We start from the raw sequence: 57671 nt of genomic DNA, 5'->3' as shown, positions 1-57671 counted from the left end.
CAACGGTGATAACGGAACAATCTCAATCGACAAAGAAGTGGTTTACCAATTGGGTGACACACTTGAAATCGTATTGACTGAAGTGAACCAAGAAAACCGCAGTATTGTTGCAAAACCAACTCAAGTGTTTGCTGATGCGCCTAAAGCTGAAGTTGCACCTGAGGCAACACTAGCAGCAGCGGAAGAAAACACTCCAGAAGTGAAAGACGCGTAATCCGATTTCATTTCGCTAGAAATACAAAAGGCATTCTTCGGAATGCCTTTTTCATCTTTATTTCATTTGCTTCACGCTAATGATGAAATCAAATGACACTGGTTAGATCCAGAACATCGATTTCGGATCTTTTTCCACTTCTCGAATCAACGCCGTCAAATCAGAACTTTTCGACAAGTAAGGATAAGGCAACCAACTCACCTCTCCTTCTTGGTCTTCGGGTACGTACAATGCCCACTGGCTAATATCCTCTTCCCATACCAATTTGGCCACAGGGCTAATGTACTCACAGCGAGAAGAATCCAACTTACAATGGTGCTGCAGGAAATGAACTCCTTGCTCAACTGACTCAAAACTTGACTTACCCATGTCGACAGGCAAGTTCTGATTACGACTTTGACAAATCAGCTCCGCTCGTCTTTCAATCTGACGTTGCAACATGTTTACGACCGTCATGATGAAACCTCATATGCACTCATTAACTTAAGGGGCAGTATCGTCGGATTAGATGTGATAATCAACGACCTCTGTTGCAAATGAGTATAAACGATCCGCGCAAAAGCCACCTAATTTCACAACTATGCGACATACTGATCTATTGAGGTATTCACATTTGTGTCATTTTAACGAAATATACTGTTGACTCTTTATTAATCCCATTTTGGAGTATTTTATGTTGCGAGTGATTTTTGCTGCACTTATCTCTTGTTCCACTCTCGCATTCTCTGTGCACGCAGACGAGATCAACATTTCTGGATCAACCTCAGTCGCACGTGTGATGGATGTGCTTGCTGAGCATTATAACAATCAGCAAAAGCAAAGCTTTATCGCCGTTCACGGTACTGACTCCACCTCTGGCATCATGTTGCTTAAAAAAGGGATATCCAATATAGCGATGAGCTCGCGCTACTTAACTGAAGGGGAAAAAGACGAAGATTTGAAAATTGACGTGTTAGCCCTCGATGGATTAGCCGTAGTAGTGAATATCAATAACCCGGTAAAATCACTGACTCGTAAACAACTATTTGATATTTATAGCGGTACGCTAACAAATTGGAAAGAACTTGGCGGACAAGACAAACGCATCGCCGTTGTGACTCGTGAAGCCTCTTCTGGCACTCGTTACAGTTTCGAAACTTTGCTTGGCTTGACCAAAGTGATTAAAGACCAACTCGTTTCCACGATTTCACCCAACGCCTTAGTCGCCAACAGTAATGGTATGGTGAAAACGTTAGTCAATCACAATCCACAAGCGGTCGGTTTTATTTCCTACGGTTCGGTGGATATGTCCGTTCATTCGTTATTGATTGATGATGTGGATGGTAACGCAGAAACCATCGCTGATAGGCAATACCCTCTAACGCGACCTTTCTTAATTTTGCATTATCCAGAGAAAGATACGGCGAACGTAAAGTCATTTCTGACCTACTTGAAATCGTACGAAGCACAGAAAATCATTCAAGATTATGGCTATGTACCCATGATTCAGAAATGATCGTCAACACTAAAATCTAGAGAAAAAAATCGGAGAGCCTTAGCTCTCCGATATTGTTTAATGCTTTCGCATTCAAATTTAAAAGTGAAGCTGAATCACCGACACTACCACACAACCGGGACGTCGAACGCCTTCAATTTCTACTTTAATTTCGCGCTCAATCTCCAAACCTTTCTTAATCGGTGTCACTTTAGAGAGCGTACTCACCGCTCTCACACGACTACCTGACTTGATAGGGTATGGGAATCGCACTGAATTCAATCCAATATTCACTACCATCTTGGCGGTAGGGAATAAGGAATTATCAGGGTCAACACTATCCGTTAATTTTGGCAATAGGGCCAAAGTTAAAAAACCATGTGCAATGGTCGTTTTAAAAGGAGACTGCTCTGCTGCCTTTTCTGGATTAGTGTGGATCCACTGCATATCTTCCGTGACTTTGCCGAACTGATTGATACGTTCCTGATCAACCATCATCCAATCGCCAGTATGAATTACCTCACCAATCTTAGGCAGTAATTCATCATAAACTGCCTGAGCAGCCGGCGCTAAAACGATCGGCTCTGGTGCGGCCACTTCTTCATTCGCAGGTTGACTAAATTCTTTCATCCACGCAAATAGCTGACGATTATTGGCTTTGTTCAAGAACTCCCCCCAGTACTCACGTACTGTAGGAGACATCCATTGCTTGAATTCAGTGTGCTTCACTAGATTTTCAGCACGATGCTTCAAAAGATCCGCGACTTTCATCAAAACCTCATTCTCTACTAAGAAGAAATGCTAACACGTTAATTTTGAAGTACTTCACGCTACTACGCAAACACTTTCGGGCGTACAAGCGTATTCTGAACAGTGTTTTTATTCATGTATTCATACACTTAACAATAAAACATTATTTTATTAGGGTTTTACTATCTAGAGCAAATACACAGCTATTTTGTCTTTATATTAGCTTTTCATAAAGTTTTGGTGAGCGTTTTGTCAAAAAACACTTTGGTCACAATAGCAGCAAACGATTCAATCCCCTCAAATTTATGCTTTACAACCAGAGTGAGAGCCCCTAATATGTGCGCCACACGGAGAGATGGCTGAGTGGTTGAAAGCACCGGTCTTGAAAACCGGCATACGTTAATAGCGTATCTAGGGTTCAAATCCCTATCTCTCCGCCACATTCAAAAAGCCCGCTGAGAAATCAGCGGGCTTTTTACGTTTTTGAAAGAATCACAAGCCATTTAACTCAAAGCTTGATTCGGCTACGTTCCTTTCTCTCTCTTCTTGCCCTGCTGCGTGTAATCCAACGCTGCGATTTTATTCCCTCGCCCTCTTCCATTTCTGCACTGTAACAACAGGTTTTATTGCGACCGTGATTTTTCGCATAATAAAGCGCTTTATCAGCACGAGAAATCAAAGCGATTGCTTTGTTATCATCAATCTTCACTTCCGCCATACCGATGCTGATCGTCATTGTCACGTCGTAATCCACCATTGGACAAGGATTCTCTTCAATACGCCGACGCAATTTTTCGCTTACAGCCATAGCATTTACGATATCGGTATCGCGCAGCAGCACTAAAAACTCATCACCGCCGAGTCGGCCAATACAGTCTCTCGCTCTCAATTCATTTCGGGCAACATTCGCAACGTACCGAATCACTCTATCACCCATTGGATGCCCAAGAGTGTCGTTAATGCGTTTGAACTTGTCGATATCAAACATCAAAAGCGTAAATGTACGACCAAACTCCTTAAACTCCTTTATGGCTGAAGTGACCCACTCTACAATGGTTCTGCGATTTGCGATATGAGTCAGCTCATCAATCTCTGATAGCGTTTTTAATCGCTGTTCCAGATTGCGCTGTTCCGTAATATTTTTAGCGGTCCAAAGTACCGTACGCTCATTATTTGCAGTGAGAGGAAGAGGTTTGATGATTCCTTCAAACCAAGTTTCTTTTGTGCCTGGTGGGCCAGGATAACGATCCCCTAACTCCTCTTTGGTAAAAACGTATATGACTTTCTGGATCTGTTGCGCTTTAAGCGTTTGCGTGATGTAAGAGAGAAATAGGCTCGCCATCTTTTCCGGAAAAACGTCATCTAACATCTTACCAATATGTGCTTTACTGTCTTCAATTCTGCCGTTTTCACTGCCACCAAACACATTAATGTATTGACCAGATTCAGATAAAACAAAGACATGCTCTGAAAGTGCATCTAGCAAAATGTCTAGCTGATTAATATCTTTCATATGAGTGCCCTATTTGTTTCCTTTGTTCTGCCTAGCAACGAGCATTAAGCGATCAATGATGCTACTTAACAATCTTTATTAATATACCTAGAATTGGGGATAGCCATTCTTAGAAAAGTAAATTTTCCTTCATTATGGTATTCACTTCCTTACTCAAGAAATCGTACAACATTGGCTGTTTGGTTTTTCATTGAATCATTAATAATTAATCGAATTGGGAATAGAAACATTTCAACTCTGACTTTTACAAATACATTATTCAATATATTACACTTGCCATCTATAAATGTTGTGATTTGGAATCAATATTTCAAAATTCTATTTTTAGGTACCAATATTATTCGGTGATAATAAACACCCTATCTCATGATAGATTTACAGTTATAAATCAATACTATCTCATTAATTGTCAGTTTATTTTACACCAATGGTATTGAAGTTATTTTTCAAAGCCATGAGGTATAACAATATGAAATATATGACAATATATGTTATTCATTCAATTTTTATATAAAATATCTTCAAATGATAGGTTTATTATTAAATAATATTTCTTCCATTTTTTTGATATAGATGTCTAGTATTTTACGCAAAAATGATACTCAACTGTTTTAATGGTAATGATGACTTACGAAAAACCTCAGAAGAATAGGCATCCTAACTCACTAATAAATAATAATTTAAAATCCAATCAAACATAACTAGCGGTCAAGAAATGGGAATAGCTATTGTCATGAAAATTTACACCATGAAATAACAAAAGCACAAAATAAAATATAACAACATGATAATCATAAGGTTTTTACTTTGGCATAATTACTGCTATTCCAATCGTCAACAATTAATGACATGGAGTCGATAATAATGCAGATGCAAAAAATAACCACACTACTCTCTTTAATTGCCATGATGACAGCAAGCTCAATCGCGCATGCTGCTTATATCACTATGGAGGGGGATTATGTACTCACTGCTGTCAGTGACAATGGTACTCTAGGAGCAGGAGGAAGTACATCTCCAGGGATAATTCACGATGTAACAGGAACATCTGCTTGGTCGATAAATGACTATTTAACTCCAGGCACGCCTTTTGAAGGTTTTTATATCAGCTCATCACAAACAGGAAATGTCGGCAATAATAATGACGGTTCAAATAGTATTTCTGGTGGCACGCTAACAGATATATCGAGTTCCAGCTCCTACGATCACGCCATCTCTTGGAGTGCTGTCTACGGCGATTACTTTGCGATTAATATCGAGACCTTTTTTAATGATGGTGATGAAAGAATTGGTTTTACAACCATGATTACCGCTTTACAAGATTTAACCGACCTTACCTTCTTACGCGTGCTCGATCCCGATCCAGATATGGCTACCTATGGTTCCTACACAACCGTCAATGGACGTGGCAGCGCCTCACTTGATCCAAATGATTGGGTTTATGCCGAAGGATCGAGCACAGGCTTAACCATTGGGTACTATTCTGATTCCGACGTCAGTCACAATACCGGTGTTTCCTCGAGTTGGTCTACCTCTGCGAGTACCTATCTCAGCGGTACAAATGACGGTAATGGCGACTATACAATTGGTATCGCTTTTGACATCGGCACTCTACTCGCCAATAGCTCAGTATCTTTGAGCTATTATGCCGTGATGGGCGCTTCGTTAGACACCGTCGATATTCCAGATAACGATGTACCGGAGCCAGCGACCTTGGGACTATTTGGTCTCGGATTATGCTTATTAGGTGTTAAACGCGCTAGAAAATCTCACGCATAAGCCAAACCATCTCGCTCATTGAATGCATTGGCACCATGTGACCACAGGTGCCAATGCTAACCTATTTGTGCACTTAGCCCCATTAGCTCACATTATTTATAACTCAGATCGGCTGCTTTACCTTTGAAAATTCGATACACCACAAAGGTGTACATCAAGATCATCGGCATCACAATCACTACGCCAATCCCAGTAATTAGCAATGTTTCTGGCGCACTGGCTGCCTGCTGAGCCGTCAATTGTCCCGGCACGACTTCAGGGAAAAAACTGTAGGCTAAGCCAAAAAAGCTCAATGCAAACAGTGCAATCACTCCTGAAAACGGTAAATGCACCCCGAAATCATCCCGTGTCGGGACTCGCACAAGATAGCGATCGATGGCAAAAACCAACCCAAATACCAAAATGGGCACTGGTGCTAACATCAAGACAGCTGGAAACTGAAACCAACGCTCGGCCACATGTGGACTCACTAACGGATTGGCAATGCTGACTGCCACAATGCCAAGTAAGGCAATGACGCCTGCTTTACGCGCCCATAGCGCAGCTTGCTTTTGGAGTTGTCCATCGGTTTTTAATACTAGCCATGTTCCACCAATATAAATATAAGCGGCGGTAACACAAAGCGCGCTTAATACTGCGAACGCATACGAGGCTATTGTGTCGGAGAATCCCAGCACGTAACGCCCCACCATATACCCTTGTGTGCTAGCGGCAACAAAGGAACCCAATTTGAAGCACTTATCCCAGCGGTCTTTGTGGTCTGCTCTGGCTTTAGCTCGAAAATCAAACGAAACACCACGCATGATTAATCCAATCAGCATCAAGGTCGTTGGAAGGTATAGCTCGGTCAAAATCTGGCTGTGCGCCGTTGGAAAGGCGATCAATAAAATCCCAACCGCCAACACCAGCCATGTTTCGTTCGCGTCCCAAAATGGTCCTATCGACGCAATCATTTTGTCACGCTGAGGTTCATTATGCAGCGGCAATAACATGCCAATTCCAAGATCGTAGCCATCGAGTACCGCATACATGAACACCGCAAAGCCAAGTAATAACAGATAAATTTCCGGTAGATACTGCATCATGCTTTCGCCTCCTCTGCTACAACTAAATGGGATGGTTGTTCTGTTAACCCTTTACGCGCGAGATAGAAAATCGTGTGTAGATAAGCATAAAGCAACACGGCATAAGTGATGAGATACAGCGTTAATGATAAGGCCACCGACGTTCCTGCTACAGGGGTAACGGCATCGGCAGTTCGCAACACTCCTGTCACTAGCCACGGCTGGCGACCTACCTCAGTGACATACCATCCAGCTAAAGTGGCAATCCACCCAGAGAAAGTCATCACTACAAAGAGAGTCAGCATCTTAGGTGTGAGTATTTGGGCTCGATGTACTTTCCATGCGCCAATCCAACTGACGATAAGCATTAGCACGCCAACGCCGACCATGATACGAAAACCAAAAAAAAGCGGTTTCACTGGTGGGTGATCCGGTGCAAACTCATTGAGCCCTTGCAATTCTCCATCGATATCATGAGTGAGGATCAAACTGGCCAAATTGGGTATTTCGATCGCCCAATCATTAGTGCGCGTCTCTTCATTAGGTACAGCAAATAGCACGAGTGGCGCCCCTTGCTTCGTCTCCCATACCCCTTCCATCGCAGCTATTTTTGCCGGCTGATGTTCAAGAGTGTTTAATCCGTGTAAATCACCCACAAACATTTGTAGTGGGGCAAGCACGGCAGCAACCGTTACAGCAACCTTAAATGCACGTTGTGCTGGCTGAAACTGTTTACGTTTAATGAGCTGATAAGCCGATACCCCAGCCGTCACAAAGCACGCGGTTAATCCCGAGGCAAGTAACATATGAGCTAATCGATAAGGCAATGATGGATTAAAGATGACCTCATACCAACTCACGACATGCACCACACCATCAATTAATTCATGGCCTTGAGGGGTATGCATCCAACTATTGAGCACTAAGATCCAAAACGCTGAAATCGTCGTTCCCACCGCCACCAGCACTGTGGCTAGGTTATGCAGCCACTCAGGCACTCGCCCTCGACCAAACAGCATCACGCCCAAAAAGGTCGCTTCCATAAAAAAGGCTGTCATCACCTCATAGCCTAAAAGTGGTCCTGCAACGTTACCCACTTTTTCCATAAACCCGGGCCAGTTGGTACCAAACTGAAAGCTCATCGTGATCCCAGAGACCACGCCCAACGCAAATGTTAGCGCAAAGATCTTGACCCAAAAGTAATACACACTAAGCCATAGGTCATCACCAGTGCGATGAAAGCGCCATTTGTAAAAAACCAGCAGCCAACCAAGGGCGATGGTCAAGGTAGGAAATAAAATATGAAAACTGATGTTGGCGGCAAATTGAATGCGCGACAGCATAAGAGTTTCTAACATGAGGTGGTCCTCGTTTCATTCACTCGGGCTTGTGACAACGTTTTATTGGTGAACGCCAAAAGCGCTCATGCATCAATAAATCCATCACCAAAATGCATTAATGCAACGTTAAAGGCCGTCAGTGTAACGAGGGTAAATATGTATTTCTTACGCAAAATGTGAGCACATATTGCCAACTATGACATTAGAAATAACACATATTTCATAGGGTTAAATAAAGAAGAATAACAAATAGATTTATAGAGGGCGTAGGATGAGCCTATAGCTCACCCTACTCATTTGCTTCGCTACTATCAGCAAAGCGGCGTGTTTATCGATGACAACAAGCCACTAGTCACTTTCTTGCGCCAACCACTGTGCAACTTGTTTTGTATAGTAACTGACGATGATCTGCGCACCAGCACGTTTAAAACCAGTCAAGGTTTCAAAGACCGCTCTTTTTTCATCAAGCGCGCCCGCCAATGCTGCAAATTTTATCGCTGCGTATTCTCCACCGACTTGATAAACCGCAAGGGGTAAATGTGTTTCACGGCGCAGGTTGGCTACCACATCAAGATAAGGTGTTCCCGGTTTCACCATCAAGATGTCTGCCCCTTCTTCTTCATCCAATAGCGCTTCTTGCATCGCTTGATGGCTGTTAGCAAAATCCAATTGGTAGGCTTTACGGTCACCTTTGAGTTCACTGTCTACCGCAACGCGAAATGGACCATAGAATGAAGAGGCAAATTTCACAGCGTGCGCCAAAATCGACACATGCTTATAGCCCGCCGCATCCAAGCCATCACGAATCGCGCGAACTTGTCCGTCCATCATTGATGACGGAGCCAGCATATCCGCGCCCGCTTGCGCAGCGACAACACACTGTTTCACCAAAATGTCCAACGTGGCGTCATTATCGACGTGTTCACCATCAAATATGCCGCAGTGACCATGGGTAGTGTATTCACAAAAACAGATATCCGGCACCACCAGCATCTCTGGACACGCCTGTTTAATAGTGCGAATCATCCGCGCCAACAAACCATCTGGGTTAAACGTATCGCTGCCACAATCATCTTTATGATGTGAAATACCGAACGGCATGACCGCACGACCCCTAGTTGATACAGCGCTTCTACCTCATCTGCCAACTGGCTTTCTGGCAATCGTTCAATACCGGGTAACGTGCTGATGGCATGCGGCTCAGTGATCCCTTCTTCAATAAATAAGGGATGAATTAAATCCGTCAATTTGAAGTCGTGTTCTTGCAGCATAGTGCGAATAACGGGAGTTCTGCGTAAACGACGCAGACGTTTAAGTGGTGTGACAGAGCTCATTTGACTTTACGTTCCATTATTTTAATAAAGTCTAATATTATGCGCTCATCACCATAAAGATCCAGTTCGTTGTTTTAATGAGGTTTTTTCGCGTAAAATCAAAAAATATCCTCCGGCATAGCCGGAGGTTTTTCATATGCGCCTATAAGGCTCTCCTACCAGCAGCGCCCTAGCAGGCGCATCGTGATCTGACATTTGCATATGACTATTTCTTGCGACCCGTAAACGGGTTACCTGAATATGGGATCGACAGTTGCTCTCCCATTTTATCTTGATCTAATTGATGCTTGATGTAACTTTGGATCTGGCTTGTATTTTTGCCGACTGTATCAACGTAATAACCCCGGCACCAAAATTCTCGATTTCGGTATTTGAACTTCAAATCCCCAAATCGCTCATAGAGCATCAAACTACTTTTACCTTTTAAATATCCCATAAAACCTGAAACACTCAACTTCGGTGGGATTTCTAAAAGCATATGAACATGATCTTTACAGCATTCAGCCTCGAGTATATTCACGTCTTTCCATTCACATAGCTTTCGCAAGATTTCTCCAACTGCTCGACGTTTTTCACCGTAGAACACCTGCCTTCTATATTTGGGTGCGAATACTATATGATATTTACAGTTCCATCTTGTGTGAGCTAAGCTCTTCTCGTCCCCCATATTGGGACCCCCTTTCAATTTCTGATTAACTCTTGTAGTTGCCAGACCACAAGGTATTTCTAACAAATTGAAAGGGGTTTTATAACTGACTTATAGCTATAAGCTCAACGGAACCCCCCAGCCAAGCTGGGGGTTTTCTCTGTACAAAATAAACAGCCCGCATCATGCGGGCTCAATTTAATTCACACAGTTATGCAATCGGTTTTATTTTACGCTGCCAAGATTCGCCATTAAGTACGCGATAAGCACCGTGCCAATAGTGCTTGAGCGCGATGGCAAACGCAGTCGCAACGACAAACGTCGTCAATGCCACCGCAGTGTCTGTTTGCCACGCTTGGGGCAAAACCCACTCTTGTAATATCCACATCCAGATGGGATGGCTGGTGTAGATCAGCAGCGAATAATCGCGACCAATGTCAGCGACCCTATTATTGTCCATTTGCGATTTCACTCCGATGAGCAGCAATGCGATACAAAATGGAATCACAAAGATAGGAAATTGGCGCAAGATGATCGAACGAGTATCGTCGCCTTGCAATAGATACGGTAAACCATAAATACCAATGAGACTGACAGCCAACACCGTATAAACCACGGGCATCTGAATTTTGTTTCGATCCATACCACTTACAACATAGCCAATGAACAGGCATGGCACTGAAATAAAATGGCGGAACCAGTTTTCGTTGTGCGTCAGATCAGGAAACAGATCCACCGCAAAATAGGCACACACAATCGCAGCAGAGACGGCCCACATGGTGCCCATCGAAACCCGCTGAATCAATAACTTAAACGTGACTAAACCAAACATCAGCGACGAAAGATACCAAAGATGAAATGACATACCGGAGATAATCACGGTATCAGACATCACCCGCTCGCCAATTTTATCCGCACTGAAATCATGTTTGATGTAGATGTATGGCAAATACATCAGTGACGAAATCAGAAATATTTTACCGATTTTCAACGCTTGTCCACCGAGGCGGTCTTCTAGCCCTTTTGAACCGATAAAGAAGCCTGTCACCATAAAGAAAAATGGCACTGCCCAGCGTCCAGACAATCGGATGATCTCGCCATAGACATGGTTAAATTCTTTAAATAGCCCCACATGCAATGTAATTACAAAAAAGGCGGCTATCGCTTTCATAACGTCGAGTGTGTAAAGCCGCATACGTCACCGGTTTGATTGAAATCTATTGGGATAAAAGTGCCTTGCACTTTTCGCTTAGGCCCAGTTTATCCAATCACAGATTCCACCTCTACTCGTCACAACATTGCGCCATTAGGACACATTACTTTCGGTAAAAAGCTTAACCTTTCCCCTACGCTCTCTTGACGCCATTTTTGCCCTCATGCCTCACTTAAGAACAAATCCTGCACACCGTTGACTTAGCTTACACAAAGCTGACTTAAATTGGGGTTGGCAAGATTTGGGTTAAATTTGCCGATGACTAGCATGGTCAATCACAACGTAAAAAATAAGGGCAGTCCATCGTCATAATGGTCTGCCCTATTGTTATGGAGATTGGAAGGAAATCTTGTCTAAGATTAGCCAAAGGTCAGAGGGTCAGGTCCCATCCTACGCCCTTGGTCCAACTGTGCGATTTGCGCCATTTCTTGATCATTGAGCTCAAAGTCAAAGACCTGAAAGTTACTCTCAATACGCGATGGCGTTACTGACTTTGGAATCGCCACATTACCCAACTGCATATGCCAGCGGATAATAATTTGTGCTGGAGTTTTACCATGCTCTTTGGCGATCGTACCAATGACAGGATCACTAAGCACTTCGCCTTGTCCCAATGGACTCCACGCTTGAGTAACAATATGGTGCTCTTGATGAAAAGCACGTAACTCCACTTGCTGCAGATAAGGGTGCAATTCAATTTGGTTGATCACTGGGGCAACTTTGGTCTCCTCAATCAGGCGCTGCAGATGATTCGCGTTGAAATTGGAAACCCCAATAGAGCGTACTTTGCCCGCTTTTTGTGCGTCAATGAAAGCACGCCAAGTATCAACAAAACGATCCTGCTTTGGCGTCGGCCAGTGAATCAGTAGCAGGTCGACATAGTCTAACTGCAAACGATCCAAACTTGCGTGCAACGCTTGTGTCGCCTCTTGATAGCCTTGCGCGTCATTCCATACCTTAGTGGTGACAAAAATTTCATCACGCGGCACACCCGACTGCTGAATCCCTTGCCCAACCCCCTCTTCGTTTTGGTAAATCGCAGCAGTATCAATATGGCGATAACCGGATTTCAAAGCATGAGAGACCGAGGCCGCGGCTTGTTGCTGCGTTGCTTGCCAAACGCCTAGGCCAATTTGCGGAATCGACTTACCGTCAGAAAATGTAATCAGTGTCTGTGTATGGTTCATAACATCGTTTCCTTTGTCGTTAGATTGAAATAGTGATTTGATTCTGGTTTGTCTGTGTGACAAGACAAGTTTACTGTTTGAGTTATGGTTCAATGTTCCCAACGCTTGGCTAAATGAGCCGTCTCATTACTTGCCGACGCTCGTTGATACCCAATCGACAACACCATCAATACAATCCCAAACAGGGCAAGAGCGCAGCCAACCCAGCCCGTCGATGTCCATCCCCAGCCAAGCGCGATAGACCACCCACCAAGACTCGCGCCAATCGCATTGGAAAGATTAAAGGCACTGTGGTTAAGAGCTGCCGCTAAAGTCTGAGCTTGCCCCGCTACTTCCATCAACCTTACCTGAAGTGCTGGGACTAATGCAAAACCACAACCAATCATAAACAGCGCAATCAACACGACCAGTTTGTGTGATGCACCACAAGCAAACAGCGCTAAACTCAGCACATTCCACACCATGATTGTAAAAATCGCTCGAATGAGATTACGATCGGCCAAGCGCCCACCCACCAAGTTGCCAAACACCATCCCAAGCCCCCAAAAGGCTAGGACCAGAGGAACGTCGCTCAGTTCGAATCCTGATACTTGGGTTAAGGTTGGGGTGATGTAACTGTACACAGAGAACATACCGCCAAAACCAATCGCTGCGGTCGCCAACGTGATCCATAATAGCGGACGTTTGATGGCTCTCGATCAACAAAAACACATCTTAGTTAAAAAACGACACTTATAAGGGCCGATACGGCACCATCGCGTCCCATATCGAAACACCGAGATTGAGACAGCAAATAGGCTCTATTTAGACAATGCTGTCTCACCATCACAAGTGACTGCCAGTGCTAAAGCAAATTTAAGCCAAACACATCGCGCACATCATGCAAGACTTCTTGCGTACGCTCGCGAGCGGCAGCACTGCCTTTACGCAAGACCTCTATAAGTTGGCCTTTATCTGCAAGAAACTCCGTGCGACGGGCGCGAATGGGCGCCAGCATTTCCAATAAGCACTCCTCTAGCACTTTTTTAGTTTGGCCATCGCCCAAACCGCCAGCCTGATAATGCTCTTTTAGTCCCGCGACTAAGGCTTTGTCTGGATGAAACGCATCAAGGTAAGTAAAGACAATATTGCCTTCAATCTGACCTGGGTCTTCGATACGAAGATGGGTAGGATCGGTATACATGGATTTGACCGCGGCTTTGATCTCTTTCTCGGTCGCTCCCAAGTTAATCGCGTTACCCAATGACTTCGACATCTTGTTTTTGCCATCGGTACTTGGTAAACGGGAGGCATTACTTAACATGGCTTGGCATTCAACCAGAATCTCTTTACCTGCCAAGCTGTTCATTTTACGCACAATCTCATTGGTTTGTTCCAACATCGGCAGTTGGTCATCCCCTACTGGAATTAAGGTTGCACGAAACGCCGTAATGTCCGCAGCCTGTGAGATAGGATAGGTAAAAAATCCTGTCGGAATAGAACGACCAAAACCTTTGCTCTGGATTTCGCTTTTCACTGTTGGGTTTCTTTCCAAACGTGACACAGTCACAACATTGCTGTAATACATGGTCAGTTCGGCCAAAGCGGGCAATTGTGATTGCAAACAGATAGTGGTGTAGTTTGGGTCAATACCGACTGCGAGATAATCGGCGACCACATTTAAGATATTGGAAGAGACTTTTTTAGGATCGTTCGCGTTATCCGTTAGCCCCTGCATATCGGCAACGAGTACGGTTTGATCGTGAGTATATTGCAGCGCGACACGCTGTTGCAGCGATCCAACATAATGTCCAAGATGCAAAGGACCTGTGGCTCTATCGCCAGTAAGAATTCGAGTAAGAGGTTGTTTCGCTTCGGTGTTTTGCATGGTTAATCTCCAAAAATGCAAGCCACCGGGAGATATTGAGGATAAATGCTCTTAGCTACCTTCCGGCGGCGTAAGAACGAGTTTCATCTGCGCCGCTCAGTTTAAGAGCGCCACCAGAAAAATTGGGGTTGGGTGTTACTAGTCGTCGTTTTCATACAAATTAAGCTAACAAATAAGCTATTGTTGTACAACGACAAATTGACTAGACATTTATTCTAATTTGTTACTAAAAAGCAACTTTAATAATACCTAGTCATTAGCCAATATATTAAGCAACGGGAAAAGACTACCTTGTCTGCTTGTGGTATGAAAATGCGTGTTCGGCACGTTCTTCACTGCGCTTTAGTATCTCACGCTGTTCAGCAACCGACGCCTCATGCCAATGCAGTATCTCATCAAAAGTTCGATGACATCCAAGGCAGACATCTTGCTCGTCTAAACAACAATTATGAACGCATGGGTTTGGTAAACTTTCCCGCACGGGTTTCGTTTTGGTAAACATACTCAGCTCCTGCACAATCCATCGTGACGAAAAAAGTATGGTACTCATAATTAGGTATTTCAACCGTGAATGGATAAAAATATCAACTAAATTTCATAGGTCAAAAATAGCCTCTTATCAAAAATAAGAAACTGTTACATCACCTTGATTTTCAATATAAACATTCGCAATTAATCAATAAATTAAGTAAAGCCACTCTCGCCTTGTTACAAACAAGCGCCGCTAAACACAGTATGAAATCGGTAGTGGAAGAGAAGACAAAAGAAAGAGCACCTTGTTACTCATTGACTAAGAAAATGACCGCTTTCGATTTTGCTTACGGTGTTCACATTCCTGCAAAATAGCGAGGCGTTTTACATCATCGGCTTGGTTCCAAGCTAGAATTTCTTGATGAGTCCGAAAACAACCGACACAGACATCCTTTTCATCGAGACAGCAGCGTCGACGACATGGACTAGGAATCGAGGTTTGAAGTGGTTGTTCAGACATAATGCAGTTCCAAAAGAGAAACAAAAGACAGTCTCAGTTTACCTCATTTTTAAGTTCAGAGGCGAACACCAGATAAAACTCATCTTGAAGTATGCGTTTATCAAAAGGATTTTAACAGGACACACACCTTAAACCCTCCATGCCGGTTAATGGTGTGTGTCCTTTTTCATTCTCTCTTTTTCATTGTGATTTTTAGTCAGAAAACCAGCGAGCTATGCTCTCGGGTAGGTTTTGTGGCATACTGCCCGGCCTTATCAATTACTGAGAATGACTATGACACTGTACCCAGCGAATGACTATTCGCACTATCATGCCCATATCTACTTTGATGCCGCGACGTTAACTCAGGCGACAGCTTTAGTTGAACAAGCTGGCGAGAGCTTTCCTGTTAAGGTTGGTCGAATTCATCAAAAACTGGTTGGTCCTCATCCCCATTGGAGCTGTCAGCTCGCCTTTAACCGCACCATTTATGACACGCTCATTCCTTGGCTTGAAGCGCACCGCAATGGCCTTACCGTGCTGGTGCATGGTCTCACCGACAACGCATATAAAGATCACACGGAACATCTATTTTGGCTCGGTGAGAGCCAACAGCTCGATTTGTCCGCCTTTCATCGTCACGATTCATAACCTTATAAATAGTGACTGATAAATACTGACACAACGCAGCACTATCGGTACCCCCTAACCTTTTCATTCTGCCTATTACAGGCAATACTTTTGCGTAAAGCCTATTCAAAAGGAATGACGGTGAAACGGAACGGGGTCTACTGGTTTACCCATGACCTACGGGTAAATGACAACCAATTGCTGCACAAAGCCGCGCAAGAGCTTGATGAGCTGATTTGCCTCTATTGCGTTCCTAAAATCACCTCATTTTTGCAGCGTTTTGCTCAGCAACACCAATTAGGCAAAGCGCGACAACAGTTTATCCATCAATCCGTTCATGAGCTTTCTCAGAGTTTGCGCCGCTATGATCAAACACTACTGATCATGGATCGAACGCCAGTGACCGTATTGCGCCACCTCATTGAAAACTATCACGTGACGCATCTGTATTGCGATCAATTTGCCGGAAGTGATGAACAGCAAGTTTGTACTCAGATTCAACAAGAATTTCCTTATTTGCTGGTATCGCAACTGGCCAACAATACCCTGTTTGACCAAGGACAACTCCCTTTTCCCCTCAGTGAGTTACCGAGCACTTTTACCCAGTTTCGTAAACTTGTTGAGCCTCTTGCCATCATGCTGCCTTGCTCTCGTCCATCTTCGTTACCACCTGCAATCAATGTGCAGTTAGCCTCACTGCATTTACCATTAGCGGCACCGGAACAGACGTTATATCCCGGAGGCGAAGCTGCAGCGATTGTGCATTGTCAGCACTATTTTGCCACCCCATCAGCTTCTCACTATAAAAAGACGAGGAATGCGTTAGACGATGAACTATCTTCAACTAAGTTTTCTCCTTGGCTAGCGCTTGGTTGTGTCTCACCGAAAACCATTGTTGCGATGCTGCATCATTACGAGGCTCAACAGGGGCAAAATGAATCCACCTACTGGATTGTCTTTGAGCTTCTGTGGCGTGAATACTTTTATTGGTATGCAAGACGTTATCAAAGCACGCTCTTTCAATTTGCTGGGATCGCCAACAAACGACCACTGACCAGCTTTTACGCCTCACGCTATTTGCAGTGGGTCAAAGGACACACACCTTATCCTATCGTGAACGCTTGCATGAAACAGCTCAATGAAACTGGCTACCTCTCTAATCGGGGTCGACAGTTAGTCGCCAGCTGTTTGATTCACGAACTGGGGCTAGATTGGCGCTACGGCGCTGCCTATTTTGAAACACAATTGCTCGACTACGATGTCGCGTCAAATTGGGGCAATTGGCAGTATTTGGCTGGCGTCGGAGCTGATCCTCGCGGTTCTCGCCAATTTAATTTGGACAAACAAACTGAACTCTACGACCCAGAACAGCACTTCATCAAACGTTGGCATGGCGAAGATAACGTTACGGATATTTACGCTGTAGACATGGCCGATTGGCCAATCATGCCTGAGGATAAAGAGTGATGACTAAACCAAACCATATCGTTGTGATTGGCGGTAGCGGCGGAATTGGCCACGCCTTTGTCCAAGAGTTGCTTGCCCGTTTTCCCGATGCCACGCTGCATGCCACTTATCATCACACTGTGCCCACCTTTCATGCACCTAATCTCAAGTGGGTTTCGCTGGATGTGACAAGCGCGGCAGATATCACCCAATTTGGCAACCAGTTTACCCAAGTCGACTGGCTGATCAATTGTGTCGGACTACTGTATACTCCAGAACATGGACCTGAAAAGAATATCGAATCGGTCGATGCTCAATTTTTTATGCGCAGTATAGAAATCAACACGCTACCGACCCTACTTTTAGCGCAAGCTTTCTTTCCGGCATTCAAAAACTCACCATCGGTCAAATTTGCCGTGCTTTCTGCCCGAGTGGGGAGCATTGAAGATAATGGCTTAGGCGGATGGTATAGCTATCGCGCTTCAAAAGCGGCGTTAAATATGGTGGTGAAAAACCTCTCTATTGAATGGCGGCGCCGTTTAAAACAGGCCACTGTTTTGGCACTTCATCCCGGAACCACGGACACCGCTTTATCCAAACCATTTCAAACTAATGTTCCACAAGGGAAACTGTTTAGCGCAGACAATGTCGCCAAAGATCTACTCGATTTAATGGCAGGCAGCACACCAAGTGATTCTGGTCAGTTTTGGGATTACGTTGGCAGAGAAATTCCTTGGTAAGGCATGCTTAAAGTGATTGTGCCTAAACAGACATGCTTAAACGGGACACACACCTTAAATTGACTCATCTTCTATTTCACCTGAGGTGAAATGCGCGGTCACTAAATTCGTTTCCGATGACCCGTGCTCACCACATCCCGATTAAAATCACAAATTCAAACCATTGTTTCATTTTTACAAAAGTAACTTACAGAACTGTGAAATACCTTAAATGTTCTCGATGAGTTTCGTTATAAAACAGAGGTCAACGTTCCATAACCAATCATGAACCACACTTATCCCATCAATAGATAGTGTATTTCATAAGGTTCACTTAGCAAACAACCCCCTCGACCAACAAGGTGTAATAATGGATAGAAAACATTCGTTATTCAGTGCTCTCTCGGCCCTACTTTTTATATGTGCGGCGTTTTTCGCCCACGCCGAAAATTATCCCTATCGCAGCGACTATTTATGGGTAACCACACCCAATCACGATAATTGGCTATATCAGCTTAATGAAAAAGCATTGGTGAATATTTCGCTGTATCACTATGGCATGCTATTGGAAAATGGCACGATCCATTACTCGATCGGCCCCGATATGCTCGATGCGGATACTCAAGGAGACATAACGCTCAATCACGGTTTAGCCACCATTGATGTTGGGACGATGAATAAACCCGGCTTTCGTGATTTACGTTTGGAATATAGATCGGGCAATCAAGTCGTTCAACACCATATTAAACTGGGCTTTGAGCCAGAAAAACTGACTCCCTATACAACACAACCAACCGACTTCCTTAATTATTGGCAACAAGCAATTGACGAGTCGAAAGCCATTCCTTTGAATGTGGAAAAAACATGGGTTGCACAATTTTCCAATAACACCATCGATTGCTATTTGGTGAAAATACAGGTCTATAAAACCGGCCAATATGTTTATGGTTATTTAACTGTGCCGAAAAAAGCCGGTAAATATCCATTAGTATTCTCTCCTCCAGGCGCTGGAATTAAACCTATGACGCCAGAGAAACATCTTTTCTATGCAGAAAATGGCATGATTCGTTTTGATATGGAAATCCACGGCATTCGCCCCGACCTAGATCCAGCGACCTATAAAGAGGTAAGCAAAGCCTTTGGTGAAGGGAACAATAGCTACTTAGTCAATGGGTTAGATGACAAAGACAGCTACTACATGAAAAAAGTGTACGTTGCCCTGTTTCGTGTCCTCGACTATCTCACCACTGAGCCCAAATGGGATGGCAAAAATCTCATTGTGCAAGGAGCAAGCCAAGGTGGCGGTCTAGCTCTGGTGACAGCGGGATTAGATAAACGCGTCACCGCCGTGGCAGTTAATCACCCAGCATTGGCAGATATGGCGGGTTATAAAGCCGGACGAGCTGGCGGGTATCCTCATCTTTTCACTCGCTTTACCGATATGGATACCCCAGAGAAACTGGCGACTCTGCCCTATTACGATGCGGTGAACTTTGCTCGTCAGATTACCGTTCCGGTATTTATGACATGGGGTTACAACGATAATACTTGCCCACCCACCACCAGCTATATAGTGTACAACACCCTTACCAGCGCCAAAGAAGCGTTAATTACTCCGGTTACTGAACATTGGGTCTCAACAGACACAAGGTGGAAGATATTCCATTGGATTGAAAAACAGTTGCACTAACAATCTGCACACTCAGTGACACACCCAAGGGAAGCCAATGCTTCCCTTACTTTTTCTGACAAATTGCACTGTCTACCGTGATATTGCGCGCTACATGACACACGCTTTGGCGGTTTTAGCTTGCTCTACACCTTGGTCGATGATGGCCAATAGTTGGTCATCTTTAATAGAAGAAACCACTTGGTTCAACACTGTTTTTGCGGTTGTTTCAGAGGAACTCTCAATTAGACACTGATAGGAATTGGATATTTTATCCGTAGCGGCTGCAATCGCTTCTTGGCTATTTAAATCGGTATTGATGACTGATTCAATCGATTGAGCAAACTCTTTGGCCTTTTGCGTCGCAGAACCAAACATCGCTAAATCCAGATTTTCAACGCTAAACGCATCCGCTTTTTGCTGCAAGGTATCCACGGCTTTATTGGCTGCGCTCTGGGCTTGATCAATCGCTTTACTGGCATCATCACAACCAACTAAAGCAACCATTAGGGTTAGGGTGATTAACGATTTTTTCATTTCTTGGTTCTCTGGTAAAAGTGAAGTTTGATACTAAACCAAGGTGACCCACCATTTAACTCAAATACCGTAACAAATTATGAGCTTAAATTATCAGCCTCATTCACCCTCTTCTGTCGTCGTCTTAGTTTTGCATCTTTAGTCCAACTTCTCGCTAGATGGTCATATTTGTCATGATTTTTTATTGACTCAATGATATATAACATGTTGCTTTATATACAAATATTAGTAAAAGCTACTGTTAATCAAAAGGATGATGAATTCATGAATAAATTGCTTTTAGCCGCCTTGCTCGCACTTCCAACCACGGCTTTAGCCGCACCTTCAGAAACAGCCGTATTCAAATTGATCAATGATCGCATGAGCTACATGCCCGACGTAGCGCTGTATAAAGCGAATAACCATTTGGCAATTGAAGATCTTAAACGTGAAGAGGTGGTCTTAGAAAAATCCAAAGCCGCCAGTGCGCACTATTCACTCGATAGCGACAGCACCGAAGATTTTACCGTTTCCTTAATGGCGGCAGCAAAAGCCATCCAATACCGTTACCGTGCCGATCTGTTATCAGCTACAAGTGATGACAAAACTGCGCCGCGCGATTTAAACACCGTTGTCCGTCCTGCGCTTATCAAATTGGGTAGTGAATTAAATGAGTCCATTGCCGAGTACTTAAAATCGGGACATCAATTTACCGCCAATCAATACCCTGAATTTCAATCGTCTATCACTGCGCCTTATCTACACAATAGCGATAAAAAAATGATCTTTACTGCCTTACAGAAAATCAAACTCAGTGCAGCAACGCACTAATCGTGCCTGATGGTGACCATCGGAGCTTGTCGGCATCATGCCTACAAGCTTCATTCTCGATGATGCGATGCAAAAATAACGGTGTGTGTCCGGCTAAGACTTGTGGTCTTACAAAGCCGTTAATGGCACCGCCCCCAACTTTTGGGGATGGTACGACCCTACTTATTGGCCGTCACGCCCTGATCTGACCAATGACACCGCAGCAGAAATTAAAACCAAATGGAAAAATTGGGCAACGTCCGATACCTTTGAGCTCAATAGCGCGTTAGGTATTGAGCCGTAACAAGTGACATTGCCAAGGAGAAAAACAGCCCCTTAACCATAGGGGTTGGCTAAGAGGCGGAGCATTACTCTTCTGGTAAGCGTGAAAATGCGGCAGCTTGTTGAAACAGTTCACTGTCTGGTCGAACTCCCGTGTAGAGCTCAAATTGCGCGAGCGCTTGCAGAGCAAAAACACTTGCGCCAGTGATAACCGATTTGCCCAGTGCTTTTGCCTGAGTGATGAGAGGAGTAAGTTCAGGCATGGCCACCACATCAAAGATCACCTGAGCGTCAGCAATGGTTGCAGTGGGGAAGGCACACTGTTGCTCAGTATCACTACCTTGCATTCCTAACGGTGTCGCGTTAATCAACAGTTGTGCACCCTCAACTGGCGTTTGCGCAGCCCAAGCAAAACCGTATTGCTCTGCGAGTGCTCGTCCTTTTTGCTCATTACGCGCCACTATGGTTCCTTGGGTAAATCCCGCATCTCGTAACGCACTGGCAACCGCTTTTGCCATGCCTCCCGCACCTTGCAGATAAAAGGTGAAATGGGGATCGACATGATGCTCTTTTAGCAATGTCGCAATCGCCAAATAATCGGTGTTATATGCTTTCAAATACCCATCGGTATTGACAATCGTGTTCACCGATTGAATCCCTTGTACAGAAGAATCTAGCTCATCCACCAAAGGGATGACCGCTTCTTTGTATGGCATAGAAACACCACAACCTCGAATACCCAAGGAACGTATCCCCCCAATAGTGCTGTTGATATCACTGGTTTTAAACGCTTTATACAAAAAGTTGAGTTTCAGTTCGCGATACAAATAGTTATGAAAGCGTGTACCAAAGTTACTCGGTTTAGCAGCCAAAGAAATACATAAAGTGGTCTCTTTATTCACATTCACCTGCATGATGATCCCCTTTAAAGATTGAGACTTGCGACGTAAAGCTCGGTTAGAGAGGTTCGTCGCATCGTTGTTCTTGAGAGTGACTTCAGCTTGCCGTAAATTAGTGAAGTAAAAAATTGCTGACTTGAAGAAAAAAGAGTTCATCTTTTATGTCGACCACGCCAACACCACCGAAGAGCTCTGCGCGTTTAGAGCAACAATATCGTCGTTTACTAGAACAATTCGGTTTTACCGCCGTTGATACCACATTGCAGCAACTTGCTGATTTTTTGTGTTGTTCTAAAAGACACATGCGCACATTACTGCTCAATATGGAGCAGCAACAATGGATTCGTTGGCAATCCCAGCCGGGGCGTGGTCATCACTCCACCCTCACCTTACTAAAAGATGAACAGCACCTTATCATCGAAAAAGCAGGAGAATTACTAGAGAGTGGCAACCTAAACGGTGCACTGCATTTGCTCCAAGAACAGCCGCATCTGCTGCTGCCTATGCTGCAATCCAAACTTGGGGTCAGCACCAATGATGAACGCCAAACACTGCGAGTGCCCTACTATCGAGCAATGTTAAATTTGAATCCGACGATGGAACTGCGCCGTTCTGAGCGCCATTTGGTAAGGCAAATTTTCAATGGATTAACTCGCATTGATGAAAAGGCAGGTACGGTGGAACCTGACTTAGCACACCATTGGCAACAAATTGATCCGTTGACTTGGCAGTTTTTTCTGCGCCGAGGGATATTGTTTCATGATGGGGCTTTACTGCAAATAAGCGATGTCATCGCCAGCTTAGTAAGCCTCAAGACGCATCCGCTGTTTAAGCATATTGATGCTATAAAACCTGGCCCAGCACACAGCGTGGTGATTCACCTTAGTCAAGCGGATGCGAGGTTGCCACTGCTGCTTGCCCACACTAAGGCACTGATTGTGCCAAGCCAACACCGTGATAGCCCACCGTTTAATGCATTGCCTATTGGTACTGGGCCTTATCGCGTCTCATACAATGATGAGCTGAGATTATCTTTAACCGCTTTCGATCACTACTTTGGCCTACGCGGATTATTGGATGAGATAGAACTGCTGGTATGGCCCAATCTATTAAGTCATGGCTTACAACATGAGTCTACTAACGCCACACTGCTCAGTTCCAGTACCAGCGATCAAGATTTTCTTGCGCTTAAACCCAGCGCCCCCTTGGCCAGTGAAGAACGATTTGTGGAAAAAGGCGGCTACTTTTTACTGTGGGACCGCGAAAGTCCATGGGCAAGTAGCCTAACAAGGCGTGATTGGCTGCGTGAGCAGCTCAACCCTTTTCAGCTTGGAGCGCAACTGGATGCCACAGTGCGCCATTTATGGGTGCCCGCCTCTAGTCTGTTACCCGAATGGCATCATGCCATCACACATACTGCAAAAGGTGTAAAAGCGTCGCCAATAAGATTACCGAAAGCGCGTACACTGACCATCGCGTATCATACTGAACATCCAGAATTTGCGAACTTGCAGCCCCTGATTAAAACCGCTTTAGCGCGCCATCAAATTGAGCTGCAAACACTCGAACTGAGTTATCAAGACTGGGTTACGGGCAATGCCCAAGCTGACGTATGGCTGGGTACCGTGAATTTCCCCGTACCGGAGCCTTGGCATGTTGGCGCTTGGTTATTGGAAACGCCACTGCTTCGCCGCTCAATCAGCGGCGGCGATGAGGGTCAGCTTGAAACCTGGCTCACCAAATGGCGAGAAGGTGCTCTCTCTGCGCAAACCTTATTAGAACAAGTGCTTGAACAAGGTTATTTACAACCGCTCTTTCATCATTGGATGAGCCTTAGCACGCCAGCCCAAATTCAAGATGTGCACCTCAATAACCTTGGCTGGTTTGATTTGGCAAAGGCTTGGTATTTGCCAAACGCTACACCAGATAATGCCGATCAGCTGCGCATTAATGAATGAAAGTTGCCGTAGCAATATCGATACACACCATCTGCAGCCATACTCTAAGAACTCAGTACGGGAAATCGCAAGATGGGTCAACCTCGCTGACCAAGCGAGAAGGTCCGAAGGTGGAATGCTAGGTAACATCGAGCTTACAAGGCGATATTGCCTAAGTTTTCACGGGCAATGGTAAGGGAATCCGTCATTGATTATCTCAGTGCAATTAACGATAATACCCGCTGTCGATAATAGAAATATGTGTAATTGAGGTGTCTTAAATGTCTTCTAAATTGACCCACTTAGTATGGAATTATCGAACAGATAAAGTCGAAGATAAGCTGCTGCTACTGGCTTTAGCTGAATTGGCGGACAGAAAAGGAAATTTCGAAACGTCTGTCGCGGAGCTAGCAGAGCTTACATCAATGAACGCAGGGATGGTCAAAACCGTTCTTAGCCATTTCGCTAACTCTTGGGTGAAGTTGGTCAAACTGCCACCGCGGGAGCCACAGCGTGATACCGAAATGTTCTCCGGTGCACTCACCATCGATGGGCCACAAACCCGCACCCTGCCAGTGATGGAAATGGATTTGATGGAAAAAGCGCGCGAGCAAAACGAGCGCCTAAATCAAAACAAAAAAACCAATCACGGCAAACTCAATCGCAGCCAACGTTCGCAGATCACTCCGCTTAACCGCAGCCGAGAAGAGAAGCAATACAATGTTCTTGAGATCTACATGGAAAAAATTCCCGATTGGGCTGAAGGCTTGATGTTTAAAAAAGGGGTGCATGGTCGCCAAGATATCTGGGATGCGTTTGTCGTAGATGTGCACGGCACCGGGGAAAAAATCTTTTCTCAAACTCAACTGATCAATCGACTGCATCAGAAGATCGATTACTTTAAAGGCCAGTCCTTTTCCAATTTGGAACAGAACGCGCCATTTCGCCCAGCCAAACAATCCGCTCTCAGTGCTTTTGAACAAAAGTACCAAGATTATTTATATGATGAGCACGACGACTAGTTTGTCTACTTCGGCCCACTTAACACCATAATGATAAAGGATTGATTGTATGTCAGATAACTTCAACAAGCCGAAAGATATTGCCAGTCTTGGGGTTTCCTTTGAAGAACGTCTTGCGCAGTTGGGTAAACTTTCTAAACAAAATCGTGGTTCGAATGCGGGCGTAAACACGCCAGCAACCAACCACGGGCAAACGCCTGCAGGCTACCCTGCGCAGCGCCAAACTAGCGAAATCGATAGTTCACGTACTATCAACCAGAATTCGAAACAAGCGCTGGATGCTTATAAAGAAAAAGGCAAAAGCAAACAGATTCTTAAAGTTTGGTTTATGCTGATGCAAGCCTTTGATTCAAAGATGAAAGTCTTCTTTGGCGATGAGCCAGACGTGCATTTTATGAAGTTTGCTGCCAGCTTAACGCCTGAATCCTACAAACGCTTAGAAGCCAACCTGCTTGAACGCCTTGATGAAGACCGTGAATGGCCACCATCCTTGATTCGCCTGCGCCAGTTGGCTAACTCGCCAACCAAAGAGATGATGTACAAAGCGCGTCAGCATCTGTTTCATCACCCCGTGCCGATTGATGAATTGGATCGCGTCGAGCTATTTATCAAACGCTACAAAATGCGCGAAGTCCGCAGTTTCTCTGAACGTAACTTTGAAGCGGAATTTAACCGAAAATACACGCAGTGGTTTCGTGAAGTGATTCTTGAAGACATGGATAAAAAACTGGAAGAAGAACGTGCGCGTATCAGTGCGTTTATTGATGTTGAAAGCACCAATGAACACGATAAAGAGATTGACCAAATGATTGCGCAGGGCAAAGCGTTTCAAAACCCACTAGGGGAACGTATTGTGCAGATGCTGCGTGAGAAAAAATCCCAAACACCAGAGATAAGTGATGTGACAGCGGAAGAGATAGCTCAAGAGCGTGGTCATAACACAAGCTCGGCTGGTGAGGTTTAATGCGCGATTTTAATGTCTTAGAGCGACAAGAACACTATTTTCGCTGCAGTGTCGATAACATTGCCTCGCGCTATTGTCGCATCGTGATTGATGAAAACAGCCGTGACTTGCCCCTTGGCAAAAGCACTCTGCATGTTGAAGAGGTCACCGACCGATACGAACATCGCGGTAAAGATTGCGTATTTCGTTTAACCCTCCCCGTTGCCGAACAGCATTCGATCGAGATTTGCACGCTGAACGCAGGGCCGAAAAACCGCTTCACTTATAAGGAGTGTTTGCGCTTAGGAGGCAAATGGGAACCGGTGATCAATGAATGGGTGTTTTCGGGTTCGGTTAAAGATCAGGTATCTCACTTAGAGACCATTGTGCACTCTAAACCAGTGACCGTAGAAGTGCTGTTTAAAGAGACCATCACCGCGCCGCAAAAAGAGCTGACCCTGTTTGGTGTTGAGCTGGTAAAAGGGTTGAACATCAATTTTACCCCTATCATGCACAAAGGCATCACGGTCAAAAAAGGCGATATCTCGTATGTCGCTGGCCCAAATGCCAAAACCATTGCTCGCGCAGGAACGTTAGTCCGTCTAAGTGTGCCGCAGCAGATGGTGGAATCGACGCTCTATCGTGAAGAGTATTTCGCAGCGCTCGATTATCGGGTGATAAAAACTCGTGCCAAACGCAGCTCAAAATAGTGTTTAGCGCTAATGGAAAGCGGGTTGCCAATACCATAAAAACCGAGGCTCAAGCCTCGGTTTTTTATTTTCGAACCTTTTTACCCGTCGACACCTATTGAATTCCCGGTGCTTCAACATAGAACTGTTTACCGCAGTTGCCAGCAAAGGAGTCCACCGTTTTCGCTCCCGAGACTAACTGCGGAATCTCTGCATCCATATTGAGTGATTTAGGCAATTGAACGCGGATTTCACTTAGGTATTTCTTCACCCTGCCAGAACAAGAGAGTTGGATTTTATCTACGACCTCTTTTCCCATCACTTTCGCCAGATCGCTTTTCATCGTTGCGGTTTTGACTTCTTGCGCCAAATGATGACGGATGAAATTGCCTAGCTCCGACTGGTCAAACTTTTCCACTAACTGTTTCATCTGCATAAAATAGCTGTCGTCATCCAATGCTTGGCAAGTGCCATGTTTAAGCCACTCATGCGAACCAAAATCGGTCGAATAATAAAAGTTGGGCATCCAAGGAGAAATGGCTTTCACTGTCTCATCACGCAAATTGAGTGGGGTTGTCGCGCAGCTGTCGTAATGAATTCCACATTCGGATTTGTTAGGCCATAAACCGTGAATGGTCAGGTTCGAAACACTCAATGTGCCACTATTCAGATGGTCGCACTCGGCTTTGGTACCACGATAGTTGACGTGTTCACAAAAGCCTGCTTGCCAACTCATGGAGAGAACATAAGAATCGTAGGTATTGGCGACATGGCACTCTTCACTCATGCCCAGGCTCTCTTTATCTGCGGCATGGGTATTAATCGAAACAATCCCACAGGAACGGCTGACCCAACGCTGCTTAGGATCTTGATTGGGAAATTCCAAAAGCAGCCAATTGCCACCGGGTTTATTTTCAGCCACCACAGGGTAAATCGCGGCGACTTCAGTCATCACATTCTCTGGATTATCCTGCTTTTTGATGCTTTTGTAGGCAGGACAGATTAACGATGCAGAAAAGGTCCCTTTGATGGGTTCCGCCCATCCATAAGATGAACAAACCAACAAACCCAAACCGATGATAAAACCTTGCTTCATGACCCTTCCTTTTTCTCGCACACTCAGGCTCCGCCCTCAGTGTGTTGTTCCTTTATATCGAAAACAGTCACAGTTACTTAACCGATTGCCATAACATAAGTGACTGTTTTTACTAGTGACACTATTGTAACGAGTTTTGCCCAGTTGGAGATGCGAGCCACGTAACAACTTCTCACAATGAATACAAACTCAGTTTCTTATGCAAAATAGCAATCTTAGAAGTGACAAGATCACAAATTCGACCTAACATTCTAATATAACAGAACTATTTTTAATCAATCTGGCGGATTCACACAGAAATATTGTGAGCACCCTTGAGGAAACACCGTGAGACCTGAGGTCACTCTTAAAACCGATTATGAAATGCGGTTAATGCGCGAAAGCGGCGCTCTGTTGGCCGAGGTGTTTGCCATGCTCGATGAGAAGGTCAAACCCGGTATCACCACCCTAGAACTCGATAGCCTCACCGAGCAGTTTATTCGTCATGAACTCAAAGCCACCCCTGCCAGTATCGGCGCTTATGGCTACCCATTTTGCACCAACGCCTCACCTAACCATGTGGCGTGTCATGGCATGCCCAGTGCCGAGATGGTGATTGCCTCAACCGATATCCTTAATATCGACATTACGTTAGAGAAAAATGGCTTTATCGTCGATTCCAATAAAACCTATGTGATGCCTGAAGCCAGCAGCGAAGCACAGCGCCTCGTCACTGTGGCCAATCAGGCGATGTGGAAAGGCATAGAGCAAGTATTCCCCGGAGCTCATTCTGGTGATATCGGTTATGCGATTAGCCAGTTTGTTGAAAGCCAAGGTTACAGTGTGGTGCGGGAATTCTGCGGTCATGGTATTGGTCGGATGATGCATGAAGCGCCGCAAATCCTGCACTTTGGTCTACCTAAAACTGGCTTTATTATCGAGCCAGGCATGACTTTTACCGTTGAACCTGTGGTCAATCAAGGCAGTAACCGGGTTATTACCTTAAAAGATGGTTGGACGGTGGTCACCTGTGATAACCAGCTTTCAGCCCAGTTTGAGCACACCCTCGCAGTGACCAAAGAGGGGGTAGAAATTCTTACCTTACGTCACGATGAGACACCGTTTCCTTGGCGCAAATAGCAAGAGTCGTTAGTTGCGCATCGCAGCATCGCTATTCATTTTGACGATTTAACTTTGCCGGCGATAGCGGCTTGGACTGACGCCAAACCAACGGCGAAATGCTCTTGAAAAAGCACTGGTTTCTGAATACCCCAACATCATCCCCAGATCGGTGATTGCCAGTTGATCTTGCTGCAGATATTGCTTGGCCATCGCGCAGCGCACTTGCTCCACCAGTTGTCGAAAAGATTGTTGCTCTTGACGTAATTGCCGCTGCAGAGACATCCGGGTAATCCCCATTTGCAGTGCAATCGCCTCCAATTGGGGCTCACCTTGCGCTAGCTGATGTTGTATATGGGCGCTGACCTGTTCGGTCATGCTTTGGCGTGTAGGTGTGGAATTGATCTGCGAAAGTGCCGCAAACATCAAAGGCAATAACAGCGGATCGTGCGACGGCATCGGGCGCTGCAATACACTTTTCGCAATCACGAGCGAGTTAAAAGGTTGATTGAAATAAACTGGGGCATCAAACACCTTACAGTGTTCATGCCAATCGCTAGGAGCAGGATGTTCGAAGTGAACTTCCTTGGGAGCCCAATGCAGGCCCGCAGCTTGGCGCACTAAATTAACGATCATTCCCATGGTCAGCTCCGCATCCTGGCGACGAGCCATAATCGCCCCATGGCGAATCTGATAGTCAAAACGCCATGCCTCTTTTTGCTCAACCCATTGGGTAAAGGTGTCATGTTGATGCCAGTGAAAACAGCGCGCCACGTTTTGGATTGCCTCGCCTACCGTTGGTGAGCACAGACCAATATAACCAAGCAAACCCAACTGCTGCGGCATAAACTGTTTGCCATAATAGAGACCGAAATGATCGCATCCTGTCGCTTGAGCAGCCTGTTCCAACACTTCACAATAACTCACCAAAGTGAGACTGGAAGTGGGTTGCATCAGCCATTCCGGATCCACACCACTGCGCCCCAAAATCGTATCAGTATTACCGCCCATTTGGCGAATAAACCCATCTAAGCCCGTCGCTGCAGCCGCTAATACGCCACGATTGGTCGCCGCTATCCCGCTGTGCGTCATCATGTTGGTTGGATTGAGATTGGAATAAGGCATGACTTGTTCCCCACTAACGATGTGCCACTTAATAGGAAACGAGTTGCAAAAATCACACCAACAGCAGATCGATTACATCCCGAACTATCTATCTGATATTCAATAAGTATTTAAATATGGCCACTGAAAAAGCAAGATTCACTCTGTTATCGATGGTGCAAAAAAAGGCGAACGCACTCTCACTGTGCATTCGCCTCGCAAACGTCCTAACGGCGGTTTAAACCGCCTGCGGTAGCGCCATTAACTCTTGGTCGAGAAATTCACGACACAGACGAACCGTTTCGTAAATCCAATCATCGCCTAGGCTTTGCGCCATCTCGGTATCGCTATGTGAACCCACCCACGCCAGAAGCTGGATCCGACGTTGCATGATCATCACGGGCAAAATCGTCAAGTCATGAGCCGTTAAGGCACGCACTGATTGATATCCAAGTAGCCAATTTTTCAGCCACTCATCGCGTAGCGGATGATGCTCATAAAAGCTGATGGCAGCCGCAGCATCGTGCATGAACCAACCAAGACCACAGTCGTCAAAGTCGATAACTCGCGTCCCCTCTTCATGCATCAGTAAGTTAGTTAAACGAAGGTCTGCATGAATTAAACCATAGCGGTCAGGTGCTTTACCGTAATAGGTCAGTTGGCGAGCAATGATATCGAGAACTTGCTCGATGAGCTCAATGTCACTCTTGCTTAAACCTGCGACATCCGACCATGCGCCCCAGTAGCCTTGTTGACCTACCATATTGTGGTGATTCCATACCAACCGCTTAAAACCCGTTGGCTTATGCCACTGAATACTTTGCATATGTAAGCGCGCCATGATCGCCCCTAATGCTTGGTAGGCTTTGGGATCAACATCGGTGGTCGGCATAGTGCCATCGATCCAATCGAACAATACCGCATGGCGCTGTTCCTGCTCCGACACATCAAGCGTTTGAACCCGCTCTCCCGCACAATTTTCGATCGGATTCGGTGTCACTATCCCCTGCAGCTTGAGCGCTGCGAGCCATGCCAATTCACTCTCAATACTCAGCTTATCGTGATAGTTAGGACGATGAATTCGCAGCGCATATTGTTTATCCGCTGTAGCCACTTTAAATGTCGCATTTTCCGAGCGGCATAATAAGCTCAGCTCGCCTTGATACTCCTTGGCGTAATTTTGCAATGCACATTTCGCCAGCTTGGTTATCTCTTCATCACTGAGAGTGTCGTATTGTTCTGCCGCAATCTCGACCTGCTTGCTAGAAACCGCCTCGCTTAACTGCGCCTTCTTTATCTCTTTTGACATATCCATAGTCATTATCGCCTCCTGATATTGGGTCAGGATTAGCATCTATTGAAATGCTAAGCAGCGCTTGACCGGAGAATGGAGTTTGGCTGCGATGTTACGATTGTGCGGTCAACTGAGGGGTAAAGTTGACTTTAGAGCACGAAATCGGCTCTCTCAGGTCAAGTTTTTTGCTCGCTAGGCGTCCATGATGAATCCATACAGCACGATGCTGACTATTGATTAGACCGGAGGATTTATGGTCGTACGCTCAACTATCATGGACACCAATAGCTTTCGCGCCGAACACGCCCAAGCTCTCGATTCACACACTCGCTCATTAACGGATAAACGCGCTAAGTTACTTGGCGAATCCTACCGCCTCTTCTATCGCCGTCCGGTGCATTTGGTCAAAGGTGAAGGTCAATATTTGTGGGATGCCAATGGCAACAAATACTTGGATGTGTATAACAACGTCGCAAGTATTGGTCACTGCCACCCAGCGGTCATTGAAGCGGTGAATCGTCAGATGCGTGAACTCAACACCCATACTCGCTATCTACATGAACGCATCTTGGATTACAGCGAAGAGATCATGCGCACTATGCCAGCGGCGGTGAATAAAGCCATGTACATGTGTACGGGTTCTGAAGCAAACGACTTGGCCATTCGAATTGCGCAAGCCTATTCAGGCGGTACGGGCATTATCGTCACCCAAGAAGCCTATCACGGCACCAGCCAGCTCACCTCTGGCGCTTCACCTGCTTTAGGTTCTGGTCAACCGCTGGCTCCGACCACCCGCTTAGTAGCGCCGCCGGATCACTACCGTTTAGCAGGGCAAGATGTCGGCTTATGGTTTGCCCAGCAGATCCAAGCACAAATTGATGATATGAAAGCCAACGGCATTCAGTTTGCTGGCTTTTTGGCCGACTCCATTTTCTCTTCCGATGGCGTATTACCGGGTGAAGCAGGATTCTTACGTGCTGCAATTGATGTTGTCCATAAAAATGGCGGCATCTTCATTGCCGATGAAGTTCAACCAGGCTTTGCTCGTACCGGCGAAGCGTTTTGGGGCTTTGCCCGCCACGGTATCGTGCCGGATGTGGTGACAACAGGTAAACCTATGGGTAACGGCATTCCTATTTCGGGGCTGTTCGCGCAAGACCATGTATTGGCTGCCTTTAGTGACCAAATCCCCTACTTTAATACCTTTGGCGGTAACCCTGTCGCGATGGCAGCGGCGCAAGCTGTCCTCAATGTCATTCGTGAAGAGGATCTGCAACGACACAGCCTTGATATCGGCCTACAGCTGAAGAAAGAGCTGCAAACACTGCAAGAGAAGTACGAATGTGTCGGTGATGTTCGCGGTGCCGGTCTGTTTATCGGCTTTGAACTGGTGACAGACAAAGAGAGTAAAAATCCCAACAAAGCATTGGCTCTGGATTTGATTGAGCGTCTGCGTGATAAAAAAGTGCTGACCTCAGTGGCAGGCCCACACGGTAACGTATTGAAACTGCGTCCCCCATTGGCGTTCCAAGCCCAGGATATTGACTGGTTAGTGGGCGCACTAGATGAATCTCTGCACGAACTCACCCTATAAACCAGAGACAAAAATGGCCACAACAAAGTGGCCATTTTTATGCTATTGCATTAGAGCTATTGCACTCTTTATTGATTGAGCGCCAACTTGGTTGGCTTCAATCTCTGCTTATTTAGCGGTTTGATCAAACGTAACCCGTTTTGATTTTGAGAGCGCTTCGCTCATAAAGCTGGTTGGATGCTCTTTATCGCCTTCAATGAAGAACACTTCTAGGTTCTTACGCAGTGCAACCGCTTTACCCACTTGCGGCCCAAGACACAACATCGCCGTTGCCCATGCATCGCTGATCTCAGGATCGTCACCGAACACAGAAGCAGAAACCAAATCGTGTGTCACAGGCGCACCTGTACGCGGGTCAAGAATATGTGAGTACTTCTTCCCTTGGGCATCAAATGAGTGGTGGTAAGTACCTGATGTATCAAGCGTCACACCTTTCTCATTGTTGATGGTCACGATACGGTATGCTTCTACACCCTCATCGGCTGGAATAGGACGTTCAATCGCTACACGCCACTTTTGACCTTCTGGTTTATGACCACGAATCTTCATATCGCCGCCAAATTCCACCAAATAATTGGTGATACCGTCAGATTCAAGAATGCTGCTGAGCTTACCGATGGTATAACCCTCACCCATCGACGAGAAATCTAGCTGCACATTGGCCATGGTTTTACGAATGCGCATGGTGTCGTTATCAATCAGAATTTTATCCAGACCTAACTCTTTTTTCACCGCCGCGATTTGATCGTCGCTTGGTACTTCAAGAGTCCCTTTCTGGAAACCCCATAACTTGAATAGCGGCGTTACGGTTGGATCATAACAACCTTGGGTGTCACGATTGACCATACGCGCCACTTCAATCAGATGGATAAAATCGTGAGAAGCGGGTTGCCAATCGGTGCTGGTGCTTTGGTTAAATTCGGAAATGTAAGAGTCATCACGATAAGTGGATAGCTCTTTATCAATTTGCTCGAGTTTTTCTTTGAACTGCGCCTGTACGGTTTGGGTATCAACAGCTTTGTCGGACCACCAGCTAATGTGGTAAGTCGTTCCCTGAGCATATCCTTCTACTTTCTGAATTTCTGGCGGTTCATTACAACCGAAAAGAGTGCCACTCGCGATAGCTGCGATAAACAGAATGCGGCGAAATTTTGAGGTTACACCTTGCTTGTTCATGGAGATAAAAGAACCCTATTTGCGTATAGTCTGTCTGATCGGCCATGTAACACGTTGTTCATGTTCATCATCGATGCCAACAATACAACGTAGGAAATCACCGTTCGAGACGAATAAAAAATTTGCAGCAGAGTCTAACTGGAGATGACCTAGAATGCGACCCCTAAATCGCCCTGAATTGGGGAATCGGTCAAATTTTCTTATCAGAAATGCTATATAGAGCAATAAGATACAAAGATATAAACACTAATGAGGCTTTTTGTTAATAACCTAAAACATTATCCATAAAGGCTGGCAAACTTCTTATTGGCGAAGAGATGAACAGTTCGCGTTCAAAAGACGTGCATGCCAAAGCCCTATCACCACGATTACAGTGCCCGCCAAGCATCGGCAATTGTTTTAAAAAAGATCTTGGTCACACACACTTGCCCCTCATTAAAGGTGTGTTTTTGCACCAATTCGCTGGCTTCATCAACGGAAATGCACTGCGAAGTTGGAGCAAAGTTTGGCGCAAGGGAAAAGCAGTGACCATCAGCATCAATAAGACGGTCTTGTTCGGTGTAACGCCAATCAAGAAACGAGTTCAACTCATCCTGATTGGCAATCGTTAGTAACTCATCATCGCCGTGCAAATGAATGACGGCAGGCCAAGTGATGTTTTTAATGCTCTTCATCAATTACAACTCACAACGGTAAAAATCAAAGGGTTCAACATGCTTAGGATTGGCCTTCCAACACTGCCACCCCTGCTTTTGATAATGGGCGATTGCGCGCTGATTGTGCTGGGCAACGGACAAGATGGCATAGCGACAGCCACTGCTTTTCAACTGGGATTTTAGAAACGCTTGCATTTTAGCGACCACTTGGCTACCACGCTGGTCAGGTGTCACGTACATAAGATGAACATAGCCCGTTTCTGGATAGTCACTAAAAGTACGAAAATCCAATTGGCCGACTAATTTCAGTGAGGTTTGATCGCTGTCTCCACTCCAGACATGCCAAAAGTGCCAGCGCTCATCTTGCTGCCGCGTAAGGATTCGATCTGTATAACCTTGAAGACTCTCTTCCACACCTTGGTAATGACCAAAGCTGCAGAAATAAGAATCACGGCGAAATTCAATGCAAGAGTGACCATCGTGGTCAACATCAATAGGTTTGAAAAAGAGTGTCATACCATTCCCTAGCGTTACGTTATCTCTCTGGGATATACCCAAGTAACCTCAAGATGCTGTTTCAGCGAGAATGTATTCGCTCTTAGGCAAGGCACTGATTTGAAGACATAGTTATTCTACGTAGAAAATCAGTAACGCAGCATAGGAGCGAAGACAACTCGCTCTTTGGGAGCTCATCAACGAGCCTATTTCTACGCCCAATCACGTTGGAAGGGAATAACCATTCCGACCGTGATTGAGCTTGACCTAGGCTCGTTGATGAAGCTTTGAATTCTGCATCTTGAGGTCATTTGGGTATAACACACTTTTATTTTAAGAAACATCATAAATGTGGCTCAGGCTCAGTTCGGCTGGCACTCTCAATTTTATTTCGCCCATTGGTCTTGGCCTGATAGAGCAGACCATCGGCGAGATCAATTAAGGTGGTTTCGTTTTCAAGGGGATTGGGAATACATTGCGCCAATCCGACACTGACCGTCACATAACGATCGGCCCTATTGTGACTGTGATGAATTTTAAGCGCTGCTAAAGCAACTTTAAACTCTTCAATCAACGCCAGAGCACGCTCAATGGAGGTTTGGCCCATCACTAATGCGAACTCTTCGCCGCCGTAACGCGAGCACTGAGTATGAGGTCGATCAGCAAATTGGTTGAGTAAGGTAGCGAATTTGACCAAACAATCATCCCCCGCTTGATGACCATAGGTGTCATTAAGCAGCTTAAAGTAATCCAAGTCAAAAATGGCTAAACAGATAGGATGTTGTTTACGCTGGGCGACCTGCCACTCTTGATGGAGAAATTCATTAAAACTGCGACGATTGGGAATGTTCGTCAGACCATCCAACTTAGCTAACATACGGATATGATCTTCGGCTTTTTTACGTTTGGAGATGTCTTGATGAGAGATAACAAAATACTCTTGATCACCAGAAACAAACCACGTGACCCGCATCATGAACCAACGCTGCTCTTCTGGGCTGTGACACGGATACTCCAGATAGAAACTCTGTTGTTGATGCGCAATAACCCGGCGAATACCTCGTGCCGCTTTGATACTGAAATCGTCACCGAGCTTGGCCGCTTTATCACATTCCTCAATGTAATTGACCCCGACCCAATGAGCACTGCATTGGTTTGGCTGTGAGTTTTCCTCGCCAAAGCTAATCCAACGTCGATTTACGTATTGGATAACCCCTTGAGCATCAATTACTGATACGTGATCCGTCATGGAATCGAGAACCATCGATAAAAACTGCACATTATTCTTCATGACAGACACGCATCTCCTTCATATCCATACAATAAGTATGTGTTAATTTCGCTAGCAGGGCTGAGAATATTTAGAAGATGCAACCTACAAGGTGGGAACCCATTCAATACCGAGTAAACGTGACATTTCCTGCCAGAAATCATCGCACAAACCTTTGCGATAGGCGCATTGGAAAAACTGTGGATGTTCACCTCGATACATGGCTAGGCGAGTGTCATCTTGAGTAATAGTGCACATACGCAAATTAGATAACCGGTCTGCAGCCTTCACAATCAGCGCCAATTTCTCACGACCCGCCACATGTGACATACGCTCATAGGTTTTGGACTTACGCTCTTGCCGAGTAGCTCCCGGTTTGTCAGTTAATATTTCCACACAACTGGCGATAAAAGGACCAAAGCGTTTTTTGACCTCATCAATTGTCGCTGGGGTATCTTCCACCACATCGTGCAGATACGCGACAGTGGTTGCGTCTGTACCAAACGGCAAACAGAGAATAGCGACCGCATCAAGATGACTAACATAAGGATCAGAACCATATTTTTGCGCGCCGTGACAATGGATGGCGAAATCCCTCGCTTTACGATTCATTCTTTATACCTCAGAGAGTTACTTCAATTCAGCCTACATCAATTATGTGGGCAGACATATCAACACATCACATTAATACTCAGTTTCAGCACAAATCTGTGATCCATTCATCTTTGCCATTAGCAATAAGCATCAACATGCGCAAAAAACGCTCGATACGCGCTGAATCGAACAGTCACCAACGAGATAAACAGCAGGGATAAAAAAAGCACCTTGCGGTGCTTTTAAGATTGTTTTGCTTCTGGTTTCAAGGTGTTAACCGTACCTTCAGCCTGAGCGCGTTCGTAAGCCTGCTTGAGTTTGCGCATGGCCTCGACTTTCCGCTCTTTGGTTTTGCTGTCTGTACTCTGATGTCTTGATTGCATAATCAAGCCCCTCTTCACCTAAACCAGTGTTTACGCTGTAGTTTAATTCAACAGCATACTTTTTGGCAAGGCGATCATAGAAGTGCTTGAGCCTTAGATTCTCTGCCGACACAAAATAGACTTGAGCCCCCGTTAAAGAGCGATGGAATTCGATTAAACGGCATAAGCCTATTCCTAAGCGAGCCAATTTCTCCAATCCCATAAAACTGTATCCTGCAGCTGGAGGAGCATAAAACTGTCCACTCTCAAAATTTTCTACCCGATCAAATTTAATATCATAACTTTGCTCCGGAATCTCAAAACCCACCTGTGATTCTCGCTCCTGCACATAGGCAGTGTCATCACAGATCACGGGGGTGAAAATCATAAAAAATTGGTGGTCATCAACAGAGAAATCAATCCGCTGCGAGTAGATTTCTCCGCATGGAAACTGTTCAAATTCCCAACGTTTGATAGTTGGCATGCTCATCCTTTCCCTATTATGACGGTCAGGTTCTGTCGCGTGACGCCACCAATAACACGTCGGTGCTGTTTTACTCCTTTACCGACCTGTTAAGAGCGATAAGCCCTACTCGCGAGCCCATACATTCCCTACCGTTCATTTATTTACAGAGAATTATTCAACTAGAGCAACAGGTTACCATGCAACTGTATAAATATACAGTATTTATTTAATTTTTGTTTAAGTGCCATTTATCCGTCTGATTTGCTGTCATTTTAGGGCTCGTTAGAGCTTTGCCCTGCCTTTGGGTTCCCCTTCATCATTTGTTAAACCGATCAAGCGCGGCTCGCTTTTTATGCCAGCCCCCTTATCCAATTGGCTGAGTCGTTAAGGCAAAGTGAAAGAGACTGGAGATACTGAGAGAGAAATCCCCGGCCTAAACGCTAGGGATGAGCGAGAGCCTTATGCTCCCTCTATCAGCCTAAACTTGGACAACCCTATGAAATCATTAAAACAAAGTCGCACACTTATCGCGTTGGGGTTATTGGTCACCAGCAGTTATGCACTTGCTGATGTCACCCTTACCCAATCAGGTGACACTGTCACAATAAGTAATAACCAACTCTCAGTCACCCTAGATACGACCAACGCTACCGTCACCGATATCCACCCCACTGGCGGTGTTAACCTAGTCGAAAACCTCTCTGCGCTGCACGCCGACCCTGCTGATGTGCAAACCTTTTATCTCGATTACCACACGGGGGTTAGCGGCGGAGGAAAAAGCTTTGTGCCAACGAGCTATCAAGTTGTGAGTCAATCGACCTCACAAGTGCATTTGCTGTTTACTGGCGCGGACGATGCCTATTTACAACTCGAATATCACTTTATTCTGCGTGATGGTATGTCAGGGATTTACAGCTATGTGGTGGCGAAAAACCCGCATGAGACAACCCAACGGGTTGCTGAACTGCGCACCGTCTATCGTTTTGATGCGCGAGTAATGGATACGGTCTATAACGGCTTACGCTCCGACACGCCTTTGCTGTACGCTCAGCTTGATGAACTGACCAAAATTCAAGACGAAACTTGGCAGCTCAATGATGGCTCCTATTACAGCAAATACGATTTGGCCAACTATACCCGCGAGGCACCTTTCTGGGGTGTGTATGGTGGCGGTTATGGCGCATGGATGATCCCTGCCAGCTATGAGTACTATCCGGGCGATCCGCAAATGCAAGAGCTGATTGTCCATCAAGATGGCATTGCTCTCAATTACCTCACAGGTGCGCATTTAGGTAGCCCAGACATGCAAGCACCGTCCGGCTGGGAAAAACTCTATGGGCCGTGGTTTGTCTATATCAATCAAGGCAGCTCACAAGAGATGCTTAAAGATGCCGCCAAACAAGCTCAGAGTGAACGCAAACAGTGGCCTTATCCATGGATGAGTGATGAACGTTACCCACTCGAGCGCGGCACGCTTTCTGGCTCGATTAAAGCGAAATACCCAGTGCAATTGGTGCTCACATCCGCCACGGGGGAAGCCTTTGATACGGAAACGTTGGGGTACTCCTATTCAGTGAAACCCGATAAACACGGCCACTTTACGCTCAATAACATTCGCCCTGGTGATTATCAACTCACCGCTTATGCACTAGCAGGATCGCAAACAGGCACACTGTTCGAAAAACCGCTGTCTATCACTAGCCGACATCAAGAGATTAATCTCACCGTACCGCGTTGGAAACGTGATGTTATTTGGCAAATTGGCCAATCAAACCGCCGTGCCGACGAGTTTGCCCTTGCTCATCAAGAACGTAATTATCGCTGGAAAGATGAGGTTCCAGCTAATCTCACTTACACCATAGGCAAAAGCCGTGCTCAACACGATTGGTACTATGCCCAAACTCAGGTGGGTGGCAGTTGGGACATTCACTTTACGCTTCGACATGCTAAAAAGGCACGCCTTGACGTAGCGTTTGCTGCGGCAAGTAACAGTGGAATGACCGATCCAACGACACCGACTGTCGAAGTGCTGGTCAATGGACAAAGCCTCACTACTCTTGCTTACGACAATGACAAGGCCATCTATCGCAGTGCCTTGCAAAGTGGACTGTACCATTTGGCCTCTATTGAAGTGCCCGCCAACCTGCTCAAACGAGGTGAGAACCAAATTCGTTTTACGTTGGAAGGTGGCGCAGTGATGTACGATACCGTGGTGTTATCGCAAGATAAGAAATAGCCGGGACTGTGCTTCGTTCGCAATAAAAAATGCAGAACCTAGGTTCTGCATTTTTGTTTCATTTTTTAGGCGCATCATTTTTTGGGAGCACCATTTTTTAAGAGCACTTTTTTAGAAGCACCTTTTTTAGAAACAAAAGTCTCTTGGTAACCAATGACACTCTTTAATCGTCATCGTACTGAAGACAACTTCCTAGGCACCGATAAAGAACATCTTAATAAAAATCAATGCAATGAACGCAGTCGGTAACGTCAAAAACGTAAGCCCCGCCACTTCATTGACTGGTCCATTAAAGCGCGTCGCAAAGATGTAATTGAGCACGGCCACAGGCATGGAACAAGCGATAAGTAGGTTTGCCATATGCAGCGGTGACAAACCAAACAAAGTGGCAGCGCCTAACGCCATAGCAAAACCAATGGCTGGACGATACAAAGCCAAAATAGAGAGACGTCCCCAGTGCGCTTCATGCACTTTCATGTGCGCTAATGAACGGCCCAACATCAACAGCATAATCGGAACCGTGATGCTGCCCAACATATCAAATACGCGAATCATAAAGGTCGGCACCGGAATGCCCAAACCAAGAATGATCGAGCCAATAATTAACGCAATCACCGGCGGATTGGCGAGCAAACGTCGAGGATTAAAGCTTCCAGACATCATGCCAATACCCAACGTAAAATGGCTGATTTCGATGATTGAAGAGATAATCACAGCGCCAGCCAGCCCGTCATTCCCCAGCAGTGCATACGCAATAGGAATGCCTAAGTTGCCTGTATTAGGGTTAACGAGAATAGGGAGATAGTAGCGGCGATCCAACTTCATGATTTTCAGCACCACCAGCGTCACCACCACCATAGCAGCCAGAGCAAAAGCGGACGCCAACACCAGTTTTCCCATACCAAGAAAATCGATATGAGTGCCCAGCATCGAATGCAGTAGCAAGGTCGGCATACCGACATTTAATACCAATTTAGGAAGATTAGGATCGTCTAGATAAGCGGTGCGTTTACTGAGAAAAGCCCCGACCAACGCAATGATCATCACCGGCAAAATCGCCGATATAAACGCGGCAAACATGAAATACCTTTAATTACGGATGCGCCAGCCTATCAACAAGAGGTGAAACAAGAAGTGTGCTGAGCATGAATGAATCGAAACAAATGAACGACTTAATCTACCTTGCTTTAGCATCAATACCAACACAATTTTATGTTCTAGGCCTGATTCGACTCCCACCATAAAAGCGCGCCAATAATCCCCACCACAGTCATCACAAATATGGATACATCGTCGAAAGAAAGACTGGCTATCGATGCTGCCGCACCTTGTACTTGAATCACATCCATTTTTTATTTCCCGCTTTAGTCGTTCAAAGCACTTGCATCATGTCGTGATGCGCTTGTGCCAATCCTTCGTATGAGAGTGCCGCGGTCATGGTACGCGACATCAGTTGCGCTAAACCTTTTGGGCCAACATGGCACAAACGACCCGTTTTAAGGCGTACCAGCACTCGGTCGGCACGAACAGCAATTTTGCTCACTCGGTTACCCAATTCGTTTGGCAGTACATGACGCATCCAGTAATGCACCACAAAGAAGTGGCGCACTTTCTGTTTGTCGATGTACAGAACGCGACTTAACTCAGCCTCATCAAACGCGATCTCTTTTTTGCTACCTAGCAGATTCAGCTCTAAAAAGCGGGTATTCCACCCCTTTACGTTTTTACACTCGCGGGTAATAAACTGCTGAACTCGTTGATAGATATCCAAATAATCGGCAATCATAGTTTGATAAGATTGAGTCACTGTTTCCTCACCTGTTACTCATAACGTTGAGTGGTCAGAGTAAAGAAATAGGTCCTAAGCGGAGAATCATAAGCTTATAAACGGCTTAGCCATCGCTCACATTGCTTGGTTTTGAAACGCACAAGGCTCGCCGAAGCGAGCCTTGTAACAGTGATAATGATAGGAGTTTTACTCTGGATCTGATGATTGGGAGCGTTCAAGATACCCTGCCGCTTTACCCAATTGTTCATTATCTAACGCACTGTTTGCATTAGAGTTAGCCTGCATTGAGCGGGTTTGCTGGTTGATCTCATGAATCTGCGAAGCGTTATGCAAATCTCGCTCACTGGTGATCGATGCAATCGATTCACGATCTTTAAGGAACGCGCGCATATCGTGCTTAATACTGGCCAGTTCCGCTTCGTTTTTATGCATCTCCAAGATATAGCGTGGGTATTCTAGGTTTCGCATCCCCGTTGAAGCAAACGTGCTGGAAATAATACGCGAGACAATCACCCAAGGAGTAATACTTGAACGCACCAAAACATTCTCGGAACGGGTTGAATCATTGATACCCGTCCCTGTGGAGATCTTCGATTCACTAAAGGTGCCCTCTACTTTGATGTAGATAAGGTTACTTTCAAACAGCATTTCTGCGTAAAAAAGATGCCCCGTTTTGACCAAAATATGGGCAAATGCGCGCAGCAATAAGCCACTAACTATCAACTGAATCAAGCCAGAGACATGCTCCTTACCCAGCACATTCCACACTTGCGCCGCCGCATGACGAGCATTGGCATCTGATGCAGTTTGAGCAGCATGGTAAGCGTCAATCACGCTGTAAGCGAGCCAGACGGTCACTAATGCCGCAACGATAAAGAGCACTCGTCCGATAATCACCGAACACAAACGGATTTGATCATACGCCTTACCTAAATCCATCGAATGAATACGCGGCTGCACTTCTTGCGTCATCTCTCCACGAAATGACCCTTTGCCATCCACTTGCTCGTTTAACGCTGGCTCCAACATTTTATACACGCGGTTCGGTGCTTCTTGATAACGACGATTCGCCATCACCAAGTTATCCAAATTAATGAAGATCTCATTGGGATGAATGCTTTCTTGCCAGTTTTCGCGTAACTCAGAAACCTCGGCTACCGCATCGCCAAAGGCCAAGCGCTTTTTGAGCAATAGAATATTGACCGCTGTGACGAGCGCCCCACCAACTAGGGTCATTAACATAAACCAGAGCGGGTGCAGGTTCAGCCAATCATGAACTGAGGATTGAACCTTATCAGATGAGATGCCTAGCAAGACGAATAACCACTGCAGTCCCAAGCCAATCAGCGTTGGAATAACAATCGCAGCCGCAATGGTCTTAGCAACATCAAGCACGCTTAGGCCATCAACCCCTTTTTCGACCTCACGCTGCGTAGCCATAAAACGCCCCGCACCAAGCCAAGTTTTCAGTAGATGAAGCACCACGAACACCGAGTAAACTGGGAAAATGGTTTGGCCGATTTCACCAGCAAACCCCGCCAAAGTGACAAATGCAACGAGGGCATACACAACAAAGATCAACGCGGTTTTCACCCAAGCAGCAAAGAGATACTGAGCTTGGTTACGAATCATGTACGGCATAAACGTCAGACGTGGAACGAGACTATGCAACAGACGAGCGATAATGCCTTGTGGCTCAACGAACGTGGTGTTTTTTCTGCCCATCAACATTTCGGTCAATTCACTGCCTTGATAGGCGACGTAATTCGCTTCTTGTGCTGAAGTTTGAGATTGTGACTCGCTAAAGTTTTTGGCCAACGATGTCGGATGGTTTCGTCCAACAAAATAACGCAGCATTGCGGAGACTCCGCCAGAGAGTGTCCAGATACCACTCACTAAGATCCCTAAACCAAATAGGGCGAAGACCCAGCCTGCGAGGATGTCTTGTTTGACTGATGAAGCAGCCTGCACCAGCAAGTAAACCCCAATAAAAGCAACGAGAACACCGCCGATGGTGTTGATCAACCCTTCTTTCTTAAACGGGTTTTTAATTCCAAGATTAATTGAACCGTAATCAAATGCCATTTTGTTACCTTATGCCAACCTAAGCTAGCTGAGCCTTACAGCTCACCTGCTCATCGGTTTCTATGCTCAGCGAATAGTGTTTTTGTGCTGTTTATCTTAAGCGTATGGAGGGTGAACTGCTCGGTTAACTATGAGAGTTTCTGCCCAAAAACGGGTCGTCAACGCTCACGTTTTACTCACCCACCAAACAAACATGTTGTTCAGACAACAGCTAAAGGCAAATTGACGCATAACCGACAAAATAGTGTGATCTTTATCTAAGGTGAAAAATTAACCACAACACTCCTAACACAGAACAAAACGGAGTTCGGTTACACTCTCAAAACACAATAGCAGCGAAAATACGCTGCATAAAAATCATTGGCTAGGTAAGCGCCCTTCGTCATGGCGCTCAAAATAAAAAAGAGAGATTTCAATGACTATGGAAACTCAGGTGGCTCAAGAGTCACAACTCAGTTCAAAATGGCTTGAGCGTTTTGAGTTGTTTGATCAACTTAAAGCAATCAAAAGATCCCGAGGCGAAATAGTGCGCAGTGAACGTTATCGAACCTTAGCTTGGCGACAGCGTTTGCTTATCAGCACCAACTTTTTGGCCTTCTTATTTGGTCCGCTCTATTACTTTGCGAAGAAGATGTATCGTAAGGGTTTTATCATTACCGGCGTTTCATCCCTATGGGCAGCCCTTCTGACCTACGTGGATTATCACTTTCATCTCACCATTCCGGCCATTGTTTACAGCATTGTCCCTGGCGTGATTTGTGCCTCTTATGCCAACCTTGATTATTATTTAAAGAAAGAGCTTGGGGAAACCATGTGGGCCAAAGCGCCATTTTGGTTGCATACCCAATCGGGAGTGGCTATTGCAACCTTGATCGGTCTGGGATGCAATATTGGTGTCATTCAATACGTTATGGGACATGAGCATTACACCTTTGCAGCTCAGCAAACGCTGATCACCCAGCAAGTACGTTGCGGTGATGAAGTGCTGTTCGTATCGATGCAAGAATATCGGTTCAACAGCCAAGATTCCCTGTGTGAGTTAGTCGAAGAGTGAGATCAAAAATCCCTCTGTTAAATCCAAACGCAGTAACCCAGAAACAGTAACCCAGATAAAAAGACAGCGCCTCGGCGCTGTCTTTTGCACTTTATCCCTTGATCACTGCCGTCTTATTCCCAGTTAGCAATGACTTTTTTCTGCAGTTCTTCAGGGTATGCACCCGCAAATGAACTATGATTCAATCTTCCGTCTCCTAATGCAGGTTGCAAACAGTCGTGAGCAACTCGGATAGCATGGTGATCGTGGCACTCGTCAGCATCGTAGCAATTTAACAATGGCAGAATTTCACCAAAGCTTTCCACACGATGACGTGTTGGATGAACGCGAGTCGCCATTCCCCACAACACATCTTTGTAATTCGTTGGGTCAATATCATCGTCCATCACATAGATCATTGGGCAGTTGGGACCGTATTTGGTGTTCCAAATTTTTTCCCCGATGCGTTTAGTGAACTCTTCACTGCTTACATTTGGCAGTCGTTCGCGCCAGTTATTCGGTACGGTGATGATCAACCAATGCACGGCAGTTTCTAATGGCGACCATGCCATTGTGACAGGAAGACCCGCTTGATTTAAGCTATCGAGGATTTCAGCGCACATCGCAACGCCGACTGCTGTGTGAAACTCATCGACTGGACGACCTTCGGGAATAAACGGCCAAATAGCCTCATCACGATAGGTAATACATTCCACCGTGTAGACCGGTTGCATGCTGGTACCTTTCACTGCATAGCCAGCATATTCACCAAATGGCCCTTCTTGAGCTCGCTCTTCGGTCGAAATGTGACCTTCAATCACCAACTCAGAGCTGGCTGGCACTTCGAGATCAATCGTTTCACAACGTACCACTTCAATGGCTTCGCCAAAGTGACCACCAAGGTAATCGGCTTCATCAACCCAATCACCAAGAGGCATTGAAGAAACGATAGGTAACGCAGGCTCACAACCTTGCACTAAAGCGTAAGGCATAGGCTTACCGATTTTGCGCCACTCTTCCCACACCATCGCAATATGCTGTGGCATGAGAATCAGTCCAGTCATGTGTTTGCCGTCCAATTTTTGGATACGCGCAATCGACCAGTTAGTCCATTTACCGTCAGGAGTTCGAGCCACAATGGTACCCCAAGTATTGGAATATTCACCACCATCTTCTTGATGTAAAAATGGAATCGGGAATTTGTCTAGGTCAGCCTCTTTGCCATGTAAGATGTTCTGCTTGCAAGGCGCTGTATCAACGAGAACTGGTGGCACTGGGTCATTATGTTTAGATTGAGCCAAACTTTTTACGATGTCGGTCCAAGTTGCGGTGTGATCCAAACCAACTGAAAGAGCAACGCGAGCGGCAGGATATTCTGGTAAAGAGCTCAGTGACGCAGGAGCTCCCATCGCTCTTAAACCTGGCAATTTGCCTTTAATATTATTGAAAATTGGCGCTGGTGAACAAAGGTCATAACTACGACGTGTAATCGCCGCCATTTCCAGATACGCATCTACTTCCCGTGAAATTTCGACAATATCGCCAAGTTCATTTAATTGGGAAATATAATCACGAAGGTTTTTAATTCTTTTCATAATACCCCTTATACTTACATCGTTTATTACTTTAAAGTATGGGCATCGGTAATAATTATTTGTTGCCGGTGCTCTTTTATTGATAAACCATTAATGCCATTTTTATACGGCCATCAACATAACATAAAAAAGTTGGATGAATAGCGAAAATATCAAATAGTATCATTAAGATAACTTGTAATTATACAATAAAACCAAAGGCATTAAGCCTATGTATTGAGCACTAAAATTCAATTACACAAAATTAGCAATTTCGCTGAAATCATTACATTTAAATAAATTATAACTAGGGATTATTTCACTTTAATAATCCAGATGTATTTTATAACTTTTCTACTATTTAAAATAATCACTTCAACTATTTTAAAGTGTTAGTAATAAAAATAGGTGCTTATCGCACCTATTTTTATCGCATTCGATTTAATTCTGTTTCACCAAACTAAACATCTGTGCAGTCTCACCCGCTATGCATTTGTATTGGACAATATTGGCTCCATCATTACTTGAACCATCGACCACTTGTAAGCACAGCTCACTATTACGATTAATGATCCGCCACTTTCCCGAACCTGCGACCTGAAAACGAAATTGTTGATCCCAACCTTCATCATAACTGCTCAATTCGATGTTGGTATTACTGGTACGATACCCATTTTTCACCGTAACCGCCTGATTGGGCGCATTCAGTGGAGAAATTCGATGCCAAATTTCATCCACACTGGATATCGCAAATTTTTGGCAATCGTTATTCAGCCAACTCCACTGCTCAACATTCGTTGCATCGCTGGTGCCACAGTTAGTGATATCAATCGCTTTACCGGAGACCAATGGGGTAATTCGATACGTTCCACTGACCGTGGTGTTGACGACGTTTGATGTGCTCACATCTCTTAAATAGAAACGCTGGCAAATGTTATCAAGGTCTGCATAGACACCGACAGCCGTTCCGTCATCTAACGCACAATTGGTCAAATCGAGCAATTTACTGTTATATGCGGAGACAAAACGATATCCTCCTTCGTCTCTTGGCCGCACATACCATTGTGCAGTTGAGCTAGTACAACTCGCAAATACAGTACTACTGCTGCCGGCACTTAAACAGGTATCGGCATCGCTGCCAGCCGTTAACGTGACTGTCCCATTTGCTTGAGGATTGATTTGCCAAATTTGACTCTCGTCCCCACTCCAGGCTTGCTGCTCGGTAGATGAACCGGTTGATGTTAGCACCCGACCACTTTGACCACTGACGATAGCCACATCACCTGTCGTCGATAAACTCCATCCAGTGGCACAATCGTCTCCTCCACAGGCAGCGTAAGATTCATTGCTGGTTGCATTGGTCAGCGATAACAATCCATTGTCATCCACGGCAAAGACCCATTTCTGACAATCGGCGTTTTGCCATGGTAAAAATGCTTGAGTGCTACTGCATTGAGCCCCTGCTAAGAAATTCCCCTCTGAGTTGGCCAACCGTACAACACCATCGCCAATTTGATCGACAATCACTTCCATCGAACTATCGAGTTGGCTGGTACCACTTGTACTGATGGTGTAATGACTTAATGTCAGAGTTGGTGCTTGAGGTTTAACCTGCATTGGACCGTTTTCACCAGAGGGAACCGCGATGGCAGTGCCGGTTGCAACAGGTTCACCAAAGTTTGGTGTTTCGTCGCTATTCCATGTAAAAGATTGCGCCCTCAAAGAACGTGTCGTACCACAACCATCGCTAGCACTGGCGTTAGCGTGATAGACAATCCAATCTTCTGTACCATCAGGCGAAGAGAAAAATCCATTATGACCAGGAGCATAAACACCATTTGCCGATTCAAAGACAGGATCTTCGGCTTTAGTCCAACTGTCTGTGCTCAATGGATCATCACCGGTCAATTCCAGCAAGCCCAATTTGTAGCTCGACGTTGCACAATAACTTGCCGAGTAGACAACATAAACATGACCGTTGTAAATCAAAGGTTCAGGACCTTCATTAACGTTCATGCCGACTTGTTCCCAGTCTAAAGATGGAGTACTGAGTAAACTAGGTGAGCCTGATGTCGTCCAAGGGTCGGACATTTTGACAATGTAGAGCTGCTGATACGCGCCATTCCATTGCGAATACATCAGATAAAGCTGACCTTTGATGGTGATGTAACTCCCATCGATATTGTAGCTATCTTCCAGAGGAGAACCTTTATATTCATAAGGTCCCATCGGATCATCACCTTGGCTTTCTAGCACCGAAATATGCTGATAATCATAGGTACCGCTTTGTCCTGAGGTATACAGCATGTACCAGCGCCAGCCATCTGGACCATTTAAACGGTGAAATTCAAACGCCCAAAAATTGCAGCAACGGGAAGAGTCCGTCTCTGACCACACATTCACAGGAGTAGCATCGGCTAATCCCGCCAACGTAGGCGACTTGCGCATCTCTAACTGCGAACTCCAGGTTGTGGTCGCTGAATAATAGTTGCCGTGATAATAAATGAGCCAAGGATCGGCGCCATTTTCATAAATAGGATTGGTAAACGTCGTTGAACTCGCAAAGCTGTTACTTATCGCTAATAGAGATAAGAGCAGCAAGGTTATTCCCCGACTCCACCAGTAGTGATACATCCACTGAGGTTTTTTCATCGTTATTCTCCGTTACACGTTATTGGGTCGTGTTTAGTGCGTAATGGCTGACAAAAACTGAACAACCACATATGCATCACAACACTTAAAAACTATACGGAGAAGCGAATTAAAATGCCTAATCACCAAACGTGATCTGCCACCAAATAGAAAATGAAACATTATTTCATTTATTAATTTGGACACCATATCAACATTTGCAACCTATTTTGGTAAGGAAGCTAAAAAAAACCGAAGTGATGAGATATCTGCTTAGATGTTCCTAGCAAGGGAAATAGAGAGCTGCAGAGTAGAAAGGGATTGGGACGGGAACCGTTATAGGCGAAATCAAGACAAGAAAAAAGGAGAGCTAAGCTCTCCTTTATCTTAAACCTGCAAACTGCTAATTAAAGAGCAGCTTTCGCTTTTTCAACTAGAACTGCAAATGCAGCTTTGTCGAATACCGCGATGTCCGCAAGGATCTTACGGTCGATCTCGATAGATGCTTTCTTAAGACCGTTGATGAAACGGCTGTAAGATAGACCATTTTGACGAGACGCAGCGTTAATACGAGCAATCCATAGTTGACGGAATTGACGTTTTTTAGCGCGACGGTCACGGTAAGCGTATTGACCAGCTTTAGTAACTGCTTGGAAAGCTACACGATAAACACGTGAACGTGCACCGTAGTAACCTTTAGCTTGTTTCAGAACTTTCTTATGACGTGCACGAGCTTGTACACCACGTTTTACGCGAGGCATTATGCTTCTCCTAAACTAAACGAATTAATAACTAACTAAAAACAAATTAAGCGTATGGCAGACAACGAACGATACCCGCAACTTCACATTTTGGAAGAATTGAGTTTGGACGTAGTTGACGTTTGTTCTTAGTAGTACGCTTAGTCAGGATGTGACGTTTGGTAGCGTGTTTGAACTTAAAACCACCAGCAGTTTTCTTGAAACGCTTAGCAGCACCTTTGTTGTTTTTCATCTTAGGCATGATGAATAACTCCGCATTGTAGTAGTTAAATAACAATAGTAATTAAGGCGAATTAAAACTGGCCGCTTAAAACGGCCAGCTTAATTACTTGCGAATGCCGTTAATTACTTCTTCTTAGGGGCTAGAACCATGATCATCTGGCGACCTTCAATCTTCGTCGGGAAAGATTCTACTGCTGCATAATCAGCGGTATCTTCTTTCAAACGATGAAGAACGTCTACACCGATGTCTTGGTGAGCCATTTCTCGGCCACGGAAGCGAATAGTAACTTTCACTTTGTTGCCTTCTTCAAGGAAACGTAACAGGTTGCGTAGTTTTACCTGATAGTCACCTATATCAGTTCCAGGACGGAATTTAATTTCCTTGATCTGGACCTGTTTTTGCTTTTTCTTCTGCTCTTTTGTAGCCTTGCTCTTCTCAAAGAGGAACTTGCCGTAGTCCATCACACGACAGACTGGTGGCTCGGCGTTAGGGCTGATCTCTACGAGATCCAAACCAGCTTCATCTGCAGCAGCTAGTGCTTCTTGAATCGATACAATACCAACAGATTCACCGTCAACGCCAGTCAAACGAACTTCACGAACGCCACGAATTTCACCGTTTAAACGGTGCTGGTTTTGTTTGGCCGGCACTTGGCCACGTCTTCCGCCTTTAATAGTTTATTCCTCCAGATTAAGCTTACGGCTAGCAATCTCAGATTGGATATGCTCAATGAAATCATCCAATTTAAATTTACCGAGATCCTTACCTTTACGAGTACGTACTGCGATTTCACCGGCTTCCATTTCTTGGTCACCGCAAACCAGCATGTACGGAACACGCTTCAAAGTGTGTTCGCGAATTTTAAAGCCAATTTTCTCATTTCTCAAGTCCGCTTTTGCACGAATACCACATTTTTGTAGTTTTTGAGCCACTTCTTGAGCATAATCAGCTTGTTTATCGGTAATGTTCACTACAACTGCTTGTTCTGGCGCCAACCAAGTTGGGAAGAAGCCAGCGTATTCTTCAATAAGAATACCGATAAAGCGTTCAATAGAACCCAGAATCGCACGGTGAATCATTACAGGAACAACACGTTCATTATTTTCGCCTACATAAGTCGCACCTAGTCGACTTGGTAGGTTGAAGTCCAATTGAACCGTACCACACTGCCATGCACGACCAATACAGTCGAACAGTGTGAATTCGATCTTAGGACCATAGAAAGCACCCTCGCCTTCTTGAATCTCAAATGGAATTTCCAGAGTATTCAAAGAAGTGATCAAGTCTGCTTCAGATTTATCCCAGATTTCGTCGCTACCGACGCGTTTTTCAGGACGAGTCGATAGTTTAACAGCGATGTTCTCAAAACCAAAGGTTTTATATGTGTCGTACACCATCTTAATACAAGATGACACTTCTTGCTGAATTTGATCTTCAGTACAGAAGATGTGTGCATCATCTTGAGTAAAGCCACGAACACGCATAATACCGTGTAGTGAACCTGATGGTTCATTACGGTGACAAGAACCGAACTCAGCCATACGCAATGGCAAATCACGGTACGATTTTAGACCTTGGTTGAAGATCTGCACGTGACCTGGACAGTTCATTGGTTTGATCGCGTATTCACGGTTTTCAGAAGAAGTCGTGAACATTGCATCTGCGTATTTATCCCAGTGACCAGAACGTTCCCATAGAACGCGATCCATGATCATAGGACCTTTTACTTCTTGGTAATCGTACTCGGTTAGTTTAGAACGTACAAACTGTTCTAGACTGCGGAATACGCTCCAACCGTTGTGGTGCCAGAACACCATACCCGGTGCTTCTTGTTGCATGTGGAACAAGTCTAGCTGTTTACCAATCTTACGGTGGTCACGTTTTGCCGCTTCTTCTAAACGAGTCAAATGCGCTTTTAGTGCTTTCTTATCGTGGAACGCAGTACCGTAGATACGTTGCAACATTTTATTGTCGCTGTTTCCGCGCCAGTAAGCACCTGCTACGTTAAGCAGTTTGAAGTTTTGACAGAAACCCATGTTTGGTACGTGTGGACCACGACACATGTCAATGTATTCTTGGTGATGGTACAAGCCGGGACGGTCGTCACGAGCTACGTTCTCATCAAGAATTTCCATTTTGTAGGGTTCGCCGCGTGATTCAAATGTATCGCGCGCTTCCTGCCAGCTGACTTTCTTTTTGACAACTTCGTATTTGGTTTTTGCTAGCTCAAGCATGCGAGCTTCGATCGTTTCCAAATCTTCTTGAGATAGAGAATGGTCTAAATCGATATCGTAGTAAAAACCGCTGTCGATGGTTGGACCGATTGCCATTTTCGCATTTGGGTATAGCTGTTTAAGAGCATGGCCCAATAAGTGCGCACATGAGTGGCGAACGATTTCCAAACCGTCTACTTCATCTTTCGTGGTGATGATTTCTAGGCTGGCATCTTCTTCAATAAGATCGCAAGCATCAACACGGTTGCCATTCACACGACCAGCGATGGTTGCTTTTGCAAGACCAGGACCGATAGATTGAGCAACTTCTAGAGTAGAAACGGGATTGTCAAAATGACGCTGACTGCCGTCAGGAAGAGTAATAGTAGGCATTTTATGTCCTTACAGTGGTGTTGCACACCAAGCAACACTTGTTTATGAATTGAGTGCGTTAGCATTTTTACGCACACGAAACTGTTGTTATGTACTCGTTTAGGCACAAATACGGATGTACCTGCCCGAGCGCATTGGTGCATTCTAAATGAATGATTTGAAATGACAACCGGTTTATTGCTTTCCAAGCGAATGTCAACGATTACAAGCAGCAAAGTCACAAAATCAAATGAATAATCGCTAATCTCTCAAGATAAATAAGGATTTAACAAGCTTGAGCGAACAATTAAACCAAGGTAACCTCAACGCACTTTCCCACATTGCTGCTGACCAACGTACTTAGGTCATCAGCAATGCAATTAAAGCGAGATTCGCACACTTTTCTCGCCAAGAACCCTCTATAACCTCTGTTTTGCCATCTGTCGGGTTCTATCTTGGAAATAACACTATGGTTCATTCGCGCCCTTTTTTGCACCAATGACGAACCATAAAAAGTTAACGTATGCCTCTCTAGCGTATTTATTGAAGCAACAACCGCTATCAATAGCGCAATCAACGGATAATGAGTATCGACACAACCTATGACCAACGAGCACGCTTCACTTAAATTGCGCCACTATCCGGCTTTCTTCCATTTCTGGCTTTCTCGCGTTGCGAGCGGATTTGCTTTTCAAATGGTCTCCGTTGCTGTGGGCTGGCAAATCTATGATATGACCCACTCAGCGCTTAATTTGGGCCTTATTGGTTTAATTCAATTTGTGCCCGCCGTGCTGTTAGCCTTACCCGCAGGTCACATTGCCGATCAATTTCATCGCCGCAACGTGGTGGTGGTCTGTCAGTTCTTTGAGTGGATTGCACTAGTCGCTCTTGCCGGATTAAGTTTTGCTGGCTGGTTAAATGAAGCGGCGATACTGACCTTTATCGGCATCATCAGCGTATTTCGTACCTTTGAAAACCCATCAGGTCGCGCCATTGTCCCTGCACTGGTTCCAGAAGCCATTTTACCCCGAGCGTTAGCAATTAATGGTTCTGGCGGTCAAGCCGCCAGCATTATTGGACCAGCGCTCGGTGGATTCTTATATTTGCTTGGGCCAAGTTATGTTTACGCTATTACCGCCGTAATGACCCTCATTTCGGTGATATTAATGGCAAGTTTGAAGTATCAATATGCGCCACCGAAGCGAGTACCGATGAACATGGAGCGACTGTTCTCTGGTGTGGCGTTTATTCGCAAAGAGAAAATCATTCTGGGCGTCTTATCCTTAGACCTCTTCGCGGTTTTGCTCGGCGGCGCAACGGCGCTCTTGCCTATTTTTGCTCGTGACATTTTGCACACAGAGGCTTGGGGCCTTGGCTTATTGCGCGCGGCACCGGCTGTGGGTGCCCTATTGATGTCGTTCTATTTAGCAAAATACACGTTAAATCGACGAGTTGGGATGGTGATGTTTGCTTCGGTAGCAGGCTTTGGTTTGGCGACCATTGTCTTTGCTCTGTCGGCGAATCTATGGTTATCCCTCGCCGCGCTGTTTGTACTTGGTGCTTTAGATATGATCAGTATGGTGATTCGTAGTACGCTGGTGCAAATCGAAACACCCGATGAAATGCGTGGCCGCGTGGGTGCTGTGAACTCAATTTTTATCAACACATCCAATCAATTAGGTGAGTTTGAATCTGGTATATTGGCGGCGGCAGTAGGTGCAGTTAACGCTGCCCTGATTGGGGGCATCGGCACAATTGTTGTGGTCGGATTATGGATGGTGTGGTTCCCATCGATTCGCAAACGTGAAAAGTTGGTACGTGATGAGCGGTCTTCTGAATAAATCTCGCTTCATTTAGAGAGTGGCGATTTACAAATGACCCATAACGAATAAAAACGGCGCAGTGATAGTCACTGCGCCGTTTTATTATCTTGAGTTAACACTCAAGGTTAGAAGGAAGAGAGACGAACCAACTCTTGAGTGTACGGATTTTGCGGTTGAGCAAACAACTGCTGCGTATCGCCTTGCTCTACAATCTCACCTTGGCGCATCACTATGGTGTAATGACACAAAGAGCGCACCACATTGAGATCATGGCTAATAAACAGATAGGTTAAACCATGTTTTTCTTGCAGCGATTTTAGCAAATCCAACACTTGGGCTTGCACGGTACGGTCTAAAGACGATGTGGGTTCATCGAGCAAAATAAACTGCGGCTTTAACACTAGCGCCCGGGCAATCGCAATACGTTGACGCTGCCCACCAGAAAATTCATTGGGAAAACGAAAACGCGTTTCTGGGTCAAGGTCGACTTCACGCATCACTGAGCAGATTGCTTGGTCAATACCCTCCTCATCTAGGTCGGTATGCACTCTAAGCCCTTCGCCAATCACCTGCGCAACCGACATCCTAGGGTTCAATGCTGAGAACGGGTCTTGAAACACCACCTGCATTTTACTGCGATAAGGCAGCATCGTTTTGCGTTCTAATCCTTGCAGCTCATGCCCATCAAACTGAATCGAGCCTTGAGATTTGACCAATTGCAAAATCGCCATACCGGTGGTGGATTTACCAGAACCACTCTCGCCCACTAACCCAATCGTATGGCCTTTCTTAAGGGCAAAACTCATGTCAGTAACGGCCTTAACGTGATCTTTGGTGCGTTTAAGCAGACCACCTTTGATCGGAAACCAGACTTTCAGCCCCTGTGTTCCCACTAACACCGGCTCATCTTCACTTACCGTCACTGGCAAACCTTTCGGGTCTGAATCGATCAATTTGCGCGTGTAAGGGTGCTGTGGATTATTAAACAGCGCTTGGCACTCATTGGTTTCAATCAAATGACCATGCTGCATCACCGCCACTCGGTCAGCAATGCGACGCACGATACTTAAATCGTGAGTGATAAACAGCATCGCCATACCGAGCTCTTGTTGCAGCTCTTTCAGCAAATCGAGGATCTGCGATTGTACCGACACATCCAGCGCCGTAGTTGGCTCATCGGCAATCAGCAATTCCGGTTCATTGATTAACGCCATCGCAATCATGACACGTTGGCGCTCCCCCCCAGAAAGCTCGTGAGGATACGCATCAATTTTTTGCTCAGGCTGGCGAATTCCCACTTTCCCGAGCCATTCAATCGCTAATGAACGCGCTTTATTGTCCCGCATCCCGCGATGTACCGCTAAGGTTTCCACTAACTGCTTACCCACTTTATGCAGTGGATTCAATGAGACCATTGGCTCTTGGAAGATCATACCAATGCGGCCACCACGAATACCTCGTAACTCCCGCTCACTGCATTGCAGAGTATCAACACCATCAAACACAATTTTGCCAGTTTGATAATGGGCTGAACCTCGCGGTAGCAGTTTTAGGATGGCGTTCGCAGTGACCGATTTTCCCGAACCACTTTCGCCCACTAAGGCGAGGGTTTCCCCTTTTTTAATGTTCAATGAGACGTTATATGTCACGGTTTCCACGCTCTGTGCGCGGCCAAACCCTACCGATAATTTATCTATGGTTAGTAATGCGTCATTCATATCAAAATCACCGTTGTAGATGTGGGTCAAAGGCGTCGCGTACCGCTTCACCGACAAACACGAGTAAGGTCAACATCATGGATAACACCACAAATGCAGAAATGCCAAGCCAGGGTGCTTGCAAGTTGGCTTTACCCTGCGCCAGCAGTTCACCTAATGAAGGAGAACCAACAGGCAGACCAAACCCTAAGAAGTCCAAAGAGGTCAGAGTGGTCACTGAACCAGACAGGATGAATGGCATCATAGTCAGCGATGCCACCATGGCATTTGGCAGCATGTGACGCAGCATAATCCGACCGTCACTGACGCCCATCGCCTGCGCAGCTCGCACATAGTCAAAGTTACGTCCCCGCAAAAATTCTGCGCGAACTACCCCGACTAAACTCATCCAACTAAACAGCACCATAATGCCAAGCAGCCACCAAAAGTTCGGCTCAACAAAGCTCGATAAAATGATCAGCAAAAATAGGGTCGGCATACCGGACCAGACTTCGATAAAACGCTGCCCGATAAGGTCAATCCAGCCACCGTAATAACCTTGCGTCGCCCCGACAAATACACCAATCACCGATGAGATCACCGTTAATACAAAGCCAAACAATACTGAGATACGGAAACCGTAAATGATGCGCGCCAGTACATCCCTGCCCTTATCGTCCGTGCCCAACAAATTAGTATGATCGGGCGCAGAAGGCACACTCCCCACCAAGTTATAGTTGATGGTGTCGTAACTAAAATGAATCGGCGGCCAAACCATATAGCCATCTTTTTCAATCAGTTGTTTAACATAAGGATCGGAATAGTCCGTTTCGGTCAAAAATTCCCCACCAAAGGTCGTTTCTGGGTACATATTGGCAACAGGGAAATACCATTCATGCTGATAAGAAACCAGCAGTGGTTTGTCGTTGGCAATCACTTCAGCAAACAGGCTGAGTACAAACAACAAAGCAAAAATCCACATTGACCACCAGCCGCGGCGATTGGATTTAAAACGCTGCCAGCGCGCTACGTTCAACGGGTTAGGACGAGAGTGTTTAAAGAAAGCCATTAGCGAGCCTCAAAATCAATGCGCGGATCGACCCACATATAAGTGAG

54 protein-coding genes, 1 tRNA gene and 1 pseudogene (2 of these 56 cut by a window edge) are annotated in these 57671 nt (G+C 45.4%); 19 read left to right on the top strand and 37 right to left on the bottom strand.

Annotation, left to right across the window (positions count from 1 at the left end):
* A protein-coding gene (gene rnb / locus OCV11_RS19960; protein WP_261897764.1) for an exoribonuclease II crosses the window boundary here: on the top strand, positions 1-214 show its end. 1829 nt of this gene lie to the left of the window's left edge; 214 of the gene's 2043 nt are visible here — the last part of the coding sequence; its start codon lies beyond the left edge, outside the window; it ends in the stop codon at positions 212-214.
* Positions 215-316: 102 nt separating this feature from the next.
* Here rnb and OCV11_RS19955 read toward each other — a convergent pair whose 3' ends face one another.
* Positions 317-670 (bottom strand): DUF3024 domain-containing protein, encoded by a 354-nt coding sequence (locus tag OCV11_RS19955; RefSeq protein WP_261897763.1) that lies wholly within the window; start codon positions 668-670, stop codon positions 317-319.
* A 217-nt stretch (positions 671-887) separates the two neighbouring features.
* Here OCV11_RS19955 and OCV11_RS19950 point away from each other — a divergent pair, with 217 nt between their 5' ends.
* Positions 888-1709, top strand: coding sequence for a phosphate ABC transporter substrate-binding protein (locus tag OCV11_RS19950; RefSeq protein ID WP_261897762.1), 822 nt, complete (start codon positions 888-890; stop codon positions 1707-1709).
* A 78-nt stretch (positions 1710-1787) separates the two neighbouring features.
* Here OCV11_RS19950 and OCV11_RS19945 read toward each other — a convergent pair whose 3' ends face one another.
* Positions 1788-2459 (bottom strand): MaoC family dehydratase, encoded by a 672-nt coding sequence (locus OCV11_RS19945; RefSeq protein ID WP_261897761.1) that lies wholly within the window; start codon positions 2457-2459, stop codon positions 1788-1790.
* Positions 2460-2787: 328 nt separating this feature from the next.
* On the opposite strand from OCV11_RS19945, the gene OCV11_RS19940 reads away from it, so the two are divergent.
* Positions 2788-2878 (top strand) — tRNA-Ser (locus OCV11_RS19940).
* 68 nt (positions 2879-2946) lie between these two features.
* On the opposite strand, the gene OCV11_RS19935 is transcribed toward OCV11_RS19940, so the two are convergent.
* Positions 2947-3951 (bottom strand): sensor domain-containing diguanylate cyclase, encoded by a 1005-nt coding sequence (locus OCV11_RS19935; RefSeq protein ID WP_261897760.1) that lies wholly within the window; start codon positions 3949-3951, stop codon positions 2947-2949.
* Between the two features lie 864 nt (positions 3952-4815).
* On the opposite strand from OCV11_RS19935, the gene OCV11_RS19930 reads away from it, so the two are divergent.
* Positions 4816-5730: a PEP-CTERM sorting domain-containing protein gene (locus OCV11_RS19930; RefSeq protein ID WP_261897759.1), complete on the top strand. Its 915-nt coding sequence runs from the start codon at positions 4816-4818 to the stop codon at positions 5728-5730.
* 92 nt (positions 5731-5822) lie between these two features.
* On the opposite strand, the gene OCV11_RS19925 is transcribed toward OCV11_RS19930, so the two are convergent.
* The 10 genes and pseudogenes from OCV11_RS19925 to OCV11_RS19880 all read right to left on the bottom strand — a co-directional run bounded on the left by OCV11_RS19925 (position 5823) and on the right by OCV11_RS19880 (position 15372).
* Complete coding sequence (locus OCV11_RS19925; RefSeq protein ID WP_261897758.1) at positions 5823-6815, bottom strand: cytochrome d ubiquinol oxidase subunit II; 993 nt, start codon at positions 6813-6815, stop codon at positions 5823-5825.
* Positions 6812-8152, bottom strand: a complete 1341-nt coding sequence (locus OCV11_RS19920) for a cytochrome ubiquinol oxidase subunit I (protein ID WP_261897757.1) — start codon at positions 8150-8152, stop codon at positions 6812-6814. The genes OCV11_RS19925 and OCV11_RS19920 overlap by 4 nt, the downstream gene beginning before the upstream one ends.
* A 330-nt stretch (positions 8153-8482) precedes the next feature.
* A pseudogene (hemB, locus tag OCV11_RS19915) lies at positions 8483-9405 on the bottom strand (porphobilinogen synthase).
* A gap of 268 nt (positions 9406-9673) precedes the next feature.
* Positions 9674-10135, bottom strand: a complete 462-nt coding sequence (gene tnpA / locus OCV11_RS19910) for an IS200/IS605 family transposase (RefSeq protein WP_261893050.1) — start codon at positions 10133-10135, stop codon at positions 9674-9676.
* Between the two features lie 190 nt (positions 10136-10325).
* Entirely contained in the window at positions 10326-11309 is a 984-nt protein-coding gene (locus OCV11_RS19905) for an acyltransferase family protein (RefSeq protein WP_261897756.1), read from the bottom strand.
* A gap of 377 nt (positions 11310-11686) precedes the next feature.
* Positions 11687-12514 (bottom strand): aldo/keto reductase, encoded by an 828-nt coding sequence (locus OCV11_RS19900; RefSeq protein WP_261897755.1) that lies wholly within the window; start codon positions 12512-12514, stop codon positions 11687-11689.
* An 89-nt stretch (positions 12515-12603) separates the two neighbouring features.
* On the bottom strand, positions 12604-13203 hold the full coding sequence (locus OCV11_RS19895) for an MFS transporter (RefSeq protein ID WP_261897968.1): 600 nt from the start codon (positions 13201-13203) through the stop codon (positions 12604-12606).
* Between the two features lie 155 nt (positions 13204-13358).
* Entirely contained in the window at positions 13359-14381 is a 1023-nt protein-coding gene (gene trpS, locus OCV11_RS19890; protein WP_261897754.1) for a tryptophan--tRNA ligase, read from the bottom strand.
* 286 nt (positions 14382-14667) lie between these two features.
* Complete coding sequence (locus OCV11_RS19885; protein WP_261897753.1) at positions 14668-14883, bottom strand: DUF1289 domain-containing protein; 216 nt, start codon at positions 14881-14883, stop codon at positions 14668-14670.
* Between the two features lie 288 nt (positions 14884-15171).
* Entirely contained in the window at positions 15172-15372 is a 201-nt protein-coding gene (locus OCV11_RS19880) for a DUF1289 domain-containing protein (protein WP_261897752.1), read from the bottom strand.
* Between the two features lie 273 nt (positions 15373-15645).
* Here OCV11_RS19880 and OCV11_RS19875 point away from each other — a divergent pair, with 273 nt between their 5' ends.
* From OCV11_RS19875 to OCV11_RS19860, 4 genes are all read left to right on the top strand, one after another.
* The gene (locus tag OCV11_RS19875; RefSeq protein ID WP_261897751.1) at positions 15646-16002 is read left to right on the top strand and encodes a DOPA 4,5-dioxygenase family protein; all 357 of its coding nucleotides are present in this window, start codon (positions 15646-15648) and stop codon (positions 16000-16002) included.
* A gap of 114 nt (positions 16003-16116) precedes the next feature.
* A complete protein-coding gene (locus OCV11_RS19870; protein WP_261897967.1) occupies positions 16117-17448 on the top strand; it encodes a DASH family cryptochrome in 1332 nt (443 codons plus the stop codon).
* A complete protein-coding gene (locus OCV11_RS19865) occupies positions 17448-18167 on the top strand; it encodes an SDR family oxidoreductase (protein WP_261897750.1) in 720 nt (239 codons plus the stop codon). The genes OCV11_RS19870 and OCV11_RS19865 overlap by 1 nt, the downstream gene beginning before the upstream one ends.
* A 349-nt stretch (positions 18168-18516) precedes the next feature.
* A complete protein-coding gene (locus OCV11_RS19860) occupies positions 18517-19836 on the top strand; it encodes an acetylxylan esterase (protein WP_261897749.1) in 1320 nt (439 codons plus the stop codon).
* A gap of 90 nt (positions 19837-19926) precedes the next feature.
* Here OCV11_RS19860 and OCV11_RS19855 read toward each other — a convergent pair whose 3' ends face one another.
* Positions 19927-20352, bottom strand: a complete 426-nt coding sequence (locus OCV11_RS19855) for a hypothetical protein (RefSeq protein ID WP_261897748.1) — start codon at positions 20350-20352, stop codon at positions 19927-19929.
* Between the two features lie 264 nt (positions 20353-20616).
* Here OCV11_RS19855 and OCV11_RS19850 point away from each other — a divergent pair, with 264 nt between their 5' ends.
* A complete protein-coding gene (locus OCV11_RS19850) occupies positions 20617-21162 on the top strand; it encodes a chorismate mutase (RefSeq protein WP_261897747.1) in 546 nt (181 codons plus the stop codon).
* A 100-nt stretch (positions 21163-21262) separates the two neighbouring features.
* A complete protein-coding gene (locus OCV11_RS19845) occupies positions 21263-21445 on the top strand; it encodes a hypothetical protein (protein WP_261897746.1) in 183 nt (60 codons plus the stop codon).
* 64 nt (positions 21446-21509) lie between these two features.
* On the opposite strand, the gene OCV11_RS19840 is transcribed toward OCV11_RS19845, so the two are convergent.
* Entirely contained in the window at positions 21510-22337 is an 828-nt protein-coding gene (locus tag OCV11_RS19840; RefSeq protein WP_261897745.1) for a shikimate 5-dehydrogenase, read from the bottom strand.
* 146 nt (positions 22338-22483) lie between these two features.
* On the opposite strand from OCV11_RS19840, the gene sgrR reads away from it, so the two are divergent.
* From sgrR to OCV11_RS19820, 4 genes are all read left to right on the top strand, one after another.
* Positions 22484-24280 carry an HTH-type transcriptional regulator SgrR gene (gene sgrR, locus OCV11_RS19835; protein ID WP_261897744.1) on the top strand — a complete coding sequence of 599 codons (1797 nt, stop codon included), beginning with the start codon at positions 22484-22486 and terminating at the stop codon, positions 24278-24280.
* A gap of 260 nt (positions 24281-24540) precedes the next feature.
* A complete protein-coding gene (locus OCV11_RS19830; RefSeq protein ID WP_261897743.1) occupies positions 24541-25281 on the top strand; it encodes a hypothetical protein in 741 nt (246 codons plus the stop codon).
* 49 nt (positions 25282-25330) lie between these two features.
* Complete coding sequence (locus tag OCV11_RS19825) at positions 25331-26245, top strand: hypothetical protein (protein ID WP_261897742.1); 915 nt, start codon at positions 25331-25333, stop codon at positions 26243-26245.
* A complete protein-coding gene (locus OCV11_RS19820; protein ID WP_261897741.1) occupies positions 26245-26934 on the top strand; it encodes a hypothetical protein in 690 nt (229 codons plus the stop codon). The genes OCV11_RS19825 and OCV11_RS19820 overlap by 1 nt, the downstream gene beginning before the upstream one ends.
* Before the next feature lie 94 nt (positions 26935-27028).
* On the opposite strand, the gene OCV11_RS19815 is transcribed toward OCV11_RS19820, so the two are convergent.
* A complete protein-coding gene (locus OCV11_RS19815; protein ID WP_261897740.1) occupies positions 27029-28009 on the bottom strand; it encodes a ribonuclease T2 family protein in 981 nt (326 codons plus the stop codon).
* A gap of 327 nt (positions 28010-28336) precedes the next feature.
* On the opposite strand from OCV11_RS19815, the gene map reads away from it, so the two are divergent.
* Complete coding sequence (gene map, locus OCV11_RS19810; RefSeq protein WP_261897739.1) at positions 28337-29128, top strand: type I methionyl aminopeptidase; 792 nt, start codon at positions 28337-28339, stop codon at positions 29126-29128.
* Positions 29129-29176: 48 nt separating this feature from the next.
* On the opposite strand, the gene qhpR is transcribed toward map, so the two are convergent.
* Positions 29177-30232, bottom strand: coding sequence for an AraC-like transcriptional regulator QhpR (gene qhpR, locus OCV11_RS19805; RefSeq protein ID WP_261897738.1), 1056 nt, complete (start codon positions 30230-30232; stop codon positions 29177-29179).
* 217 nt (positions 30233-30449) lie between these two features.
* The gene (locus OCV11_RS19800; RefSeq protein ID WP_261897737.1) at positions 30450-31532 is read right to left on the bottom strand and encodes a phosphotransferase enzyme family protein; all 1083 of its coding nucleotides are present in this window, start codon (positions 31530-31532) and stop codon (positions 30450-30452) included.
* A gap of 226 nt (positions 31533-31758) precedes the next feature.
* Between OCV11_RS19800 and OCV11_RS19795 the strand changes: the two genes are divergently transcribed.
* Positions 31759-33099 (top strand): aspartate aminotransferase family protein, encoded by a 1341-nt coding sequence (locus OCV11_RS19795; protein ID WP_261897736.1) that lies wholly within the window; start codon positions 31759-31761, stop codon positions 33097-33099.
* A gap of 108 nt (positions 33100-33207) precedes the next feature.
* Here OCV11_RS19795 and OCV11_RS19790 read toward each other — a convergent pair whose 3' ends face one another.
* The 6 genes from OCV11_RS19790 to OCV11_RS19765 form a co-directional block, all read right to left on the bottom strand.
* Complete coding sequence (locus OCV11_RS19790) at positions 33208-34275, bottom strand: FAD:protein FMN transferase (RefSeq protein ID WP_261897735.1); 1068 nt, start codon at positions 34273-34275, stop codon at positions 33208-33210.
* A gap of 368 nt (positions 34276-34643) precedes the next feature.
* Positions 34644-34949 (bottom strand): DUF4144 domain-containing protein, encoded by a 306-nt coding sequence (locus OCV11_RS19785; RefSeq protein WP_261897734.1) that lies wholly within the window; start codon positions 34947-34949, stop codon positions 34644-34646.
* 3 nt (positions 34950-34952) lie between these two features.
* Complete coding sequence (locus tag OCV11_RS19780; protein WP_261897733.1) at positions 34953-35447, bottom strand: GNAT family N-acetyltransferase; 495 nt, start codon at positions 35445-35447, stop codon at positions 34953-34955.
* Between the two features lie 322 nt (positions 35448-35769).
* Positions 35770-36717: a sensor domain-containing diguanylate cyclase gene (locus tag OCV11_RS19775; protein WP_261897732.1), complete on the bottom strand. Its 948-nt coding sequence runs from the start codon at positions 36715-36717 to the stop codon at positions 35770-35772.
* Positions 36718-36801: 84 nt separating this feature from the next.
* Entirely contained in the window at positions 36802-37308 is a 507-nt protein-coding gene (locus tag OCV11_RS19770; RefSeq protein WP_261897731.1) for an HD domain-containing protein, read from the bottom strand.
* A gap of 267 nt (positions 37309-37575) precedes the next feature.
* A complete protein-coding gene (locus OCV11_RS19765) occupies positions 37576-38136 on the bottom strand; it encodes a hypothetical protein (protein WP_261897730.1) in 561 nt (186 codons plus the stop codon).
* A 478-nt stretch (positions 38137-38614) separates the two neighbouring features.
* On the opposite strand from OCV11_RS19765, the gene OCV11_RS19760 reads away from it, so the two are divergent.
* The gene (locus OCV11_RS19760) at positions 38615-40354 is read left to right on the top strand and encodes a polysaccharide lyase family protein (RefSeq protein WP_261897729.1); all 1740 of its coding nucleotides are present in this window, start codon (positions 38615-38617) and stop codon (positions 40352-40354) included.
* Positions 40355-40546: 192 nt separating this feature from the next.
* On the opposite strand, the gene OCV11_RS19755 is transcribed toward OCV11_RS19760, so the two are convergent.
* From OCV11_RS19755 to OCV11_RS19740, 4 genes are all read right to left on the bottom strand, one after another.
* On the bottom strand, positions 40547-41434 hold the full coding sequence (locus OCV11_RS19755; protein WP_261897728.1) for an AEC family transporter: 888 nt from the start codon (positions 41432-41434) through the stop codon (positions 40547-40549).
* A gap of 137 nt (positions 41435-41571) precedes the next feature.
* A complete protein-coding gene (locus OCV11_RS19750; protein ID WP_261897727.1) occupies positions 41572-41703 on the bottom strand; it encodes a hypothetical protein in 132 nt (43 codons plus the stop codon).
* Positions 41704-41726: 23 nt separating this feature from the next.
* Entirely contained in the window at positions 41727-42161 is a 435-nt protein-coding gene (locus OCV11_RS19745) for a hypothetical protein (protein WP_261897726.1), read from the bottom strand.
* Between the two features lie 168 nt (positions 42162-42329).
* A complete protein-coding gene (locus OCV11_RS19740; RefSeq protein WP_261897725.1) occupies positions 42330-44228 on the bottom strand; it encodes a hypothetical protein in 1899 nt (632 codons plus the stop codon).
* 415 nt (positions 44229-44643) lie between these two features.
* Here OCV11_RS19740 and OCV11_RS19735 point away from each other — a divergent pair, with 415 nt between their 5' ends.
* The gene (locus OCV11_RS19735) at positions 44644-45282 is read left to right on the top strand and encodes a DUF2628 domain-containing protein (RefSeq protein ID WP_261897724.1); all 639 of its coding nucleotides are present in this window, start codon (positions 44644-44646) and stop codon (positions 45280-45282) included.
* 113 nt (positions 45283-45395) lie between these two features.
* Here the strand turns inward: OCV11_RS19735 and OCV11_RS19730 are convergent, their stop codons facing one another.
* From OCV11_RS19730 to thrS, 6 genes are all read right to left on the bottom strand, one after another.
* Complete coding sequence (locus tag OCV11_RS19730; RefSeq protein ID WP_261897723.1) at positions 45396-46856, bottom strand: UbiD family decarboxylase; 1461 nt, start codon at positions 46854-46856, stop codon at positions 45396-45398.
* Positions 46857-47276: 420 nt separating this feature from the next.
* Complete coding sequence (locus tag OCV11_RS19725; protein ID WP_261897722.1) at positions 47277-49487, bottom strand: family 43 glycosylhydrolase; 2211 nt, start codon at positions 49485-49487, stop codon at positions 47277-47279.
* Positions 49488-49873: 386 nt separating this feature from the next.
* Positions 49874-50227, bottom strand: coding sequence for a 50S ribosomal protein L20 (rplT, locus tag OCV11_RS19720; protein ID WP_004727974.1), 354 nt, complete (start codon positions 50225-50227; stop codon positions 49874-49876).
* A 46-nt stretch (positions 50228-50273) separates the two neighbouring features.
* On the bottom strand, positions 50274-50468 hold the full coding sequence (gene rpmI, locus OCV11_RS19715) for a 50S ribosomal protein L35 (protein WP_004727973.1): 195 nt from the start codon (positions 50466-50468) through the stop codon (positions 50274-50276).
* A gap of 104 nt (positions 50469-50572) precedes the next feature.
* Entirely contained in the window at positions 50573-51100 is a 528-nt protein-coding gene (infC, locus tag OCV11_RS19710) for a translation initiation factor IF-3 (RefSeq protein WP_261897721.1), read from the bottom strand.
* Between the two features lie 27 nt (positions 51101-51127).
* Positions 51128-53056, bottom strand: coding sequence for a threonine--tRNA ligase (gene thrS, locus OCV11_RS19705; protein ID WP_261897720.1), 1929 nt, complete (start codon positions 53054-53056; stop codon positions 51128-51130).
* 581 nt (positions 53057-53637) lie between these two features.
* Between thrS and OCV11_RS19700 the strand changes: the two genes are divergently transcribed.
* Positions 53638-54876 (top strand): MFS transporter, encoded by a 1239-nt coding sequence (locus tag OCV11_RS19700; RefSeq protein ID WP_261897719.1) that lies wholly within the window; start codon positions 53638-53640, stop codon positions 54874-54876.
* 107 nt (positions 54877-54983) lie between these two features.
* Here the strand turns inward: OCV11_RS19700 and OCV11_RS19695 are convergent, their stop codons facing one another.
* The 3 genes in view from OCV11_RS19695 to OCV11_RS19685 are tightly spaced (at most 7 nt apart) and all read right to left on the bottom strand, a layout consistent with a single transcriptional unit that may run on beyond the window.
* A complete protein-coding gene (locus OCV11_RS19695) occupies positions 54984-56576 on the bottom strand; it encodes an ABC transporter ATP-binding protein (RefSeq protein WP_261897718.1) in 1593 nt (530 codons plus the stop codon).
* Between the two features lie 7 nt (positions 56577-56583).
* The gene (locus OCV11_RS19690) at positions 56584-57624 is read right to left on the bottom strand and encodes an ABC transporter permease (protein WP_261897717.1); all 1041 of its coding nucleotides are present in this window, start codon (positions 57622-57624) and stop codon (positions 56584-56586) included.
* Positions 57624-57671 carry the 3' portion of a microcin C ABC transporter permease YejB gene (locus OCV11_RS19685; protein ID WP_261897716.1) on the bottom strand. The gene runs 1035 nt beyond the window's last position, so the window shows 48 of its 1083 coding nt (coding positions 1036-1083); the start codon falls outside the window, past its right edge; the stop codon is at positions 57624-57626. Before OCV11_RS19685 ends, OCV11_RS19690 begins: the two co-directional genes overlap by 1 nt.

It is taken from the genome of Vibrio porteresiae DSM 19223 (assembly GCF_024347055.1).
Lineage (GTDB): Bacteria > Pseudomonadota > Gammaproteobacteria > Enterobacterales > Vibrionaceae > Vibrio > Vibrio porteresiae.
This window is presented reverse-complemented; position numbering and strand designations above follow the sequence as displayed.

What these genes read in the sequence shown, in the direction of transcription:
- OCV11_RS19955 (WP_261897763.1), bottom strand. Translation starts at nt 670, where the DNA reads ATGACGGTCGTAAACATGTTGCAACGTCAGATTGAAAGACGAGCGGAG.
- OCV11_RS19950 (WP_261897762.1), top strand. Translation starts at nt 888, where the DNA reads ATGTTGCGAGTGATTTTTGCTGCACTTATCTCTTGTTCCACTCTCGCA.
- OCV11_RS19945 (WP_261897761.1), bottom strand. Translation starts at nt 2,459, where the DNA reads ATGAAAGTCGCGGATCTTTTGAAGCATCGTGCTGAAAATCTAGTGAAG.
- OCV11_RS19935 (WP_261897760.1), bottom strand. Translation starts at nt 3,951, where the DNA reads ATGAAAGATATTAATCAGCTAGACATTTTGCTAGATGCACTTTCAGAG.
- OCV11_RS19930 (WP_261897759.1), top strand. Translation starts at nt 4,816, where the DNA reads ATGCAGATGCAAAAAATAACCACACTACTCTCTTTAATTGCCATGATG.
- OCV11_RS19925 (WP_261897758.1), bottom strand. Translation starts at nt 6,815, where the DNA reads ATGATGCAGTATCTACCGGAAATTTATCTGTTATTACTTGGCTTTGCG.
- OCV11_RS19920 (WP_261897757.1), bottom strand. Translation starts at nt 8,152, where the DNA reads ATGTTAGAAACTCTTATGCTGTCGCGCATTCAATTTGCCGCCAACATC.
- tnpA (WP_261893050.1), bottom strand. Translation starts at nt 10,135, where the DNA reads ATGGGGGACGAGAAGAGCTTAGCTCACACAAGATGGAACTGTAAATAT.
- OCV11_RS19905 (WP_261897756.1), bottom strand. Translation starts at nt 11,309, where the DNA reads ATGCGGCTTTACACACTCGACGTTATGAAAGCGATAGCCGCCTTTTTT.
- OCV11_RS19900 (WP_261897755.1), bottom strand. Translation starts at nt 12,514, where the DNA reads ATGAACCATACACAGACACTGATTACATTTTCTGACGGTAAGTCGATT.
- trpS (WP_261897754.1), bottom strand. Translation starts at nt 14,381, where the DNA reads ATGCAAAACACCGAAGCGAAACAACCTCTTACTCGAATTCTTACTGGC.
- OCV11_RS19885 (WP_261897753.1), bottom strand. Translation starts at nt 14,883, where the DNA reads ATGTTTACCAAAACGAAACCCGTGCGGGAAAGTTTACCAAACCCATGC.
- OCV11_RS19880 (WP_261897752.1), bottom strand. Translation starts at nt 15,372, where the DNA reads ATGTCTGAACAACCACTTCAAACCTCGATTCCTAGTCCATGTCGTCGA.
- OCV11_RS19875 (WP_261897751.1), top strand. Translation starts at nt 15,646, where the DNA reads ATGACACTGTACCCAGCGAATGACTATTCGCACTATCATGCCCATATC.
- OCV11_RS19870 (WP_261897967.1), top strand. Translation starts at nt 16,117, where the DNA reads ATGACGGTGAAACGGAACGGGGTCTACTGGTTTACCCATGACCTACGG.
- OCV11_RS19865 (WP_261897750.1), top strand. Translation starts at nt 17,448, where the DNA reads ATGACTAAACCAAACCATATCGTTGTGATTGGCGGTAGCGGCGGAATT.
- OCV11_RS19860 (WP_261897749.1), top strand. Translation starts at nt 18,517, where the DNA reads ATGGATAGAAAACATTCGTTATTCAGTGCTCTCTCGGCCCTACTTTTT.
- OCV11_RS19855 (WP_261897748.1), bottom strand. Translation starts at nt 20,352, where the DNA reads ATGAAAAAATCGTTAATCACCCTAACCCTAATGGTTGCTTTAGTTGGT.
- OCV11_RS19850 (WP_261897747.1), top strand. Translation starts at nt 20,617, where the DNA reads ATGAATAAATTGCTTTTAGCCGCCTTGCTCGCACTTCCAACCACGGCT.
- OCV11_RS19840 (WP_261897745.1), bottom strand. Translation starts at nt 22,337, where the DNA reads ATGCAGGTGAATGTGAATAAAGAGACCACTTTATGTATTTCTTTGGCT.
- sgrR (WP_261897744.1), top strand. Translation starts at nt 22,484, where the DNA reads ATGTCGACCACGCCAACACCACCGAAGAGCTCTGCGCGTTTAGAGCAA.
- OCV11_RS19830 (WP_261897743.1), top strand. Translation starts at nt 24,541, where the DNA reads ATGTCTTCTAAATTGACCCACTTAGTATGGAATTATCGAACAGATAAA.
- OCV11_RS19825 (WP_261897742.1), top strand. Translation starts at nt 25,331, where the DNA reads ATGTCAGATAACTTCAACAAGCCGAAAGATATTGCCAGTCTTGGGGTT.
- OCV11_RS19820 (WP_261897741.1), top strand. Translation starts at nt 26,245, where the DNA reads ATGCGCGATTTTAATGTCTTAGAGCGACAAGAACACTATTTTCGCTGC.
- OCV11_RS19815 (WP_261897740.1), bottom strand. Translation starts at nt 28,009, where the DNA reads ATGAAGCAAGGTTTTATCATCGGTTTGGGTTTGTTGGTTTGTTCATCT.
- qhpR (WP_261897738.1), bottom strand. Translation starts at nt 30,232, where the DNA reads ATGCCTTATTCCAATCTCAATCCAACCAACATGATGACGCACAGCGGG.
- OCV11_RS19800 (WP_261897737.1), bottom strand. Translation starts at nt 31,532, where the DNA reads ATGACTATGGATATGTCAAAAGAGATAAAGAAGGCGCAGTTAAGCGAG.
- OCV11_RS19795 (WP_261897736.1), top strand. Translation starts at nt 31,759, where the DNA reads ATGGTCGTACGCTCAACTATCATGGACACCAATAGCTTTCGCGCCGAA.
- OCV11_RS19790 (WP_261897735.1), bottom strand. Translation starts at nt 34,275, where the DNA reads ATGAACAAGCAAGGTGTAACCTCAAAATTTCGCCGCATTCTGTTTATC.
- OCV11_RS19785 (WP_261897734.1), bottom strand. Translation starts at nt 34,949, where the DNA reads ATGAAGAGCATTAAAAACATCACTTGGCCTGCCGTCATTCATTTGCAC.
- OCV11_RS19780 (WP_261897733.1), bottom strand. Translation starts at nt 35,447, where the DNA reads ATGACACTCTTTTTCAAACCTATTGATGTTGACCACGATGGTCACTCT.
- OCV11_RS19775 (WP_261897732.1), bottom strand. Translation starts at nt 36,717, where the DNA reads ATGAAGAATAATGTGCAGTTTTTATCGATGGTTCTCGATTCCATGACG.
- OCV11_RS19770 (WP_261897731.1), bottom strand. Translation starts at nt 37,308, where the DNA reads ATGAATCGTAAAGCGAGGGATTTCGCCATCCATTGTCACGGCGCGCAA.
- OCV11_RS19765 (WP_261897730.1), bottom strand. Translation starts at nt 38,136, where the DNA reads ATGCCAACTATCAAACGTTGGGAATTTGAACAGTTTCCATGCGGAGAA.
- OCV11_RS19760 (WP_261897729.1), top strand. Translation starts at nt 38,615, where the DNA reads ATGAAATCATTAAAACAAAGTCGCACACTTATCGCGTTGGGGTTATTG.
- OCV11_RS19755 (WP_261897728.1), bottom strand. Translation starts at nt 41,434, where the DNA reads ATGTTTGCCGCGTTTATATCGGCGATTTTGCCGGTGATGATCATTGCG.
- OCV11_RS19750 (WP_261897727.1), bottom strand. Translation starts at nt 41,703, where the DNA reads ATGGATGTGATTCAAGTACAAGGTGCGGCAGCATCGATAGCCAGTCTT.
- OCV11_RS19740 (WP_261897725.1), bottom strand. Translation starts at nt 44,228, where the DNA reads ATGGCATTTGATTACGGTTCAATTAATCTTGGAATTAAAAACCCGTTT.
- OCV11_RS19735 (WP_261897724.1), top strand. Translation starts at nt 44,644, where the DNA reads ATGACTATGGAAACTCAGGTGGCTCAAGAGTCACAACTCAGTTCAAAA.
- OCV11_RS19730 (WP_261897723.1), bottom strand. Translation starts at nt 46,856, where the DNA reads ATGAAAAGAATTAAAAACCTTCGTGATTATATTTCCCAATTAAATGAA.
- OCV11_RS19725 (WP_261897722.1), bottom strand. Translation starts at nt 49,487, where the DNA reads ATGAAAAAACCTCAGTGGATGTATCACTACTGGTGGAGTCGGGGAATA.
- rplT (WP_004727974.1), bottom strand. Translation starts at nt 50,227, where the DNA reads ATGCCTCGCGTAAAACGTGGTGTACAAGCTCGTGCACGTCATAAGAAA.
- rpmI (WP_004727973.1), bottom strand. Translation starts at nt 50,468, where the DNA reads ATGCCTAAGATGAAAAACAACAAAGGTGCTGCTAAGCGTTTCAAGAAA.
- thrS (WP_261897720.1), bottom strand. Translation starts at nt 53,056, where the DNA reads ATGCCTACTATTACTCTTCCTGACGGCAGTCAGCGTCATTTTGACAAT.
- OCV11_RS19700 (WP_261897719.1), top strand. Translation starts at nt 53,638, where the DNA reads ATGACCAACGAGCACGCTTCACTTAAATTGCGCCACTATCCGGCTTTC.
- OCV11_RS19695 (WP_261897718.1), bottom strand. Translation starts at nt 56,576, where the DNA reads ATGAATGACGCATTACTAACCATAGATAAATTATCGGTAGGGTTTGGC.
- OCV11_RS19690 (WP_261897717.1), bottom strand. Translation starts at nt 57,624, where the DNA reads ATGGCTTTCTTTAAACACTCTCGTCCTAACCCGTTGAACGTAGCGCGC.